This is a genomic window from Frigoribacterium sp. Leaf186 (assembly GCF_001423905.1).
Taxonomy (GTDB): domain Bacteria; phylum Actinomycetota; class Actinomycetes; order Actinomycetales; family Microbacteriaceae; genus Frigoribacterium.
In genome coordinates this window covers 1-56,530 of record NZ_LMPQ01000009.1, presented here as the reverse complement: position 1 = coordinate 56,530, position 56,530 = coordinate 1, and the positions used below count along the sequence as shown (strand labels likewise).

Genomic DNA, 56,530 nt, shown 5'->3' with positions numbered 1-56,530 from the left:
CGAGGGCCGGACGGCGTTCTGGGGCACGCCGCGGGCGCCCATGTCGCTGGCCGTGTCGTCGGACGGCGGCCGCAGCTGGCCGCACCGCGTCGACCTCGAGGACGGCGACGGCTGGTGCCTCTCGAACAACTCGCGCGACGGGCTCAACCGCGAGCTGTCGTACCCGAGCATCACGCAGACGAGCGACGGTGCCGTGCACGTGGCCTACACCTGGCACCGCCGGGCGATCCGCCACGTGCGCCTGGCGCCCGCCGACCTGCCCGGCCCTGACCTGCCCGGCCCCGACCTGCCCGGCTCCGGCCTCGCGGGCTGAGCCGTGGTCGACGACGAGACGGGTGCCGGTCGGCACGCCGTCGTCACGGGCTGCAGCTCGGGCATCGGGCGGGCGATCGCCGAGTTCCTGTTGGCCGAGGGCTGGCACGTCACGGGGCTGAGCCGCCGGCCGGTCGACCTCGGCGTCGGCTTCGCCTGGATCGGCTGTGACCTCGCGGTGCCGGCCGGCGTCCGGGCCGCGGTCGCCGACGTGGGCCGGGTCGACGCGATCGTGCACGCCGCCGGGTTCCAGGTCGCCGCGCCGCTCGGCCGACTCGACCCGGCCGCCCTCGAGGGCATGTCCGCCGTGCACGTGGGGGCGGCCGCCGCCCTCGTCGACGCGCTCGTCGACCGCCTCTCGGACGAAGGGCGCATCGTCCTGATCGGCAGCCGCACCGCCGTCGGCGTCGCGGGCAAGAGCCAGTACGCGGCGACGAAGGCGGCGCAGGTCGCCCTGGCCCGCAGCTGGGCGGCCGAACTGGCGCCCCGCGGCGTCACCGCCAACGTCGTGGCGCCGGGGCCCACCGACACGCCGATGCTCGCCGACCCGGCCCGCGCCTCCTCGGCTCCGGTCGTGCCGCCGCTGGGCGCGCTCGTCGACCCGGTCGACGTGGCCGCGCTCGTCGCGTTCGTGCTCGGGCCGCACGGGCGCAGCATCACGGGGCAGGCGCTCGTCGTCTGCGGCGGCGCCTCGCTCTGAGGCCCGGGGGTCCAGGGTGCCGACGGCCGCAGCGGCCGGGGTCGCACCACCGTCGAGTCGTCGAACCACCCCGGAGCGTGGTTCGACGACGCGACCGTGGGGCGTCCTGCCCCGGGCGAGTGTCCAGAAACCGCTGCGGGACCCCGCCGTTGTTTTGACTGATTCAAAAGAAGGCGTACAGTGGTGTCAACGCCGACGGAGGCCAGGGCAACCGTCGAGCACCTCGGCCGAGTCCTCCCCCGCCGGTCACCGCCCGCTCGATCGAACCGATCGCGGGCCCCCGACCAGCAGCACCCACCAGCACCAGCCCAGCCCGAGGAGTCACCGTGAACACCACCGCCACGACCACCCGCACCGCCACCACCCCCCTCGGCGGCCGCTACGTCGGCACGACCGCCCCCGCGACCGTCGGCTCGTACGTCGGCTCGGTCGCCGCCGACGTCACCCCCGGCACCTACGTCAGCACGAGCGCCCGCCGCGACCTCGCGATCGGCCGCTACACCGCCAGCGCATTGCGCCGCCTCTCGACCGGGACGGCGTCCGTCCGTACGGCCACCGGCTCGATCCACACGGCGACCGGTTCGGTCCGCACCGCGTAGTCACGCCCCTCGCGGCCGCACGACCTGAACCCGTGCGGCCCGACCCGAGGAGGCGCGGGTCGCGTCCCCGGCGACGCCCTGCCCGGCCGCACGACCTGAACCCGTGCGGCCCTGCCCGAGGAGGCGCGGGTCGCGTCCCCGACGACGCCCACCCCGCCGCCTCACACGACATGCCGCCCACCTCGAGAGGTGGGCGGCATGTCGTGTCTCGTCGGCGCGGCGACCGCCTACAGCGTCGCGGCCGACGGGTCCCAGCCCTCGTCGAGCGGCACGGGCTGCTGCACGGCCGACTCGACGGCGACGGGCGAGCCCTGCTCGGCGGCCGACGAGATCGCCAGCAGGACGTCGAGCACGTGCGAGGCGACCGCTCCGCTGGCCCGCTCGGCGTCTCCGCCGCGGATGGCCCGGGCGAGGTCGAGCACGCCCGACCCGCGGCCGTAGGTCGACCCCACGGCCGTCAGCGTCTCGGGCTCGTCCCGACCGAAGCGCCAGAGGCTCGAGTCGCCCTCGAACGTGTTCGGGTCGGGCAGCACGAGGGTGCCCTCGGTGCCGCTGATCTCGACGAACCCCATGCGCGGCAGGGCGTTCTGGAACGAGAACGTCGACTGCGCCGACTGCCCGCCCGCGAACTCGATCAGGGCCGCGTGGTGCGTCGGCACCTCGACGGGGAAGGTCTGACCGGCCCGGGGGCCACTGCCGACCGTCCGCGTGTCGAACGACTTCGACGACACCGCACTGACCCGACTGGCCGACCCGAAGGCGTGCACGAGGGTCGTCACGTAGTACGGCCCCATGTCGAACAGGGGGCCCGCGCCGATCGCGAACAGGAAGTCGGGGTTAGGGTGCCACGACTCGGGCCCGGGCACGTGGAACATCGTGGTCGCCGTCAGCGGCTGACCGATGTCGCCGCGCGCGATGGCCCGCATGGCGGTCTGCACGCCGGCACCGAGCACGGTGTCGGGCGCGCAGGCGACGCGGACGCCGGCGGCCTCGGCGGCCGCGAGCAGGTCGCGGGCCGAGTCGTGGTCGAGCGCGAGCGGCTTCTCGCTCCAGACGTTCTTGCCGGCGGCGACGATGCGACGACCGACCTCGGCGTGCGCGGCGGGGATCGTCAGGTTGACGACGATCTCGATGTCGTCGATCGCGAGCAACTCGTCGACCGTGCCGTGCCCCGGCACGCCGTGGGCCTCGGCCTGCGCCTTCGCGCGGTCGAGGTCGATGTCGGCGACGAAGAGCACCTCGAGGTCGGCGAAGCGCGTCATGTTCTCGAGGTACGTGCTGCTGATGACGCCCGCGCCGATGACGCCGACGCCGACGCGGCCGGTGCGACCGCCCGTGGCGTCGAGGCCGCTCATGCGTCGTTCTCCTGCAGCCAGGCGAACGACTCGGCGACGCCGTCGAAGACGTCCTTCGCGTAGTCGTCGAACTCGACGACGCGCAGCGCGTGCGGCGCGGCCGCGAGCACGGCCGCCACGTCGACGTCGCCCTGGCCGGCCGGGGTCTGGTTCTTGAAGGCGGCGGCGAGCGCGTCCGGCACCTCGAGGGCGCTCTCGCTGCTCGGCAGGGCCGTGGCGATGTCGCCCGAGATCTTGCCGTCCTTGACGTGCAAGAACTGCACGCGGTCGCCCAGCGAGCGCAGCAGCGCCGGGGTGTCCATGCCGCCGACGGTCGACCAGAACGTGTCGATCTCGAGGACGACGTCGTCGTTCAGGCGCTCGAGGAAGAAGTCGTAGACGGGCCGGCCCTCGACCTGGTTCGCGAACTCCCACTGGTGGTTGTGGTAGCCGAAGCGCAGGCCCGAGGCCGCGGCGAGCACCTGCAGCTCGTTGACGCGGTCGGCGATGGCTCGCGCGTCGTCGGCGGTCTGCCACCGGTCGCTGGGGATGAACGGGTCGATGACGGTGCCGATGCCGAGCTGGACCGCGGCCGCGAAGGCCTTCTCGGGCTCGTCGGAGTCGATGACCGGTGCGTGGCCCGACGGGGCGGTGACGCCCGAGTCGGCGAAGGCCTTCTCGAACTCGTCGGCGCGCTCGACGAACGAGTACGGCTCGACCTTGGTGAAGCCGATCTCGGCGATGCGGGCGACGGCGCCCTGCAGGTCGGCCGAGACGGCGTCTCGGACCGTGTACAGCTGCACGGAGGGTGACGAGGGCATGGGGGACTCCTTTGTCGTGGTGACGGCGGGTGGCTCCAGTCAACTCTGCCACTTGTGTCGACCGGTGACAAAAGATCGACGCGAATCGACACAGATCAGGTCTCGACGACGGCCGTCGCCCATCAGCCCGAGCGACGCCCACGGCGCCCCCGACGCCAGGAGGCGCGGGTCGGGGAGCGCGGGAGGCGCGGGTCGGGAGGCGCGGACGGTGGCCGACCCGCGCCTCCCGGGTTCACCGCCGGTCGGCCGTCTCGCGGTCGTCGACCGTGCGCACGGCGCCGGTCTCGACGCGCTCGGCGAGGATGCGCCGACGACGACGGCCGAGCGACAGGGCCCCCGGCACCACGAGGACGACGGCGATCGCGATCCACAGCCCGACGGTCAGCGGGCTCGACACGAGGATGCCGGGGTCGCCCTCGGACAGGATCATCGCCCGGCGCAGCTGCTGCTCGAGCAGCGGCCCGAGGATCAGCCCCACGACGGCCGGGGCCACCGGGATGTCGGCGATCCGCAGCAGCAGGCCGAGCGCACCGATGCCCGCCAGCAGGAACAGGTCGGTGGTCGACCCGCCCGCCGAGTAGGCGCCCAGGCAGGCGAACACGACGACCGCGGCGTAGATGGCCCACGCCGGGATGGTCAGCACCCGGGCCCACACCTTGACCAGCGGCAGGTTGAGCACGAGCAGCATCACGTTGCCGATGTAGAGCGACGCGATGAGCGCCCAGACGAGGTCGCCCGACTCGGCGAACAGGGTCGGCCCGGGCTGCAGGCCGTACGACTGGAACGCCGTGAGGATGACCGCGGCGGTGGCCGAGGTGGGCAGCCCGATGGTCAACAGCGGCACGAGCACGCCCGCTGCTGCGGCGTTGTTCGCGGCCTCGGGCCCGGCGACGCCCTCGATGGCGCCGTGGCCGAACTCGTCCTTGTGCTTCGACAGCCGCTTCTCGGTCGCGTACGACAGGAAGGTCGGGATCTCGGCCCCACCGGCCGGCAGCGACCCGATCGGGAACCCGAGAGCCGTGCCGCGCAGCCAGGCGGGCCACGAGCGCTTGAACTCCTCGCGGGTCAGCAGGGCACGCCCCTTGACGGGCTGGACGGTCGTGCGGCCGGTCTTCGCCAGGACGTGGCCGAGGGCCTCGCTGATGGCGAAGAGGCCGACGACCACGAGCACGACGTCGATGCCGTCGAAGAGGCCGCCGTTGCCGAAGGCGAGCCGGGCCTGGCCGGACTGCGCGTCGATGCCGACGAGTCCGATGGTCAGGCCGATCAGCAGGCTGGCGGCCCCCTTCAGGAGGCTCGGGCCGAGCAGTGCGGACACGGTCACGAACGCGATCACCATGAGGGCGACGTACTCGGGCGGCCCGAGCTGGACGGCGAAGTCGGCCACCCACGGGGCGACGAACGTGATGGCGATCGTGCCGACCGTGCCGGCGACGAACGAGCCGAGCGCGGCGGTGGCGAGGGCCGACGCGGCGCGACCGGCCTTGGCCATCTTGTTGCCCTCGATCGCCGAGACGATCGAGGCGGACTCCCCCGGGGTGTTCAGCAGGATCGACGTGGTCGACCCGCCGTACATGCCGCCGTAGTAGATGCCGGCGAACAGGATCAGCGCCGCCGCCGGGTCGAGGCGGAAGGTGATGGGCAGCAGCAGTGCCACCGTGAGGGCCGGCCCGATGCCGGGCAGCACGCCGACCGCGGTGCCGATGGTGACGCCGAGCAGCGCCCAGAGCAGGTTCTCGGGCGTGAGGGCCGCTTCGAAGCCCTGCATCAACAGGTTCAGCTGGTCCATGGTCTAGAACCCCCAGGGCCCGGCCGGCAGGGCCAGGCCGATCACGCGGTCGAACAGCAGGACGATGACGCCGGCCAGCACGAGGCCGTAGAGGGCCAGGCGCCACCACGGTCGTGGCGAGCCGAGCACCAGCGCCCCGGCCACGAACAGGGCGACCGAGACGACGGTGAAGCCGACGAACGGCAGCAGCAGCCCGTAGACGACGATGCCGGCCAAGAGGCCGAGCACGCTCCAGAGGCGCGGGCTGACCGGGCCGACGCCGCGACGCACGACGACCAGGACGAAACGCAGGTTGACGACGACGAGCGCGGCACCCACCACCGCGAGCAGCACCCCGATGATGGTCGGGAAGGCCGCCGGCCCGAGCGGCTCGCTGGTCGGGCGCAGCGACGCGGCGTCGCTCAGCACGACGACCGCGGCCACGACGAGCAGCAGGCCGACGACGGCCGTGACGGCACCGCTGACCACCGCCGGGTGGTCGACGGCCCGCGCGGCGACGGACGACGGAGGCGCGGCGCGACGGTCGCGGACCGTCCGCACCTCGGTGGTGTCGAGGCCGGGCGGCCCCGGCTTCTCGCGCCGGCGGGCGCTCATCGGTCGCCTCCCAGCCCGATGTCGTCGAGGACCGTGCCGATGGTCTCCTCTTGCGCGGCGACGAACTCGTCGAACTCGGGCCCGGTGAGGAACTCGTCGCCCCACCCGCGGGTCTGGACGATGTCGCCCCAGGCCTCGGTGTCGTGCATCTCGGTGAGCATGGTGACCAGCGCCTCCTCGTCTTCTTCGCTGATGCCGGGGGGCGCGGCGACGCCGCGCCAGTTCTGCAGCTCGACGTCGAGGCCCTGCTCGTGGAACGTCGCCACGTCGGGCAGGTTCTCGACCCGCTCGGGGCTCGACACCGCGAGCGCCCGCACCGAACCGTCGGCGATGTAGGGCGCGATCTCGCTGATGCCCGAGATGCCCGCGGTCGAGCGACCCGAGAGCAGCGTGGTGAGCGCCTCGCCGCCGCCCGAGTGGGCCACGTACGAGACCTCGGCCGGGTCGGCACCGGCCGCCTGCGCGAACAGGCCGGCGAGGATCTGCTCGACCCCGCCCGCCGAACCGCCCGAGATCGACTGGGCGCCGACGTCGTCGCGCATGAGCTGGGCGAACTGGTCGAGGGTCTCGATCTCGGAGTCGGCCGGCACGACCAGCACGAGGTACTCGGTGCTCAACCGGGCCAGCATCGTGACGTCCTGCAGCGAGTACGGCGACTCGTTCGTGATGACGGCACCGATCATGATCGCGCCGGTGGCCATCAGCTGGCTCGCGTCGCCGCGGTGCTGGACGAACTGGGCGAGGCCCGGGGTGCCGCCCGCGCCGCCGACGTTGTAGACCTCGCTGCGGCCGATCACGTCGGCGAGCGAGGACTGCATGGCGCGGGCCGTCTGGTCCCAGCCGCCGCCGGGGTTGGCCGGCGCCATGATGCGCAGCTGCTGGCCGCCGAGGGCGGCCTGGATGGCGGTCGCCGGGCTGGCGCTGCGGGCCAGGTTGGTCGTCACGAGGGCGACCACGACGGCGATCGCGAGGGCCACGACCACCCCCAGGCCGATGCGGTCTCGAAGGCCCCCGCCGGGGGCACGTTCGTCTGCGGGCACCGTTGCTCCTCATCGATCGTCGACGTCTTCGTCACACTCTGTATACAGTGACGAGCCCCGGGCGTCAACGAGGAGGCGCGCTCGGCCGGGCGGGTCAGCCCAGTTCGGCGTCGACCTCGAGGCGCAACAGGTCGAGCCGGATCTCACGCGCGCGCTGCATGTGCCGCCGGGCGACGGCACCGGCGCGCACGGCGTCGCGCTCGCGGATCGCCGCCACGATCAGGGCGTGCTCGTCGAGGGCCTCGACCCAGCGGTCGCCCACCGACAGGGTCGAGCTCGGGGTGTGGATCAGGTGGACCGACAGCCGTTCGAGCAGGTCGAGCAGCACCGGGTTGTGGGCCGCGTCCCACAGCGCGGCGTGGAACTCGAGGTTCGTCGTCATGCGCAGGCGGTCGGGGGGGTCGACGAGCGCGCGGTCGCGGGCCACGAGCCCGTCGAGCCGTTCGAGGTCGTGGTCGTCGCGGGTGCCGGCGGCCTGCGCCGCCACCTCGGCCTCGAGCATGATGCGCACGTCGTAGACCTGCACGACCTCCCGCGCGTCGACGCGCTTGACGAAGAGGCCCCGGGCTCCGCGTTCGAGCAGCCGTTCGTGCTCGAGTCGCCCGAGCGCCGCCCGCACGGGCGTGCGCGAGACGCCGAAGCGCTCGGCCAGCACGACCTCGCGCAACGCGGCACCGGGCGGGATGACGCCCGACAGGATCTGCGCGCGCAGCTCGTCGTGGATCGAGTCGCCGTCGTGTCGCGTGGGCCGCTCGGCCACGTCACCGCGCACGTCGTCGGCCGCGGCCGCACCCGCGGCGCCCGCCGACCTCACCGGCTAGGCGGCCAGGCCGGCCCGCCGGCCGAACACCGCCCCTGCCGCCAGGCCGGAACCCCCGGGGTAGTTGCCGGAGAAGAGCCCGCCGAGCGCCTCGCCGACGGCGAAGAGCCCCGGCACGGTCGACCCGTCGTCGCGTCGCACCCGGCCGTCGACGTCGCCGGCCAGTCCGCCGAAGGTGAAGGTGATGCCACAGGTCACAGGGTAGGCGAAGAACGGACCCGTCTCGAGGGGCGTCGCCCAGTTGCTCTTCGGGGGCGTGACGTCGGCCCGACGGCCGTCCTTGACGGTCGGGTCCCACGGCACCGAGAGGTCGATCGAGGCGTTGTACTCGCGGATCGTCGCGACGAACGCCGCCGCGTCGACGTCGAGCGAGGCGGCGAGCTGCTCGAGCGTGTCGGCCTGCACGACGCTGATGCCGGGCATGTCGTACTCCTCGGTGCGCAGCATCGGCCGCAGGGTCGCGTCGAAGACCTGGTAGGCGATGCCCCCGGGTTGTTCGAGGATGCGCCCGCCGAACTTGGCGTACGTGTAGTTGCGGAAGTCCTCGCCCTCGTCGACGAAGCGTCGGCCCTCACGGTTCACGATGACCCCGAGCGGGTAGCTCTGGCGGGTGAAGCGGTTGGTCAGCTCGCGGTTGCCCTCGTTGTCGGGGTGGAACGCGTCCCACTGCACGCTGTGCGCGGTGGACCAGTCACCGCCCCGGGCGGCACCGAGGTCGAGGGCCGCCTCGATCAGCTCGCCCGTGTTGAGGGGCGTGCCGCGCACGACGGCGGAGCCCCAGCCCGGGCCGAGGTGGCGCTCCCGCAGCTCGGGGCTCGACTCGAACCCACCCGACGCGACGACCACCGACTCGGCCCGCACCTCGTGCTCGCGGCCCTCGGCGTCGACGCAGGTCACGCCCGTGACCGAGACGGGCGCCGCGCCTCCTGCCGGGGCGTCACCGCCGTCCGACGCGCCGCGCGCGGGGGACGTGACGAACCCGGTGACGCGGACCCCGTAGGCGACCCGGTAGCCGAGCCGCTCGGCGACGGCGCGGTGGTCGGCGATCAGGCCCTTGCCCCCGTCGACGTTGCCGAGGTGGAGCCCGCCCCAGAACAGGTAGCCGCCGCCGTCGCGCTCGTACGCCTGACGCTCGTACATCAGGCGGTAGCGGAGGCCGAGGTCGTGCAGCCAGGCGACGGCGTCACGCGACTCGTCGACGAGCACGGCGGTCATGTCGGGGTCGTTGCGACCCGAGGTGACCTTCCGGAGGTCGGCCGCGTACTCGGCGGCCGGGTACGGCGGCACCTCGGTGACGTCGTGCCGGTCGTCGGGCTCGACGATGTCGACCAGGTCGGCGAGCCCGGCGTGCGCGATGCGGGTCGCCCCGGCGGTGTAGTAGCTGTTGCCACCCGACTCGGCTTCGTCGCCTCGTTCGAGCAACAGCACCCGGCGACCTCGTGAGGCGGCGGCGTGGGCCGCGGTGAAACCGGCGTTGCCACCGCCCACCACGACGACGTCGACGGACTCGGGCAGGGGCGTGTCGGGCATGGGGTTCTCCTCGTCGAGACGGATCATTAGTGTATACACTAATCCGCACGGTGTCGAGGCGGCGAGGCCGTTCGTCCGCCGACCCCCCGAACGGGCGCGGCCGCGCAGGACGGCCTACCGTCGCACCTGTCATGACGCCCCCGACCGACCCGACCGCCGCCACCCCCGCCACCCCCGCCACCTCCGGCGCGGGTGACGCCACCGTGGCGCCGGTGGTGGGCTCGGTGGACGCTCCCGACCTGCACCTCATGACCTACAACATCCGTCGCCGCATGCCCCAGGTGCTCTCGACGAGGCACGCGCGGGCGGACCGCTGGGCGTCCCGCCTGCCGGCGCTGCGCCTCCTGCTCGAGGCGGAGCGCCCGTCGGTGCTCGGCGTGCAGGAGGCGCTGCCCGACCAGTCCGCGCAGCTCGCGGAGGCCCTCGGCGAGCGGTACGCGTCGGTGGGCACCGGGCGCGACCGCGACCGCGGCGGCGAGCGCGTCGAGCTGCACGTCGACACCACCCGGCTGCGGATCGTGCGGTACGAGTCGTTCTGGTTGTCGGCCACGCCCCGCGTGCCCGGGTCGCACACCTACGGCAACATGATCCCCCGCACGGCCGTCCACGCCGAGCTCGCCGACCTCGCCACGGGCGCCCGGCTGCACATCGTCGTGACGCACTTCGACCACCTCTCGGCCCGGTCGCGGCGGCACTCGGCCGTGCAGCTGCGCACCTTCACCGACGCCCTCGAGGGGCCCGTCGCGGTGATGGGCGACTTCAACGCCGTCGTCGACTCCCCCGCGCACCGCGAGCTGACCCGCGGGCGACTGGTCGACAGCCGCGAGGTCGCCGACGAGCGCCTCGACCCCGGCTGGGGCTCGTACTCGAACTACGGTCCACCGCGCGTCGGGGGCCGCCGCCTCGACTGGCTGCTCGTCGACGGCGCCGCCCACGTCGAGCGGGCGGGCGTCGGGGCCCTCCGCCCCGGCGGCGTCGCTCCCTCCGACCACGACCCGGTGCACGCCGTCGTACGCTGGCCGCACCGCCCCCAGGAGGACTGACATGCCCACCGTCGCCGAGACCTTCCTGCGCCGCCCGCACGGCACCCTCGAGTACGTCGCCGACGCCGTGCGGGTGGTCGCCGCCCTGAGCGTCGTCGTGGTCGGCGTCGGGTGGGGAGTCGTCGAGATCGCGGTGCTGATGCTCGCGCTGCTCGGCACCCTCGTGCCCCGCATGCTGGGCCTGCGAGCCTCGGTCGACCTGATGGTCGGCGTCGCCGTCCTCGGTGCCGCCTGGAGCAGCGTCTTCGAGCTCTACACGCGCATCACCGGGTACGACACGGTCGTGCACTTCGTGCTGAACGGCCTGCTGGCCGCGGTCGTCGTCGTGCTCGCCCAGCGGGCCGGCTGGGTGGTGTCGCTCGTCCACGCCGGACGAGGAGGCGCGGGTCGCTCCGCCCGCGTCGGCTCAGTCGTGCTGACGGTCGCCTTCGGCCTGACCGCGGGCACCCTGTGGGAGATGGGCGAGTGGGCGGGCCACACCCTCGTCGACTCGGCGATCTTCGTGGGCTACGACGACACCGTCGGCGACCTCGCCGCGGGCGGCCTCGGCTCGCTGCTGGTCGGGCTGGCGCTGCCGTTCGTCGTGGGGGGTGACGTCCGTGAGCGCGTCGCGCGCGCCTCCTCGTCCGGGGTCGTCGGCGGGGTCGACGCCGTCGGCCACGGCCGCCCGCGCGTCCACCACCGGTGACGGCGTCCAGCCCAGGCGCGTGAAGAGCCCGGCCGGGTCGGCCCGCAACCAGCGCGACCAGGGCAAGCCGTCGGTGCCGTGCACCGTGAACGAGTGCAGCGCCCGGTAGGTGCGCAGCCACGGCGCGTTGCCCGGGTCGAGCGGTCGGGCCGAGATGCCCGTGACGACGTCGCGGCGGTAGGCGATGCGACCACGGCCGGCGAGCTGACGGTCGCCGAGGTGCAGGGCGAGGTCCATGTCGTCGTGCAGCAGGACCTCGTGCCGGTGCACCTCGTCGCGGACGTCGAGCCACGCGGTGCGACGCATCATCATCGTCGAGCCGAACAGCGGCCAGTGCGCCAGGGCTGCCCCGATGACGAGGTGGTACGCGCCGACGTAGAGGGCCGACAGCAGGCGCTCGACGCCGACGGGCGCGTCGTAGAAGCGGGCGTTCGTGCTGACGGCCAGAACGTCGGGGTCGTCGGCGAGGGTGCCCACGAGGTCGGCGACCCAGGTGCGCGGCAGGACGCTGTCGGCGTCGACCCGCCCGATCAGGTCGGCGGGCGGCTCGGTGCCGGCCTCGGCCCCCACCCCGGCGGCGGCGTCGTAGCCGGTGCTCGCGGCCGCGGCGATGCCCACCTGGGGCTCGGTGACCACGCGGGCCCCGTGGCGCAGGGCCACCTCGACCGTGTCGTCGGTGCTGCCGTTGTCGACGACGATCACCTCGTCGGGCACCCGGGTCTGCCGGGCGAGCGACCGGAGGCACGCGTCGAGCAGGGCTCCGTCGTCTCGGACGGGGACGACCACACAGACACGCACCCGCCCATCCAACCCGGTCGAAGGCGTTCCCGTCGACCGCCCACACCCCACGAAGTCGCCGAGACCCCCGTGCGCGCACGGGGGTCTCGGCGGTTTCCCGGGGTCTGGCCGCACCTCCGCCCGGCGGGAGCAGACTCGGCGCATGATCCCGACCGCCGCCGAACCGATCGTCCCGATGCTCGCCAAGGCCGTGGCCGAGGTGCCCGAGCCCGACTCGGTCGAGGGCGGGCTGAGCTACGAGCCGAAGTGGGACGGGTTCCGCGGCATCGTCTACGCCGTGCGGGCCGAGGCCGATGCGGACGCCGATGCGGACGCGGGCGCCCCGGACGGCGCCCCGCTGACGATCGAGATCGGCAGCCGCGGATCGAAGATGCTCACCCGGTACTTCCCCGAACTCGTCGAGGCCCTCGCGCGCGTGCTGCCCGGGCCGTGCGTCCTCGACGGCGAGATCGTCGTCCGCACCGGAGAGCCGGGCCACGAACGCCTCGACTGGGAGGCCCTCGGCCAGCGCATCCACCCCGCCGCCTCGCGCGTCGCCACGCTCAGCGTCGACACCCCGGCGACGTTCGTCGCCTTCGACCTGCTCGCCCTCGGCGACCGCGACCTGCTCGACCTCCCGTTCGCCGAGCGTCGCGCGCTGCTGCTCGAGACCGCGGGAGGCGCGGGTCACCCCCTGCACGTCACCCAGGCGACCGACGACGTCGCCACGGCCCGTCGCTGGCTGACCGAGTTCGAGGGCGCCGGGCTCGACGGGGTCGTCGCGAAGCCGACCCGCGCCTCCTACGCTCCGGGCAAGCGGACGATGCTCAAGGTGAAGCACCACCGGACCGCCGACGTCGTCGTGCTCGGCTACCGCGTCCACAAGAGCGGCGCGGGGGTGGGGTCGCTGCTGCTGGGGCTGTACGACGACGCCGGCGAGCTGACCAACGTCGGAGGCGCGTCCGCGTTCTCGGACGCCCGTCGCCTCGAGCTCGTCGACGAGTTGGCGCCGTTCGTCGACCGCGACGACGACGGCGAGGTGCGGCACGCCGAGACCGAGCGCAGCCGCTTCTCGTCGGGCAAGGACGTGTCGTTCGTGCCGCTCCGCCCCGAGCGCGTGGTCGAGGTGCGCTACGACCAGATGGAGGGCACGCGCTTCCGCCACACCGTCCAGGTCGAACGGTGGCGCGACGACCGCGAGGCCCGCTCGTGCGGCTTTGACCAGCTCGAGGTGCCCGCGACGTACGACCTGGGCGAGGTGCTCGCGTAGGCGACCCGCGCCTCCTCGGCCGCCGGCACCGCGTCTCGGGCACCGCACCGCGTCTAGTCGAGGTGCGAAGCACGAAACGTGGTGCCGCGCGGTGCGGTCAGTTAGCGGCGGGCTTGCGCGCCCGGCTGGGCTGCACGCGGGGCGGTTCGCCCGGCATCTTCGGGAAGTCGGGCGGGAACGGCAGCTCGCCGAGGCCGTCCGCGACGTCGCGCTCCCACCAGCCGAGCAACGCGTCGATGCGTCCGGGCGACTCGTGCATCGACGCCCACGGATCGCCGTGCGTCTGCACCCGATCGGGCACCGTCAGCACGGTGTGCTCGGCGGGGTCGACGCCGGGCAGGTCGTCCCAGGTGACCGGCAACGACACGGAGGCGCGGGGCAGCGCCCGGGGAGACCAGGCCCCCGCCATGGTCCGGTCGCGGTTGGCCTGGTTGTAGTCGACGAAGAGGCGGTCGCCGCGCTCCTCCTTCCACCAGGCGGTGGTGACGCGGTCGGGCGTGCGACGTTCGAGCTCGCGGGCGGCGGCGATGACGGCGTGTCGCACCTCGAGGAACTCGTGCGTCGGCTCGATCGGGGCGAAGACGTGCAGGCCCCGGTTGCCGCTCGTCTTGACGAACGCGGTCAGGCCGGCCTCGTCGAGCACGGCCCGCAGGTCGAGCGCGGCGGTCACGGCGTCGGCGAAGCTCGTGCCCGGCTGCGGGTCGAGGTCGATGCGCAGCTGGTCGGGCAGGTCGGGCTGCTCGGCGCGGCTCGCCCACGGGTGGAAGACCAGGGTGTTCATCTGCGCGGCCCACACCGCGGCGGCGGGCTCGTCGATCACGAGCTGCGGGTGCACGCGGCCGCTCGGGTACGTCACGTCGACCGCCCGCACGTAGTCGGGCGTGCCCCGCGGCGGGTTCTTCGAGAAGTACTGGTCGCCGTCGACGTCACCTCCGAAGCGCTGCAGCGAGATCGGGCGGTCGCCGTTGGCGGCGACGAAGGGCGTGCCGACCTCGGCCAGGTACCGGGCCAGGTCGAGCTTCGTCACGCCGAGGTCGGGCCAGAGCACGCGCGACGGACTGCTGATGCGGACGTCGCGGTCGCCCACCCGCAGGGTCGTCGCCTCGGATGCCATGCCCGTGAGGCTAGTCCCGCCGGGTCGGCACGGGTCGGCGCGGGTCGGCACGGGTCTGCACGGCCCCACCCCCTGTTCCGGCGCTCAACCGCTGCCTAGGCAAATCGTCGACCGCCGAACGACAGGGTCACGTTCACGGGTCGTTCACCTGCGCGTCGCCTCCGTCCGAGATGGTTCGGTCGACACCCGACCGAACGGACCCCCGCATGCGCACGCCCCTGCTCCGCCTCGGCGCCCTGACCCTGGCCGGCTCGATCGCCGCCGCCGGGCTCGTGGCCACGAGCGCCCTGCCCGCCCTCGCGGCCGACGCCGACGTCGTCGTCAACGAGATCGACACGACCGACGACTGGGTCGAACTGCTCAACACCGGCGCCACCCCGACCGACGTGTCGGGCTTCGTGCTGCGCGACAACAACGACACGCGCACCCTGGCCCTGCCCGCCGGCACCGTCCTCGCGGCCGGTGAGCGGCTCGTCGTCGACGTGAACGACGACACCGTGTGGGGCGCCGCCGCCTACGGGCTCGGACGCGACGACGCTGCACGACTCTTCGCCGCCGACGGCACGACCCTGCTCGACTCGTACGCCTGGACGCAGTTCCCGACGACGACCTACGGCCGCTGCGCCGACGGAACGGGCGAGTTCACGACCACGGCGGCGGGCACCCGGGGCGCGGCCAACTCGTGCGTCACGACGCCGGCCCCGACCGACCCCACCACGCCGGGCGACCCCGACCCCGTCCCCGCCGAGCCCGCCACCACCGACGTGGTGATCAACGAGGTCGAGTCCAACGGCGACGACACCGACTGGGTCGAGCTGACGAACGTCGGCACGGCTCCCGTCGACGTCTCGGGCTACACCTTCCGTGACGAGGACGACGTCCGCACCCCCTTCACCCTGCCCGCGGGCTCGGTCGTCGACCCCGGAGCGTTCTTCGTGATCGACCAGGCCTCGGGCTCGAACCCGGTCGGCTTCGACTTCGGGCTCGGCCAACCCGACTCGGCACGCCTGTTCGACACCGCCGGCACGCTCGTCGCCTCGTACGCCTGGAGCGTCCACAGCACGGTCAGCTACGGCCGCTGCCCCGACGGCACCGGTGACCTGACGACGACGACCGCGACGACGAAGGGCGCGGCGAACGACTGCTCGTCGCCCGTGCGCGTCAACGAGGTCGAGAGCCAGGGAGGCGCGCCCGGCGACTGGGTCGAGCTCACCACCGTGGGCGCCACGTCGGTCGACCTCGGCGGCTACGTGCTGACCGACTCCGACCCGACGCACCGCTACGTCATCCCGGCCGGCACGATCGTCGCGCCCGGCGGGTTCGTCGTGCTCGACGAGCTGACCCCGACCTCGGCCGGCTTCGACTTCGGGCTGGGCGGAGCCGACTCGGTGCGCCTGCTGCTACCGGACGGCACGACGGCCGCCGACGGCTCGACCGTCGCCGACGAGTACTCGTGGACGACGCACGCCGCCACCACCTACGGCCGCGGCCCCGACGGCACGGGCGACTTCGCCGTCACCTCGGCGGCCACCAAGGGCACGGCCAACACCTTCGAGGGCGTCTCGGTGCCGTCGGCCTGGCCGGGCGGACCCGACGAGGTCCCCCTGGACGACGAGGGCACCTTCACCGGCGACCTGAGCGGCCTCGACTACGAGCCGACCGGCACCGCGACCCCCGGCACGCTCTGGGCCGTGCAGAACGGCGACGGCCTGCTCTACCGCATCGTGTCGGACGGCACCGGCGGCTGGGCACCGCAGACGGCCGACGGCTGGGCCGCGGGCAAGAAGCTGCTCTACCCGAGCGGCATCGCGACCGACGTCGTCGACGCCGAGGGCGTCACGGTGGCCGACGACTCGTCCGCGGGTGGGGTCTACGTCTCGACCGAGCGGAACAACGCGTCGGGGTCGGTCAGCCGCCCGTCGGTGCTGCGCTACGACACGACCGCGGCCGGCGCGGCCACGACCCTGGTCGCGACCGACGAGTGGAACCTCGCCGCGGACTTCCCCGGCCTGGGGGCGAACGCGGGCCTCGAGGGCATCACCTGGGTGCCCGACGCGTGGCTGACCGAGGCGGGCTTCGTCGACGAGGCGACCGGCGCCTCCTACGATCCGGCCACCTACGCCGGCCACGGCGACGGGCTGTTCTTCGTCGGCGTCGAGGGCACCGCGAGCGTCTACGCCTACGCCCTGTCGGCGGACGGTTCGGCCGAGCGGGTCGCCACGATCGCGACGTCGTTCGCCCTGGTCGCCGACCTGCAGTTCGACGCCGACCTCGACGCGCTCTGGGTCGCCTGCGACGAGGCCTGCTCGGGCCGCACCGCGCTGTTCTCGGTCGACGACTCGGGCGCGTTCGCCGAGGACGTCGTCTACGAGGCCCCGGCGAACGCCGACCGGGGGCTCGCCAACGAGGGCTTCGCCATCGCCCCGGCGGCGACGAGCGTCGACGGGTTCCGACAGACGTTCTACGCGGACGACAACGACACCGACGGGTTCTCGCTGCGCGCCGGGACCTTCCCCGGCGTCGCGGCCGAGCCCGGCACGCCCGGCACGCCCGGTGACCCCGGCACGCCGGCCGACCCCGGCACGCCCGGTTCGCCGGTCGACCCCGGCACGGGCGTGACGCCCGTCGGGCAGGGCTCCGGCCCCGCCGCGGTGGACGGGCAGCTCGCCTTCACCGGGTCGGACGCCCGGTGGGCGGCGGCTGCGGCCCTGCTGCTCGTGCTGGCGGGGGCGGCGACCCTGGTCGTGCGCCGTCGTCGACTGACCCGCGACTGACCCGCGACGCCCCTGGAACCCCGTGTCGAACGATGCACCCGGAAGCTTTCGGGTGCATCGTTCGACACGGGGTGCATCGTCGTGCGGCGCCCGTCCGGCGACCCCGCCCGGCGGGCACATGTCCCCGTTCGCCCGATCCGGTACGTACCGGATCAGCCGAAGAGGGATGCGGGCACCAGGATCGCGCGAGCATCGGGCGGCGGACCGGCGGACCGGCGTGCCGGCGTGCCGGCGTGCCGGCGTGCCGGCGTGCCCCAGCGTCAGGGCTCAGGGGGCAGGGGCGTCGGTCATCGGCGTCGCCGTGCCCGTCACGGTGATGCCGCCGACGACGGGGACGTCGACCACGAGCACGCTCGGCCGGCCGACGTGCCGGCCCTGCCGCACCACCACCCGCGCAGGAGGCGCGATCAGGTCGAGCGCACGGAGGTACCCGCCCAGCGACGCGGCCGCCGAGCCCGTGGCAGGGTCTTCGGTGATCGCTCCGACGGGGAAGAGGTTGCGCGCCTCGACGACGGTCGCTCCGGACTCGTCGACACCCCGGTCGCAGAACACCGTCACCGTCCCGGCCCAGCCCTGCTCGTCCATCAGTGCCCGCAGAGCGGCCGGGTCGAAACCGAAGCCGTCGAAGACGTCCGACTCGCGCACCGCCACGATCGGGTGTCGGTTGCCCGCGAACGACTCCCGCAGGGGACGGCGCTCGTCGAGGTCGGCCCGGGTCAGCGCGAGCAGGGCAAGCAGTCGGTCGGCGACGGCCGGGTCGAGGTCACGCACGACGGGCACGACGCTCGTGAACGACGCCGTCACCACGCTCGTGTCGCGGCCCGCATCGGCCGCGGCACCAGCACCGGCATCGGCCCCGGCCCCGGCCCCGGCCACAGCTGCCTCCCCGGTCTCGACCGCACCTCCGCCCCGCGCCGTCTCAATCACGACCGGCCCGACCGCCGTGTCGACCGTGAACGCCCCGACCCCGCGTCGCTCGGCCAGGGCGACCGCGGTGGCGATCGTCGCGTGTCCGCAGAACGGCACCTCGGCCCCGGGCGAGAAGTAGCGCACGGCCACGTGACGGTCGTCCCCGGCGACCGACGCGTCGACGACGAAGGCCGTCTCGGCGTGACCCACCTCGGCCGCGATCCGCAGCATGTCGACGGCCGACAGGGACGCCGCGTCGAGCACGACGCCGGCGGGGTTGCCGCCGCCCGGGCCGTCGGCGAACGCTGTCAGGTGCAGCACCTCGACGGTCGAAGCCGACGCAGCGTCGGTCGAGAGGGGCGCGGGCGCGGGTCTGCGGTCGGTCACGACGCCACTGTGCCGCACCGCGCCTCCTCGTCGCCAGCGCCACCTCGCATCGGGTGGCCCGAGGCCGACCGGGTGGCGTCGCCCCCGTCGCCGGCATCAGCCCCCGCACCCGACCCCCGCTCGCCCCTCGACGCGCCGACGACGCGACCGGCCTCGAGCCGGACGACGCCGTGCGCCACGCCGATCAGCGCCGGGTCGTGCGAGACGACGAGCACGGCCACGCCGTCGGCCGCCACGTCGAGGAGCGTTGCCCGGATGCAGTCGCCGCTGGCGGCGTCCAGCCCGGTCGTCGGCTCGTCGAGCAGCAGCAGGTCGGCACCGCGGGCGAGACCGTGGGCGAGGAGGGCCCGCTGCCGCTGGCCCCCCGACAGCGCTGCGAACGGTCGGTGCGCGAGGTCGGTGACGTCCAGGCGGTCGAGGGCCTCGTCGACGGCGGCACGGGCCGGGCGGTCGAGGGGGCGCCAACGACCGATGTGACCCCAGGTGCCGACCGTGACGACGTCCCGCACGGTGACCGGCAGGCGGTCGGACACCGACGTCCGCTGCGGGACGAAGGCGGCCGCCGCGGTCGCCACGCGCGTCCCCGAGGTCGGCGGACGGACGCCCGCGACGACTTCGAGCAGCGTCGACTTGCCGGCCCCGTTCGGCCCGGCGACCACCGTGAGGGCGCCCGCGACCACGTCGAGGTCGACGTCCGCCAGGGCCACGTGGTCGCCGAACGAGACGCCCACCCCTCGGAGGCGCGCCGGGGACGAAGGAGCGGCGGCGGCGGTCGTCGTCATGCCACCACCCTAGTTGATAAGCATTCTCATTCTCAGCTACGGTCGTGTCTCGTGCCCTCCTTCTCCACCGCCGTCCTCGAGCCGTTCTCGCTCGACTTCGTCCAGCGCGCCCTCGTCGGCGGCGGGCTCGTCGCCGTCCTGTGCGGCGTCGTCGGCACCTGGGTGGTGGTGCGCGGCATGGCCTTCCTCGGCGAGGCCCTCGCCCACGGCCTGCTGCCCGGCGTCGCGCTCGCCACGGTGCTCGGCGCCCCCGTCCTGGTCGGCGGAGCACTCAGTGCCGTCGTCATGAGCCTCGGGGTCGCCGCACTGCAACGCCGCGGCCGGCTCTCGTACGACACGAGCATCGGCCTGCTGTTCGTCGCGATGCTCGCGCTCGGCGTCGTCGTGGTCTCGCACTCGGGCAGCTTCGCGACCGACGCCACGTCGATCCTGTTCGGCGACGTCCTCGCGATCTCGCCCACCGACCTCGCCCTGCTCGCGGCGGCGACCGTCGTCGGGGTGGCCCTGGCCGCCGCGTTCCACCGCCCGCTCGTGGCCCTCGCGCTCGACCCCCGCCTCGCCGCCGTGCTCGGGCTCGGGCCGCGCTCGGCGCAGGCCGTGCTCGTCGGGCTCGTGACCCTCGCCGTCGTCGCCTCGTACCAGGCCGTCGGGTCGTTGCTGGTCGTCGGCCTGCTGCTCGCACCGGCGGTCGCGGCCGGCCCCTGGACGACGCGCCTGCCCACCCGCATGGTGCTCGCGTCGGTGGTCGGGGTGCTCGCCGTGGTCGTCGGGCTGCTCGTCTCGTGGCACGCGGCCACGGCCGCGGGGGCGTCGATCGCGGCGACCGCCGTGGCCTTCGCCGGGCTGTCGGGAGCCGCCCGGGCCCTCGTCACCCGGCGGTGGCGCCGACGGCCCGCACCGCACCTCCCGGCGGCCGACGCCGTCCTCGCCTGACCGCCTCCCATCCGCTCCGCACCCCCCTGCCCCGCCTGCCCACACCCCACCCGGAAGGACCGCATGCGATCCCCCCTCCTCTCGACCTGCCTGACCGGCGCGCTCGCCCTCGGGCTGGTCGCCTGCTCGGCCGGCCCCGCCCGGGACGGCGGCGACCCGGTCACGGACCCCCCGACCGGCACGACCGGCGAGGGCCACGGCGCCGTCACCGGAGCCGAAGAGCTCGCCGAGCCCCGCCTCGGCCTGACCACGATCGACCCGTCGGGCGTCGTCCACCACCTCGACCTCCTCGACGAGGGCGTCACCGAGCTCGGCTCGGTCGGTGCCCCGTCCGCCGTGTCGACGGACGGGCGGTACCTGTTCGCCGAGACCCCGGACGGCCTCGAGGTCGTCGACAGCGGGGTGTGGACGTGGGACCACGTCGACCACTTCCACCACTACCGGGCCGACCCGCGCCTCCTGGGCACCGTCGAGGGCGACGGCGCGGCGACCGTCGCGACGACGAACCTCTCGACCTCGGGGTCGACCGGCGTGCACTTCGCCGGGTCGGGCGACGCCGTCCTGCTCGACACCGAGGCCCTGTCGCGCGGCGAGCTGCGCGAACGGTTCCGCCTCGAGGGCGAGCCCGGCCCGGGCATGGTCGTCCCCGTCGGGTCGTCCGCGCTGGTCACCGAGGGCCGCGGTGACCAGACCACGCTGGTCGGCCGCACCGCCGACGGCGACGAGACCGGCCTCCGCGAGGCCTGCCCGCACGCGTCCGGCACGATCACCACCCGCGTCGGCGCCGTGGTCGGCTGCGCGGACGGAGCACGGCTCGCGACGGTCGTCGACGACGAGCTCGTCGTCGAGCGCATCCCCTACCCCGCGGGCAGCACCGCGGCCCCCGCCACGTCGTTCGACAACCGGGAGGGGCGACCCACCGTGGCCGCGCTCGCCGGCTCCGAGGGCGTCTGGCTGCTCGACACCCGGGCCCGCGCCTGGACGCTGCTGCCGGCCGCGACCCCGTTGGCCCACGTGACCGCCGTGGACGACGAGGACCAGCGCCTGCTCGCCCTCGCGCAGGACGGCCGGGTGCTCGTCCTCGACGGCAGCACGGGCGCGATCGAGGCCGAGACCGCGCCCCTCGTCGCCGACTCGCTCGCGGCCGGCCGCGTCCCCACCCTGATCGCCGACCAGCAGCGCGCCTACCTCTCGGCCCCGGTCGAAGGGAAGCTGTACGAGATCGACCCGGCCGACGATGCCCGCGTCGCCCGCGTCTTCGAGACGGCGGCCGAGCCGGCCTTCGTGGCGGAGACCGGGCGATGATGCGGCCGCCGAGCGGGCCGTGCCCGCGCCGGTCGCGAGCCCTCCTCGCCGGACTCACGGCCGCCGCGGCCCTGGCCCTGACCGCCTGCGCGCCGGCGGCGGACGACCGCCCCACCGTGGTCGTGTCGACGAACATCCTCGGCGACGTCGTGGGCGAGCTCGTCGGCGACCAGGCCGAGGTCGTCACGCTGATGAAGCCCAACGCCGACCCCCACTCGTTCGAGATCTCGGCGCAGCAGGCCGCACGGATGCGGGCGGCCGACCTCGTCGTGTCGAACGGGCTGGGCCTCGAGGAGGGGCTGCAGCAGCACCTCGACGCGGCGGCCGAGGCCGGAGCGCCCTCGTTCGTCGCGGGCGACGCGATCGACGTGCTCGACTACCGAGAGGGCGACGCGGCCGGCACGCCCGACCCGCACCTCTGGACCGACCCCGGCCGCGTGCTCGACGTCGTCAACGCGCTCGAACCCGTGCTCGCCGAGGTCGAGGGGGTCGACGGGGCCGCCCTCGCCAGCCGCACCGCGGACTACCGCGCCGCCCTCGACCGGCTCGACGCCGAGATGACCGCGGCGTTCGCGGCGATCCCGGCCGAGCGCCGCGCCCTCGTGACGAACCACCACGTCTTCGGCTACCTCGCCGACCGCTTCGACTTCGAGGTCGTGGGCGCCGTGATCCCCGGCGGCACGACGCTCGCGGCCCCGTCGGCGTCCGACCTCGCCGACCTCGTGGAGGCCGTCGAGACGACGGGCGTGCCGACCGTGTTCGCCGAGTCGTCGTCGCCCGACCGGCTCGTGCAGGCCCTCGCGAACGAGGCGGACGTCCACGTCGACGTCGTCGAGCTGTTCACCGAGTCGCTCACCGCGGCCGACGGCGACGCCCCGGACTACCTGGCCATGATGCGCGTCGACACCGAGCGCATCGCCACCGGGCTCTCGCCGTGAGGGCCCGTCCACCAGAAAGAGGAACACCCATGCGCACCCTCCCCCTGCGACGAACGGGCGGCACGCTGCTCGCCCTCGGCGTCGCCGCGACCCTCGTCGCCTGCTCGACCGGCGGGCCCGGCACCGCGTCCGACGCGACGGACGGCGGCGACGCGACCCGCGCCTCCTCGTCCGGCCCCCGCCTCGCCGTCTCGTCCGAGGGCCGCGTCGTCGTGCTCGACGGCGAGACCCTCGAACCCGTCGGCGACTTCGCCGCCGAAGAGTTCACGCGCCTCAACCCGGCCGGCGACGGTCGTCACGTGATGGTGACGACCAGCGCCGGGTTCCAGGTGCTCGACACCGCGGCGGGCAGCACGGGCGAACCCGCCCTGACCGACCTCGTCTTCGACGCCGACACGGCCGGCCACGTCGTCCGGCACGGCGGCAAGACGATCCTCTACGCGGACGGCACGAGCGACACGACCGTGTTCGAGTCGGCCGACCTGACGGCCGCCGTGGCCGACGGCGAGCTGCCCTCGACCGAGACGATCGAGGGCGTCGAGGCGCACCACGGCGTCTCGGTCGTGCTCGAGGACGGCACGTTCCTGACGACGGTCGGCGACGCCGACGGCCGGACGGGCATCGAGGTGCGCGACGCCGGCGGTGCGGTCGTGGCCGAGAGCGACCAGTGCCCCGGCGTCCACGGTGAGGGCACCGCCGCCGACGAGGCCGTCGTGTTCGGCTGCGAGGACGGCGCGCTGGTCTACCACGACGGCACGATCACCAAGCTCGACTCGCCCTCGCAGCCCTACGGCCGCATGGGCAACGCGTACGTCAGCGAGACCAGCCCGCTCGTCGTCGGCGACCAGAAGGACGACCCCGACGCCGAGGGCTACCTGCTGCACGCCGTCACCCTGGTCGACACCGCGGCGGACACCCTCGACGTCGTCGACCTGCCCGAGGGCGTCGAGTACACGTTCCGGGGCGTCGCGCGCGGCCCGGGCGACCTCGCCTACCTGATCGGCACCGACGGCGCCGTGCACGTGCTCGACCCCGCGACGGGCGAGCTGACGGCGTCGTGGCCCGTGATCGACGCGTGGGAGGGCCCGGCCGAGTGGCAGGAGGCCCACCCCGCGATCGTCGTCGCCGGGGACGTCGGGTACGTCACCGAGCCGGCCACGAACGGCGTGCACGCGATCGACCTGACCACGGGAGAGGTGCTGACGTCGACCCGACTCGACGTCACGCCGAACGAGATCGCGGTGGCGACGGCCGACTGACGCGACCGCCCACGGGACGAGGAGGCGCGGTGCGACGACACCGCGCCTCCTGCGTCGTCGGGGGCTGCGCGCGGCTCGCGCGCCCCGGCACGACTTTTTCGTGACGTTCCGGCCTCGGCGACCGTCCTCATCGTGTGCCGTCCACCACCATGGCGGCAGCGCACGACGGATCGAGAGGACCACCATGCCGAGCTTCTACGTCAGCGAGCCCGACGGAGAACCCGACGCGACCGGTGGCGTCACCCCTCACCCCGTCGACCTGACGGGCGGCGCCGAGACGACCTACCGGCGCGTGCAGGACGGCGGCACCGACCTGCGCGAGGCGACGAGGCGGCTCGAGACCCACTACCGCGGCCGACGGTTCGAGTCCGAACCGACCGACGCCCCCTTCGAGTACTCGTACGTGCTCGCGGGCGACGACCGGCTCGTGTTGCAGACCTCGTCGTTCTCGGCTCCGATGCGGGGCGAGATCCCCTTCCCCGGGCAGTACATCGTCGCGTGGAACCGCAGCGGTCGCACGACCCTGCACCAGCGCGGCCACACCTTCACGAGCGACGGCGCCACGCCGTTCCTGATGCCGGCCGAAGAGGCCTTCTCGTTCGAGTCGACGCCGCGCAAGAACAGCATGGTGCAGCTGGGCACCGCGTTCCTCGAGCAGACCGCGGCCGAACGACACGGCGGCCCGTCGCAGCGGATCGTGTTCGACTACGCCGTCACGCCCCGACCCGAGGTCGTCAGCGCCTGGCGCGCCACGGTCGCCTCGAGCGCCGCCGCCGTCGTGGCGGAGCAGGCCTCGCCGATCATGCGGCTCGACGCCCAGCTGGCCCTGGCCCGGGCACTGCTCGACCTCTTCCCGTGGCACGCCGTCGACGTGCCCGTCGGCCTGCGCACACAGGAGGCCGCGCGGGTGCGGCACGCGGTCGAGTACATCCACGCCCACGCCGCCGAGCCGCTGACCCCGGCCGACATCGCCGCCGCGTCGGGCATGCACACGCGCACCCTGCAGACCTCGATGAAGGAGCACCTCGGCACGTCGCCCGCGGCCTACCTGCGACAGGTGCGACTCGACCGCGCCCGCGACGAACTGCTCGCCGCCGCCCCGGCCGACACGCGCGTGTCGGACGTGGCCCGCCGGTGGGGGTTCGGCAACTTCGGACGCTTCGCGGGGGCCTACGCCGAGCGCTTCGACGAGTACCCGCGCGACACGCTCGCGCGGTAGGGCCGCAGAGCGCGGTACGGCGTCAGCTCGGGTCGGGGGCGCCCTGCTGCTGGGCGTAGGCCTCGGGGCCCTGCTCGGCGGCCTTCGGGTCCATCCAGCCGAACTCGAGGATGTTGCCGTCGGGGTCGGTCAGTTGGCGCTGGTACATGAAGCCGTAGTCGGTGGCCGGGCGCGCCTCCGTGCCTCCGGCGCCGAGGCCGGCCGTGACGGTCGAGTCGACGTGGTCGCGCGAGTCGAGCATCACGGCGGTCGCGACCGAGGCCGCGGAGGTCGGGTCGCCGATGGGCAGGTCGGTGAAGGTCTGGAAGAACTCGCGGGTCAGGATCATGAACGCGCTGTGGTCCTCTTCGACGACGACGCAGGCCGCGTTGTCGTCGGTGAAGAGCGGGTTGATGGTGAAACCGAGGGCCGTGTAGAACGCCTTGGCACGGTCGAGGTCGGTCACGGGCAGGTTGACGAAGATCATGGCCATCGGGTTCTCCTTCGAACGGTCCTCAGGTGGTGAGGCACACAGTGCTCCTGCCCCGGTACGCCGTCAAGACCTCGGGTACGCCGAGCCGGTAGGTTGTCGACGAGTCGTCAGCATCGGTGCCCGATCCGTGCGCGACCGCCCGAAAGGTCCCGACCCGTGCGCATCGCCGCCTTCATCGTCGCCGTCGTCGTCACCAGCGCCCTCGCCCTGGGCGGGACGTTCCTGGTCGTCTTCGCCGCGCCTCCTCGGGTCGACTGGACCCTGTTCCTCGCCACCGTGAGCGTGGTGGCGCTCGTCTTCGGGCCTTTGACCCTCGGCTCGCTCACCGCGTCGTGGGACCTCGGCGGCGACGACGCCCGCCGACGCCTCCGGCGGCGCTGGTTCACCACGATCGGTCTCGTCGAGCTCGCGGGAATCGTCGCGATCGTCGCGTACGCCGTGGTCAACGGCTCGCCGTCGTGGGTGCCGATCGTGTTCGTGGCGGGCGGCGTCGTGTTGACGGTCGCCGCCCTCGTCACGGGCCCGGCCATCCGCCGCCGGGACTCCGGCGCACGACACGAGGCCTCGGCCTGGGTGCCCGTGACGCGACGCGAGATCGTGCGGAAGGTCGTCACGGTCGCCGTCGTCTTCGCGTCGACCTTGGTCGTGGGGCTCGTCGCGGCCGTGACCGTCTTCACGACGGTCGACGACCTTCGCGGCGCGACGGCGGAAGGGGTCGTCCTGGCCGTGGCGCTCGCCCTCTTCGCCGGCGGCGTCGCCTGCATCGTCGTGACCCTGCCCCTGAACCGGCTGCTGCGCGAGGGCACCGGCGACGACCCGGTGCTGATGCGGAAGGCCGGCAAGGTCGTCCTGCGCCGGAAGGAGCTCGATCTCGACCCGCATGAACAGACGATCGCCGCGAGGTACGCGCAGATCATGGCCGTCACGCTGCCGTTCCAGCTCGCGTACTTCGTGATGCTCTACCTCGGCCTGGGCATCCAGCAGGTGCGATCGCTCACGGACCGGGCGGACCCCTTCGCCCCGTTCCTGCTGGCCTTGCTGGTCGTCGTCCTGGTCGTGGTCCTCCCCCTGACGCTCGTCCGGCTGGCCCGGGCGCGGCGCTACGCCCGCGAGCACGCCTCCGACGCCGAGCGCCCGACGCCCGCCGAGCACGACTCACAGGCCGAGACCCCGCAGGAGGCGCGGGCCGACTCCGACGCGGACGCCCGGCCCTGAGGCGGCTCAGAAGTCGAGCAGGCGCAGCGTCACGCTGACGGTGTCGCCGACCCCGACGCCCAGGGCGTCACGCACGGCCCGCTTGACCGGCAGGGCGTAGGCGTTCTCGTCGCCCAGGGGGAAGACCGACGTGGCGAACGTGGACGACCCGATCCGCGCCTCCACCCGGACCGACCCCCAGCCGCGCAGCAGGTCGCCGGCCACCATCAGCACGTGGTCCTCGACCTCGGCCGGCAGGCTGACGAAGGTGTAGAAGGCGCGTCGGCTCTCCCACCGCCAGAGGTCGCCGTCGAAGCGGAACTCCATCGCCGCCCCCTCTCGATCACCCGGCCGCTCCGAGCCTATCCACGGGACGTCTGGCAGGATCTCCTGATGCCCGCAGACCGAACGCCCCGCCGCCCCGACGTCACGACCACCGACATCGTGGGCGGTGCCGAGCCGGTGCGCATCACGTTGCACGACTACGACGAGCGCTGGCCCGCCGCGTTCGAGGCGCACCGCCGCCGCATCGTCGAGGCCCTGGCCCCGACCGGCACCGAGGCCGGCACCGAGGCCGGCGGCGACGTCCAGGTCGAGCACATCGGCTCGACCGCCGTGCCCGGTCTCGCCGCCAAGCCGATCGTCGACGTCGTCGTCGTGGTGCCCGACATCACGGCCGAGGAGGACTACCTCGACCCGCTGCTCGCCGCGGGCTACGAGCTGCGGGTGCGTGAACCCGGGCACCGGCTCGTGCGCACGCCCGAGCGCGACGTGCACGTTCACGTCTACGAGCGCGGTGCGACGGCGGTCGACGAGTACCTGCTGCTGCGCGACCACCTGCGGGCCGACACCGCCGACCGCGACCTCTACGCGGCGACCAAGCGCGAGCTGCTCGACCGGCGCTGGGACGACATGAACGAGTACGCCGACGCCAAGACCGAGGTGATCACCGCGATCAAGGGGCGCGCCCGTGCCGCCCGCGAGGGCCGACACATGAGCTGACCGGGAACCGACCCGAAAGCCGACGCACACGGCTCTTGCCTGCAAGGCGAGCGTCACTTATCTTTGTGATCGAACCACCCGGCAGACGTCGAGGGCCAACCACCCTCGAGCGGCCCGGCCGTCCGCGATCTCACCAGTCGCGCACGACCGCTCCGTGCTCCCGCCGCCTCGCCGTCACCGTCGTTCCAGGATCAGGAAGCACCGCCATGCCCATCTCCACGCCCCGTGCCGCCCGTCTCGCCGCCTTCATCGGCGTCCCCGTCGCCCTCGTCGTCTCGGGCGTGCTCGTCTCGGCCGCGTCGTACTCGGCGTTCTCGGCGACGACCACGAACCCCACGAGCAACTGGACGGCCGGCACGGTCGCCCTCACCGACGACGACGCGAACGCCGCCCTCTTCACGGCCACCAACCTCAAGCCCGGCTCGACCGCCTCGAACTGCATCAAGGTGACGTCGACCGGCTCGCTGCCCTCGAACGTCGTCCTCTACGGCGCGGGCGGCACGCCGGGCACCGCGCTCGGCTCGGCCCTTAACCTCACCATCGAGCAGGGTACGGGCGGCGGCTTCGGCTCGTGCACCGGCTTCACCGCCGACGCCACCAACGGCACGGCCTACACGGGCACCCTCGCCGCGTTCGGCAGCGGCCGCACGTCGTTCGCGACGGGCGTCGGCTCGTGGACCACCACGGGCGCCGCGAGCGAGTCGAAGGTCTACCGCATCACGTACTCGCTGCCCACCGGCGCGGCGAACACGCTGCAGTCCGCGACCGCATCGATCGGCTTCACCTGGGAGGCCCAGAACAACTAGTCCGCGACCCGGACCCGCTGCGCCCGCAGCACCCGCACCGGACGAGAGGCCGTCGTGAGCACGCACCCCGCGCACGCCCTGCCGAGGCACCACGCCTCGGCAGGAGCGTCCGTGGCGGCCACCGTCGGCACCGGCGGCCTCGCCGACTGGTCGCGCATCGTCGTCGCGACGGTGGCCCGCGGGGTCGTCGCCGCCCTGCTCGGCCTCGCGTTCTGGGCCGTCGCCCCGGCGGTGCTCGGCTGGCAGCCCACCACGGTGATGACCGGCTCGATGGCGCCGCGCATCCACGTGGGCGACGTCGTCGTCTCGCGACCCGTCGACCCGCTCTCGTTGCACCAGGGCCAGGTGCTGCTCTTCGACGACCCCGACCAGGCCGGCCACCTGCGTCTGCACCGCTTCGACGCCCCCGGCGTCGACGGGGCCATCGTCACCAAGGGCGACGCGAACCCGTCCGCCGACTCGAGTCCCGTCGCACGCGAGGCCGTGCACGGGGTGGCGATGGTCCGCGTCCCCGCCGTGGGGCTGCCGGTGGTCTGGGCGCGCGAGGGCGACTGGGCGCACCTCGGCCTCGCGGCCGCGGCCCTCGCGGTGCTGCTCGTGCTGACGACGCTCGACTCCGCGCTCCGTCGCTGCGCCTCCTCGGCGACCGACGTCGACGGCGACGCATCGCCTCCGGGCGGCGGCGGCAGCGGCGGCGAGCCAGCAGGCGAGGACGAGGAGGCGCGGCTCGCGTCCCCGACGACGCCCCGCCGCCTGCACCGTCGGCTGCACCGCCGGGCCCGACGTCGCCGGACCACCGCGGCCGTCTCGGCCGCCGTGATCGCGACCTCGACGATCGGCCTGATGCTGCCCGCCGAGGCCGTCGCCGCCCCGTTCCGGTCGACGACGGCCTCGCCGACGAGCTCGCTGACGGCGACGACGGTCGTCGCCCCGACGGCCCTGACCTGCACGAACACCAGCGGCTCGAGCGGCGTCGTGATCGGCTGGAGCTATGCGAGCAGCGAGGTCCCCGAGAAGTTCGAGCTGATGTACGGCAGCACGGTCCTCGCGACGACGACGGCGGGCACCCAGCGTTCGGTCACCTACGACCAGGGCGCCCTGCTCGCCCTCGGCAACCGCTACACGCTCACCGTCCGCACGACGCTCGCCGGCTCGTGGACCGCCACCTCGACCTCGACCACCTCGGTCCAGGTGACCGCCCTGGTGCTCGCCTCGGCCGTCCGCTGCTGACGGCCGCCGACCTTCCGGGTGAACGTCAGCGACCCGGGCTACACCGCGACCGAGGTCAACGGGCACGGCGGCCACCAGACCGTCACCGAGGGCACGGACGCCACGGTCGCCCTCGCCCAGCTCGGCCCGGACGGGCCCACCGGCGAGTTCCACGACCGTCGGGGCCGCATCGACTACTGACCGGCGACCCGAGGAGGCCCGGTGCCGGTCCCCGAGACCGGCACCGCGCCTCCTGCGTCCGCGAGGACTAGACCTGACCTCGTGCCGTCACCGCTCCTCCTCGCCTCGCTCGCCGGTCTGCTCTCGGGTCTCTCGCTCGTGGTCGGGGCGGTGGTGTCGTGGTTCGTGACGGTGCCCCGCGAGGCCGTCGCGCTCGTGATGGCCTTCGGCGCCGGCGTGCTGATCTCCGCCCTCTCGTTCGACCTCGTCGACGAGGCGACGAGCAGCGGCGGCCTCGTGCCGACCCTCGCCGGGTTCCTGGCCGGTGCCGTCGTGTACGTCGTCCTCGACCAGTTGCTCGAACACGGGGGCTTCCGCCGCAAGCGCCACAGCCGGGGGTCGGCGGGGTCGGGCACCGGCCTCGGCATCGCCCTCGGCGCGCTGCTCGACGGGGTGCCCGAGACCGCCGTGCAGGGCGTGAGCCTGACGGGCGGGGGCTCGCTCAGCATCGCGGTGCTCGTCGCCGTGGTCATCTCGAACTTCCCCGAGGGCATGTCGAGCACGGCCGACCTCAAGTCGTCGGGCCGGTCGGCCCGCTACGTCTTCGGGCTGTGGTCGGGCATCGCGGTGGTGTGCGCCCTCTCCGCGCTCGGCGGGTACGCCCTGCTGGGCGGCGTGCCCGAGGGCGGCCAGTCGTTCGTGATGGCGTTCGCGGCCGGTGCCATCCTCGCGATGATCTGCGACACGATGATCCCCGAGGCGTTCCGCAAGACGCAGACCCTGACCGGGCTGGTCACGGTGCTCGGCTTCGTCGCGAGCTACGTGGTGCACCAGGTCGCCTGACGCCTGGCCGCCTCCGCCCGCGGATCGGCCCCGAACTGGGTCATCCGTTCTGCGAAGGGGCGGCGCCTCAGGGGTCGGCGCTCGAATATCCTGCATCGGTGAGCCCCGACCTTCCCGCCACCCCGGAGAACCATCCGGAGTCCGTCCGGCTGCTCGCGTCCACCCTCCGGACCCTCGACGAGGCGCACCGGCGTTACCGGTTGCACGCGGCGAAGGTGATCGGCATGGGTCACACCGAGCTGTCGGCCCTCGTGGCGATCGGCGAGGCACCGGGCATGACGCCCGGCACCCTGTCGCACGAGCTGCTGCTCAGCACCGGCGCGACGACCGCCGTCGTCGACCGACTCGAGAAGTCGGGCCACGTCGTCCGCACCCGACACCCCGACGACCGGCGCAGTCTCTTCCTGCACCTGACCGCGGCGGGCGAGGCCACCACCGCCACCCTGACCGAGGCGTACCAGTACGTCCTCTCGACCACGGGCACGGACGAGACGATCGCCGACGCCCTGCCCCAGCTCGACAGCATCGCCGCGGCACTCGACGCCGCGTCCCGCGAGCCCACCTCCTGACCCGCGCGGCCGGGGCCGGGGCCGGGGCGCCCGCCCGCCGACGCCGCGCCTCCTGGGCATGCGCGCCTGCCGACGCCGCGCCTCCTGGGCGTGCGAGGCCGCCGACGCCGCGCCTCCTGCCCGTGTCGCACCGCCACGTGAGCATCGCACCGCCAGATTCGGCGGTGCGATGTCCACCTGGCGGTGCCACACCACCCCGTCCGCACCACTACGCCCCGGTCGCACCACCGTCGCGCCGTCGAACCACGCCGGAGTGTGGTTCGACGACGCGAACGTGGTGCGACCTCGGGCGGGGCCGGCCTCCTAGGCTTCGGGCATGGGATCGGACGTCGTGGCGCGCTACGCCGAGCGGGCCGGCGAGTACGCCCGGCACCTCGGCTCGATGTCGTCGGTGGACCCGGCCGACGAGCACCTCGTCACGTCGTGGGCGGCAGGACTCGGCCCCGACGGGCTCGCGCACCCCGTGCTCGACGCGGGCTGCGGTCCCGGCCACTGGTCTGGGCACCTCGCGGCCCAGGGCGTCGGCGTGCGCGGCATCGACCCGGTGCCCGAGTTCGTCGAGCACGCCCGCCGGGCCCACCCCACCGTGCCGTTCGACCTGGGCGACGTCGACGCCCTGCCGTACGGGTCGGGTGAGTTCTCGGGCGTCCTCGCCTGGTACTCGCTGATCCACCACGACCCGGGCGATGTCCGTCGGCCCCTCGACGAGTTCGCGCGGGTCCTCCGACCAGGTGGCGGGCTGCTCGTCGGCTTCTTCACCGGGGCCACCGTCGAACCGTTCGACCACGCGATCACCACCGCCTGGCGCTGGTCGCCCGACCTCCTCGGGGACGCCCTCCGCGCCTCCGGGTTCGACGTGCTCGAGACCCACACGCGCACGGGGCCGACCTCCGGCCCCAGACCCCACGGCGCCCTCGTCGCCCGGCACCCCCGGCAGGCCCGCCCGGCAGACACGCTCGAGGGGCACGCCGGGTAGCATCGCGGCATGCCGGAGGGTGACAGCGTCCACCGACTCGCGGCGCGCCTCCGTCCGTCGCTCGTCGACCGGCTCGTGGTCGACGGCGAGCTGCGGTCGGGCGGCCGGGCGGGCGACTCGCTCGCCGGTCGGCGCGTCGTCGAGGTGGACACCCACGGCAAGCACCTGCTGACCCGCTTCGACGACGCCACCACCCTGCACACCCACCTGCGCATGCAGGGCTCGTGGACCCTCACCCGGCCCGGCCGCGCCCTGCCGTCGCGGCTGCAGCGGCAGGTGCGCGTGCGGGCGCGGCTCGACGACGGCCACACCCTGTGGGGCGTCGACCTGCCGGTCGTCGACCTCGTGCCGACCCGTGACGAGCACACCCTGATCGGCCACCTCGGCCCCGATCCGCTGCGCCCCGACTGGGACCCCGAGGAGGCGCGACGTCGCCTGGCCGCACGCCCCGACGTCACCGTCCGTGCGGCGCTGCTCGACCAGCGTCCGATGGCCGGCCTCGGCAACCTGTGGGCCAACGAGGTGGGCTTCTTGCGCGGCATCCACCCGGCGACCCCGATCGGCGAGGTCGACGTCGTGAAGCTCGTCGACGTCGCCGCCCGGGCGCTGCGCTTCTCGGCCACGACCCCGGGCGCCTACCAGGTCACCACGGGCCGCACCCGTCGCGGCGAGACGCATTGGGTGGTGGGCCGAGCCGGTCGCCCGTGCCTGCGGTGCGGCACCCGCGTCGAGGCCCGCGACGACCCGCCCGGCCCCGACGGCCGGTCGCGGCGGGCGTGGTGGTGCCCACGGTGCCAGCCGGCGACGGGCACGCCGGGCGCGACGAGCGGCTGACGGCAGGAGCACGACGACGCCGAGTCACCCGGGCGGACGGGCTCGGCCCGCCGGGGCGATCGGCTCAACCGTCCAGTGCCCTCCGCATCGCGTCGTACGCGGGGGTCGGCCGTCCGTCGTCGAACAGCAGGTCGTGGCCCTGCTGGGGGCGGCCGTCGTCGTCCGCGAACCAGTCGTACCGGTCGTCGACCCCCCACGTCGTGTACGAGACGCACGTCTCCGAACGCAGGCAGGCCGCGAGGACGGTGGCGTACTGCTCGGCCTGGGCGTCCTGACCCTCGTCGTCGGTGACGTCGTTCTCCGAGATGCGGACGAGCAGTCCGGCGTCCTCGACGGCGTCGAACGTCTCGGCGAGGTCGTCGGCCGAGAGGGCGTCGGTGTCGAGGTCGTACACGTGGGCCTGGAGCCCCACGCCGTCGACGTGCCCACCGCCCGCGTTCGTGTCGAGGGCCAGCTGCAGCAGCGCGTCCTGGCGCGGACCCGGCACGTCGGCGCCGTTCTCGTTGACGAACTGCCGGACGTCGGGGTCGGCGTCGTGGACGGCCTGCGAGACGACCACCGGGTAGGTGGGGCCGAAGACCCGGTACCAGACGTTCTGCTGCAGCTCGGTCCCCTGGTCGACGTCGAACGGCTCGTTGACGACGTCGAGCGAGTCGAGCCGGCCGCGGAAGTGCGAGACGACGGTCGTCACGTAGTCGAGCAGGACGTCGGCGCTCGCACGTCGGTCCGCCTCGGTGTCGACGGGCAGCTGCTGCATCCAGCGCGGCATCGCCTCGCTGAAGGCGATGGTGTGGCCGTGCACGGCGATGCCCTGGCTCTCGGCGAGGTCGAGGAGGGCGTCGGCCTCGTCGAAGAGGTACTCACCCTGCCGGGGCGAGATCGCCTGGGGTTTCATCGTGTTCTCGACGGTGAGGCCGCCGAAGTCGCCCACGAACTCCCTCGCGTACGCGGGGTCCGAGGCGAGCGGACCGAGTGCCACCGCCGCGCCGATCACGAAGTCCGGCCGGGAGCGGGCGGCGAGCGCCTGGAGGCCGTCCGACGATCGGCCCTCGCCTTCTGCGGCGGGGCCTGCGGTGGACAGGTCCGCCCCTGCCGGCGCGGCGGCGGTGAACGAGTCGACTGTGAACGAGCCCTCGTCGCTCGACAGCCCCAGCCACAGCTCGCCGGAACCGAAGACGTCGCCGAGGGGCACCGAGGCGACCGTCTCGCCGTCGCGGGTCACCTCGAGCAGGTCGCCGGCCCGGCGCACGGAGAGCTCGGCCTCGGGGCCCGAGGTCGTCACGTGCTCGTCCACGACCGGTCGGGGGTCGGTCGCGTCCTCCGGGGCCGATCCGTCGAAGACGGTGATGCCGAGGTCGTCGCCGCGGACCGTGAGGTGGACGCCGGCGGGTTCGAGGCGGAACTCGTCGGCGATCACCGGCGGAGCGTCGTAGACGGCGAGGGTGGCGTCGGCGGTCACGTCCGCGAAGGAGGCGCTGACGGTGACGTCGTCGGGTGCCACCAGGTGCGTCCCGGCGAGGTCGACCGGCGGGTCCGGCTGGCCGCCCGAGCCGTCCTGCCGGACGATGCTCCGCGCCGTCGTGCTCACCCGCAGGCCGTCGTCGTCGGCGACGACCCCCGGCACGTGCCGCCAGTCCTGCTGCAGCAGGTCCACGACCGTGCCCTGCTCGGGTGGTGGCGAGTGCGTCGAGGAGGTGCAGCCGGTCAGCACGAGGAGGACGACGGTGACCAGGCCCAGGCCCAGGCCCAGGCCCCGGCCCAGGCCCCGCCACCGGGCGATCGGGCCCGCCACGGGCTCGAGGGCGTCAGGGCTCATGCACGACACCGTAGCGCCGAGACGGGACGAGGAGGCGCCCGCCGGCAGAAAGCGACGGTCGCGCTCCGACGACCCGCGCCTCCTCGTCCCGTCGGCGCGGGCCGCCCGACGACCCGTCGGCTCAGCGGACGCCGCTGCGGACGAAGCCCTGCACGAAGAACCGCTGGAACGCCAGGAACAGGGCCACCATCGGCAGCACCGAGATGACGGCCAGGGCCATGATGCCGTTGTAGTCCGGGGTCGTCTGGCCCTTGAGGTAGAGCAGGCCGACCGGCAGCGTGTAGAGGTCGGGGTCCTTCAGGGCGATGAGGGGCCAGGCGAAGTCGTTCCAGCTGCCGAGCAGCGTCAGCAGCACGAGGACGGCGACGAGGGGGCCGCTGAGGGGCAGCACGATGCGGGTGAAGACCCGGAAGGGGCCCGCGCCGTCGAGACGGGCGGCCTCGATGAGCTCTTGGGGGATGCCGAGCATGAACTGTCGTGACAGGAACACGCCGAAGGCGGTGGCCGCCGAGGGCAGGATCACCGACCAGTAGGTGCCGTAGATCTCGAGTCCGTTCACGAGACGGAACTGCGCGACCATGATCGCCTGGACGGGGATCATGAGCGTCGCCAGGAAGAGCAGGAACACCGTGGTGCGGCCGACGAAGGCGATGTGCGCGAAGGCGTAACCGGCCATCAGGTTGATGACGACCGTCAGCACCGTGACGAAGACGCCGATGACGACCGAGTTGCCGAACCACTCGGCCACCGGGTACCGCTCGAGGACGCGCGTGAAGTTCTCGAGCGTCACCGTGCTGGGCAGGAGGCGCAGGCCGCGTCCGAAGACCTCGCCCCGCGGCGAGAACGCCACGACGAGCATCCAGAACAGCGGGAACGCCACCACCACCGCGGACACGACGGCGACGACGGTCCGCACGGCGACGAAGCGTCCGACTCGGCGGCGGCCGCGGCGTCGGGGCGCGGTGCCGGCCGCCCGGGAGGCGCCCGCGGCGGTGCTGCGGGGTGCGCCGGTCGCGGGGCTGTCGGCGAGGCTGCTGGGCGTGGTCACGGGTGCTCCGTCATTCGGTGAGGTCGCGGGTGCGGTTGGTGCGCCACTGCACGACGGTGAAGATCAACGTCACGACGAGGATCACGACGCCGAGGGCGGCCCCGTACCCCTGTTCGCGGATCTGGAAGCCGTTGCGGTAGGCGTAGGTGCCGAGCACGGACGTCGAGTAGCCGGGCCCACCACCGGTGAGCACGAAGACGAGGTCGAACACCTGGAACGACGCGATGACGTTGAGCACGAGCAGGAAGAACGTCGAGGGTCCGACCATGGGCACGGTGATCGCGCGGAACCGCTGCCAGGCGCCCGCGCCGTCGAGTTCGGCGGCCTCGTACAGCTCGGGAGAGACGGACTGCAGGCCGGCGAGGTAGATGATCATGTTCAGGCCGGCACGCAGCCAGATCATCGTCGCGATCACCGACACCATCGCGAGGGCGCCGTCGGACTGCCAGGGCACCGTGCCGAGGCCGACGGCACGGAGGACCTGGTTGAAGAGCCCGTTCGCCTCGGTGAAGAGGATGACGGCGATCATCGCGCTGGCCACGCCCGAGATCACCATGGGCAGCACGAGCATCGTCCGCCAGGCCTTGCGGCCGGGCAGCACACCGTCGAGGAGGACGGCGAGCCCCAGCCCGATCGCCATCTCGACCGGGACGGTGACGACGGTGAACAGGACGGTGTTCGCGAGGGTCTGCCAGAACACGGGGTCGGTGACCATGCGGGCGTAGTTGGCGCCGCCGACCCAGTCCGGGTCGCCGAAGCCCCGGGTCGCCTGGAACGACAGCTGCACGGCCCACAGGATCGGTACGAGCAGGAACACGGCGAGCAACAGCAGGTTGGGGCCGATGAACGCGTACCCGACGAGGCTCTCCCGGATGCGCGCCCTGCGCCGACCGGGCCGCCGCCGACCGGGCTGGCTCCGACCGGCAGCAGCGCCGCCGACGCCGGCGGTGCCCGCGGAACCGTCGCCGGCCAGGCCCGCCCGGCTCGGCGCGGCCGTCGTCACCGGGTCGCCTGCGCGATCGACTGGTCGAGGGCGGAGAGGGTGTCGTCGACGGACTGGTTCTGCGTGAACGCCGCCTCGAGCTGGTCCTGCAGGCCGACGCTGATCTCGGCCAGGTACGGCGAGGTCAGCTGCTTCACGTCGCTCGGCTGGATGGTCGTCGCCTGGTCGACGAAGACCGGCATGACGTCGGGCCGCACGGCGAAGTCGATCGACGAGGCGTCGATGTCGGTGCGCGTCGGCAACTCGTTCGTGGCCGCGCAGAACTCGGTCATCGCGTCGGCGGACGCCATGAAGTTCACGAACTCCGTGGCCAGTTCCGGCTGGTCGGTGTCCGCCGTGGCCACCAGGGCGTTGCCGCCGAGGTCGGTCGCTCCGCGCTCGTCGACGGGCATGGGCACGGCGGTCCACTCGAAGTCGGTGTCCGCGAGCTCGGGCACGAGGAACGATCCGACGAAGGCCATGGCGGTGGTCTGCTCACCGAAGAGCGTGTCGGCGTAGCTCGTCGACTTCACGCTGCTGGTCGGCGGCACCCACTGCTGGGTGAAGAACGACTGCGTGAACGCCAGCGCCTCCTCGCCCTCGGGCGAGTCGACCGCGGGCGTCGTGCCGTCCTCCTCGAGCACGTTGCCGCCTGCCTGGAACAGCCAGCTCAACCACCGGGGCGTGCCGCCCTGCTGCCAGTTGACGACGAACGGGTACTGCTCCGCCGGCAGGCTCGCCCGGAGCTTGGCGGACACGTCGGCGAACTCGTCCCAGGTCCAGGCGTCCTCCTGCGAGGTGGGCAGGTCCGTGACGCCCGCCGCGGTGGCGAGGTCGGTGTTGACCAGCAGCGCCGAGACGTCGGTCTGGTGGGGAACGCCGTAGGGCTTGCCGTCGAACGAGACGGCTTCGAGCATCGCCGGCTGGAAGGAGTCCTCGTCGTCGAGCTGGCCCGAGAGGTCGAGCAGTTGGCCCTGGCTCGAGTAGACGCCGAGGTTGCCGTAGTCGACGCGGAACACGTCGGGTGCGTCGCCCGTGGACAACTGGGCGTCGATGTTCGAGAACATCTGGTCGTACGGGACGATCTTGAGGTCGACGGTCGCGCCGTCGTGTTCGGCCTCGAACTGCGCGGCCAGCTTCTCGAACGAGTCCTGCTCGGATTCGCTCGCCCAGGTGGTGAAGGTGATGGTGTCGGCCGCGGCGTCGTCCCCGCCACCGGTGAAGCCGCTGCACCCGGTGAGGCCCACGGTCAGGACGATGGCCGCGGCGGCCGTGGTGGTGCGTCGAGTGGTCATGATGTTCTCCTGGCGTCGGGACGGAGCTGAGCTATGCGCGGGACAGTCGGGCTTCGACCAGGGACACCAGACCCAGGGGTCCCAGCTGCGCCCCCAGACCGGCTTGTACCCCGTCCGCATCGCTACCGTGCTGCGAAGAGTGTGCTCTCTCGAGCGACGAAAAGGTCGCCGTGACGTCTTCCAGGGCGCGAATGCACCCGAAGCGGACGAGACGATCGTCGTCGAGCGCCACGTCGTCGCCGTACCCCAGGCGGAACGCGCTCCGATGCGCCTCCGTCATCGGCAGGCCGGGCAGCACGCCGAGTTCGACGAGCACGAGGTCGACCTCGCGCGGAGCCACGGTCGCCTCGTCGAGGTCGATCAGCCACGGACGCCCCGCCTCGTCGACCACCACGTTGCCGAGGTGGGGATCGCCGTGACACGGGACCCGGTCCGTGTCGGTCCGGGTGCCCTTGAGTTCGAGCGCGACCCGCTCGAGCCGGTCGAGGCGGCCCCGGTGCTCTCGCCAGAGTTCCGCGAGCGGGTCGTCGGGCCGTCCGACGAACCGGTGGTCGAGGTCGCGCAAGAGCACCCGTGCCCGCTTGCCGGTGCGTTTGACCCCTCGACGCAGGGGGGCGACGTCCGAAGGAGGCGCTTGGTCGTGGATGCGGCGGACGACGGCTCCCAGCTCGGTCCACTGGGCGTCGTCGAGCCCCCGGCCGTCCTCGGCGGCGTCGTCGCCGAAGACCCACGGCGACACGGACACGATCGAACCCTCGTGTTCGGTCCAGAGTCGCCCGGTCGTCGTCGGCACCGGGGCGACGACGCTCACGTCGGCGCCGACGGACGCCGCCAGCGCGAGACCGAAACGGCAGTCGCGCCGCGTGGCCTTGACGGCCCAGAGCCCACCGGAGTCGTCACGCACCTGCCAGACGGCCGCGTCGGGATCGAGACCGCCGTCGATCAGCAGGTGCTCGGCGAGGGTGAGCCCCCAGGCGGCGAGCGGCGGGGGCAGCAGCGGCGGGGGCGAGGGCGGCAGTGGCGAGGAGGACACGGCAGGAGGCACCCCACGACCATGGCACCTCCTGGCCGCCCGTCACCGCCACCGGTCGGATCTCGGCGAGCGGGGCCTGCGCCGGTCCGTGGCGTGCGCCCCTAGAGCTCGCGGACCAGTTCCGGTATCCGCTCCCGGAACGGGAAGAACCCACGCGAGGCGTGGGGCCAGGTGTCGCCGTCCCACCGTCGACGCAGGGTGACGAGGTCGATGCCCCGTTCGGCGAGGGCCGAGCGTGACGCCGCGAGTCGTTCGGCGACCGGGCCCACCGGGGCGTACGGCGTCACGACGGTGTCGAGCACCTCGGACGCCGCCCAGTCGACGAGGCTCGACGGCAGCGCGTCGGGCAACGTCTGGGCGGGGCGGCCGGTGGCGTCGACGGTCCGTGCTGCCGCATCGGCGACGGCGCCCGCCGTGAAGGACTCCACCGCGGCGGACGCACCGAGGGGTGAGCGTCCCGACGGGTCGGCGCCGACGGCGGTGGCCGCCAGGGTGGAGGCGAGGCCCGGGTGCTCCTCGAGCAGGCTCGCCGCCTCGAGGTCCTCTTCGTGCAGCAGCAGCCCGACTCGTCCACCGATGGTCCCCCCGACGTCGTCGGGGTCGATCGCCGCCCTGGGCGGCAACGGATCTTCGGACAGCGCACGAGCCGTGGTGGCCAGACCCTCGGGCGCGAAGCGACCGTCGGTGTACCGGGAGATGTTGGCCGCCGACGCCAGGTAGGTCTTGCCCTTGGTCTGCAGACCGGCGACCCACCGCCACGAAAGGGTGTTGGAGGCGGCGTCCCCGTCGAGCAGGTGCCGGTAGAAGAAGTCGGCGCCGAGCTGCCAGGGCAGCCCGAGGGTGAAGATCCAGATGCTCGCGAACCACATGCGCGTGTGGTTGTGGAGGTAGCCGGTCTCGACGAGTTCGTGCACCCAGGCGTCCATCGCGGCGATGCCCGTCCGCCCGGCCACGGCGGCCTCGTGGTCGGCAGCGAGGTCACCGGCCAGGAGCGCGTCGACGTCGTGCCGGTACCGCCGCCACACCTCGGGGTTCTGCTCGAGCCAGCCCTTCCAGTAGGTGCGCCAGAACACCTCCTGCACGAACTTCTCCGACGCCCGCGGGCTGTGGTGCGCCAGGACGGTGCCGAGCACCTCCCGCTCGGTCAGGAGGCGGTGGCGAAGGTACGGGGACAGCCCCGAGACGTTCTCGCGGGCGGCCCCGAGGTCGTGGTTGCGGTCGCGGGCGTAGGCCGACCCGGCACGGGGGACGAAATCGTGGAGGGCCTCGAGACCGGCCTCTCTGGTGGGGATGAACACGGCTCCATCATGCGCTCCGCGCGCTGGGGGACGACGGCCGCCGTCCACCTGGCGGATCGAGGCTCAGGGGTATAGCTTCCAGAGCGGTCGTCCGGACCACCGACTGTCGGCGAGGCGACCATGAAGCACATCACGTTCGCAGGGAAGAACTTCCTCGTGGGTGATCGCGTGGCCGACGCCGTCCTCGAGTACGCGGCCATGCTCGGCGAGACCCGCTCGGCCGACTCCGTCGACATCACCGCGATCGACGCCGACGGGGACGTCGTGACGGCGACGTTGTTCCTGTCGCCCGGGGTCCCCCTCGTCGCCGAGACGACGAACAACTCCCTCCCCGAACCCGACAACGACGAGACGACCGCCTACATCGAGGCCCGCCTGGCCCAGCACGTCGACCCCGCACCCGTCCAACCTGCCGACGAAACCGACCCTCGACGCCTCGACATCGACGACTGGTTGGACGACCAGGAGTGACCCTGGTCGCCGTCACGGCGTGTCTCGCGTGGGTGACGAGGTCCGGCGTCGCGTGCGGTTCCGGTGCCACGCGAGCGCGGTCGCCGCGAGCACGACCGCGCCGATCACTGCCACCACCGGCCGACGCCAAAGCACCCCCGCGAGGAACGAGACCGGCACGAACAAGAGGATGTTAGACCTCTTGTCATCGTGGTGCCTCGCGGGGATGCTGGCACCATGACCGACGTGCGAGCGGCTCTCTCGGCCGCGCTCCGAGAACAGCGCCAGCACGTCGTCGACGCGGTCGACGGTCTCGACGCGGACGCGATGATCCGGCCCCTCTTGCCGTCCGGCTGGTCTCCCCTCGGCCTGATCCGGCATCTGACCTTCGACGTCGAGACGTTCTGGTTCGAGGGCGTCGTGCTCGGTCGACGGCTGGACCTGCCGAGCGACGACGACGTGTGGCACCCCACGGAGTGGCCCCGGCCCGAGCAGGTGCTCGACGACTACGGGCAGGCCGCCGGCCGGAGCGACGAGACACTGCTCGCGACCGAACTCGACGCTCACCCACCCCGCCGGGCCTTCGAGGCGCATCCGTGGATTCCCGACCGCGACCTGCTCGCCACGACGCTGCACGTCATCACCGAGACGGCGGCCCATGCCGGGCACCTCGACGCGGCACGCGAACTGATCGACGGCCGTCAGCGTCTCGTCCTGACCGAGTTCACGGATCGGCAGGCGCGGCGTCAGAGCCCTCGATGACGGCGAGCACGCGCCGGGGAGATGGACTGCGGACGCGATCAGGGCCTGCGGGCATCATGAGAACGGGTTCGAGTCGAGGGCGGGAGGGCCAGCTGATGGACGTGACCGTCGAAGTCGACGTCCTGGACCACATGTGCTGCGGCGAGACCATCGAGCGGGGTGATCGGGTCGACCTGGCGTGCACGCGACGGCAGGACCCTGACGGTCGTGTGCGCGTGACGGCGACCCACCACGCCTCCCGTGTCGAGACCTGGGTCCGCGGGCGGGTCGTCGACATCGTCTCCGTGGCCGAGGACGGTTCCGCTCGGCCCGTCCTGCGCATCCCGGAGGGTCGGGCGCTCCGCGGCCTGGACGAAGACGACGACGGCCACCTCGAAGCACCCTGGACGGGCGAGCTGGTCCAGGACCGAGGCCGAACCTTCGTCGTCACCGTGAGACGGTAGGCGACACCGTCCACCGACACCGTCCGCCACCTCGGGCACGGGCCCCCTCTCGGATCACCGGCCGGGCAGGGCGTCGAGCGCTCGCGATCGTGCCGCGAGGAGGTCGGCGTAGGTGCCGTCACGTTCGGCCCAGCGCAGCCGCTGTGCGGCCTGGACGACGACCTCGTCCGGGGTCGGGTCCTGGCTCAGGAGGTCGACGACCTCGTCGAGGTAGGCGTCGAGCGGGAGGGCCGCCGGGTTGACCTTCTCCTGGCCGGCCGTCGCGACGGCCGGCGGGACGAGTTCGCTCACGTCGACGCCCGTGCCGGCGAGCTGGGCCCGGAGCGACTCGGTGTACGCGTGGACGCCCGCCTTCGACGCGCCGTAGGACGGCATCAGGGGGAACGGCAGGAAGGCGATGCCCGACGAGACCGTGAGCACGTGCCCGGAACCGCGACCGACGAGGTGCGGGGTGAACGCGTCCACGACGCGGATCGTGCCGAGCAGGTTGACGGCGACGGTCGTCTCGGCGGCGGCGAAGTGGGCGGGGTCGCGGAGGTCCTCCTGGAGCAGGACGCCGGACATCGTGACCACCGTGTCGAGGCCGGGATGCGCCTCCAGGACCTCGTCCCTGGCCCGGATGACGGAGGCGGCGTCGGTGACGTCGATGCGGACGGTCTCGAGGTCGTCGACCTTGCCGGTGTCACGGCCGCCGACGACGACGGTGCTGCCGGCGGCGGCGAAGCGCCGGGCGAGGCCGAGGCCGATGCCGGAGGTGCCGCCGACGACGAGGACGGTGCGGTGGGTGATGTCCATGGTGTCTCTTCCTGTTCGGTTCGGGTACGAGACGACCCTCGCCCCTGCCGGTCCGGACAGGCAGAGCCCGGCTGATCCGGGGAGTGACAGGACCCCCGCTCGATGGCGCGCCCCTGGGTATCGTCGGCCCATGGACCCTGACACCCGGGCGAACGCCCTCGGCGAGTACCTGCAGGCCAGGCGCGCCCTCGTCTCGCCCGAGCGCGTGGGCCTGCCCGCCGGGACGCGTCGCCGCGTGCCGGGGCTCCGCCGCGAGGAGGTCGCCCTGCTCGCCGGCATCAGCGCGGACTACTACCTCCGGCTCGAACGCGGCCGCGACGACAACCCCTCCTCGCAGGTGCTCGACGCACTGGCCCGCGTGCTGCAGCTGGACGACGTCGAGACGGCCTGGCTCCGCGACCTCACGACGCCACGCCCTCGCGCGAGGCGCGCCCGGGCGGTCGAGCGCGTGCCCGAGCGGCTGCACCACCTCCTCGCCGCCCTCGACGTCCCGGCGTTCGTCGAGGGTCGGTACTTCGACGTCCTCGCCTCGAACGACGCCGCGGTGGCGTTGTCGCCGCGGTTGGTCGTCGGCGAGAACCGCCTGCGGTCGCTGCTGCTCGACCCGGAGGAGCGCTCGTTCCACCGGGACTGGGAGGCGGCGGTGGAGTCGTTCGTCGGAGTCGCCCGCCGATCCCTCGGTCACGACGCGGCCGACCCCCGCGCGGTCGAACTCGTCGGCGAGCTGTCGCTGGCCAGCGCCCGCTTCCGGACCCTCTGGGCTCGACACGACGTCCGGGCGCTCGACGGGGGCACCGTGACGATCGACCACCCACGGGCCGGCCCGCTCGAGCTGCACCGCGAGAAGCTGCCCGTCGGTGAGGTCGTCCTGGTGATCTACTACCCCGACGCCCACGGCGACAGCGCCGACGCGCTCCGCCTCCTCACGACCTGGGACGCCGGGACGCCGACGTCCGCCGTCGACGCGCGCAGCTAGCGACCCGGCACGCGCCTCTCGACGGGCCTCCTCGGCGGACCCCTCGGCGCGGGCCGCGAAAGCTGCAGCCTCCGCACCGATCACCGGTAGGGTCGCCTCGTCCACGACAGCACGAGGAGGTGCCGATGGCTCGTCCCGCCTGGGTCACGAGCGTGCGCCGCCGCCCCGCGGGCGCCGCCTCACTCGTCGTGCTCTCGGCCCTGGCCGTGTTGATCTCGGTGCTCGCGCCGATGCTGCTCCGGGCCGTGCAGCAGCAGGGCCTCGCCGAGGCGACCGCCCTCTCGCACGTCGACGACCTGAGCCTCGTCGTCGTCTCGGACCTCTGCGGCGACTCGACCCTCGTGGGCATCTCGAACGCCCGCGACATCGTCGAGTCGGTCGACGCGGGCCCCGTGTGGCGTCCCCCCGTCGTGTCGGCGGAGTCGGCCGCCGATGCTCTCTGGACGTCGGCGGACGACGCGGACGTGACGGGCGGCGCCCGTGTCGCGAGCCTCCTCCGCGACGACTGCGGCGACACCGTGCTCGACGAGGGAGTCTGCCCCGCCGCGAGCGACCAGGTGATGGTGTCGTCCGCCGTCGACGGAGTGGCCGTCGGCGACGTCCACGTGGTCGTCACGGACGGCGACCGGGTCGAGCTCACCGTCAGCGGGCGCTACGACCCGACGCAGGCCGACGGCCGGTTCTTCGCCGCCCCCTCACGCGCCGTCCGGGTCGACGTCCCGAGCGCCGACGACCTCGTGGTGACGTCGGACGGCTTCGACGCCTTGCTGCTGAACGCCAAGGTCTACGCCGCCCTGGTCCCGTCACGGCCGCTCGCCCTCGACGACGTCGACCGGGCGCGCGCCGACGCCGATGCGCTCGAGGACGCGACGCTCGGCACCGACGGAGCGGCGGCCAGGGCCCAGCTGCGCACGGGGCTGTTCGACGTGCTCGACGCCGTCGATCGCCAGGCCGACGCGGCCGCCGTCATCGCCGCGGCGACGGCCCTGCAGGCCCTCGCGCTCGCCTGGTTCGCGGTCGCGCTCGTCGTCCAGCGTCTCGCGCGCGTCCGTTCGGCCGAGTGGGGCCTCGCGCGGCTGCGCGGACTGACGCGGGGCCGCTGGCTCGCCACGGTCTTCACCGAGCCCGCCCTGGCCGTCGTGCTCGGCGCCGTCCTCGGGGCGTTGGCCGGCTGGGGCTCGGCCGCCGTCGCGGCCCGGGCCTGGCTGGGCGACGAGGTGCGCGTGGAGCCGACCAGCCCTCTCGTCGTGGGCACCGCCTCCCTGGCGCTCGTGGGGTCGCTGGTCGCCCTGGGCGTGGCGAGCCTGCGCTCGGCGCGGGTGCCCCTCGACCAGCTGCTCGGGGGGTCGGCCGACCCGAGGCGGCTCGGGCGGCTCGGCCTCGTCGTGCAGGCCGGCCTCGCGCTCGTCACCGTGACCGTGCTCGTCGCGCTCGTCACGCAGGGCGAGGCCACCGGCCCGGGCATCGCGCTGCTCGCGCCCAGCCTGGTCGCCGTGCTCGTCGGCGTCGGTGCCCTCCGGCTCGTCGCCCTGCTCGCCGGCCGCTCGGCCCGTCGACCGCCCCGCTCGCTCGGCGCGCTGCTCGTCACCCGACGGCTCAGCCGGACGCCGTCGGTGCTCACCGCGGCCGTGCTCGTCTGCCTCGGCGTGGCCGTGACGGGGTGGGCCGGGCAGGTCGCCGTGACGGCCGACCGGCTGCAGGTCGACCGGGCCCGCGCCTCCGTCGGGGCCTCCACCGTGCTGAGCGTGGGCGTCCGCGACGACGTGGACTTCGTCGACGCGGTCCGCGCCGCGGACCCGGACGGCCACCGGGCGATGGCCGTCGACGTGCTCCGCCGTGGCGAGGGCGTCGGCCGCATCGTCGCCGTCGACACCGAACGCCTCGGCGCCGTGTCGGCCTGGTCGGCCGGCTGGAGCTCCGCCGGCAGTCCGGGCCGCCTGGCCGAGCTGCTCACCCCGCCGGTCGGCGACTCGTTCGTGTTGACCGGCTCGAGCCTGTCGCTCGACGTCGCCGACGTGACGACGATCGCGCCGAAGGGCCTCACCGTCGAGGGGTTCCCGACCGACCTCACCGACGTGTCGCTCCGCGTGGTGGTGCAGGCGGCCGACGGCTGGCACACGGTCGACCTCGGCGATCCCCGAGACGGCACGCTGACGAGCGTGCCGGGCCGGTTCCCGTGCGAGGCCGGCTGCCGGGTCGTCTGGCTCGGCCTCACCAGCTCTCGCGCGACGACCCCGACCTTCGGCGTCTCGCTCACCGTGACCGGCATCTCGACCGATCAGGAGGCGGCGGCCGACACCGCGGACTGGCTCGCCACCGACCGGTGGCGCGACCGCGTCGGCGAGGCCGTGGACCCCACCCGCCCGGCGACCACGGTGATCACCGACGCGGTCGACCGTGGCGGTGCGGTGCCCGGGCTGGCCTTGGCGTTCCTCGACCAGCAGGGCGGCAACACGGCGTCCGTCGCGCCGCTCGACGCGCCCGAGCCGCTGCCGGTCGTCGTCGCCGACGGCACTGCGACGACCCCGTTCGCCGGGGTGGAGGGCGGCCTGGTCGGCATCGCCCCCGACCTGACGTCTCGCCTGCTCGCGCAGGTGGGCGACGCGCGCATCCTGCCGCGCATCGGCGGCGCGGGCGTCCTCGTCGACCTGCCCCTGCTCGACCGGGTGAGCGACCCCGGCTCGTCCGAGGCCGAGCACGAGGTGTGGCTCGCGCCGATGACGGCCACCGAGGAGGCGCGGGTCGTCTCGGCCCTGTCCGACCAAGGCGTCGAGGTGGTCGGCACCAGGACGTTGCAGCAGGTGACGGACGGCTACCGGCACGCGTCGCCGACCCGCGCCTCCTCGTTGGCCCTCGTCGTGGGAGCCGCCGCCCTGCTGCTGACGCTCGCCGCGACCGTGGCCGCGCGCGTCGTGTCGGCGCCGTCGCGCCGGGGCGACCGGGCGGCGCTCGAGTCGGCCGGGGTGCCGCGTCGGCGACTGCGGCGCGCGGCGGCGCTCGAGGTGTTCCTGCCGCCCGCGGTCGGGACGGTGCTCGGCGGGGCGGCCGGGCTCGTCGCGTACCTGCTGACGGTGTCGCGACTGCCGCTCGTCGTCGGGTCGGGGCGCACGCCGCCGCCCGACCTCGTGCCGTCGTGGGGGCCGCTCGTGCTGCTCGTCGTCGGCACGCTGGCCCTGCTCGCGGGCGTGGCCGGGGCCGTCGGGCGGGTCGAGGTCGGCCGAGTCGCGGCGCAGGCGGAGCGCGGGGGCCCGGCTGGTCGGACCGCGCGCGACGCGGCCGTCGAGCGGGCGGAACTCGGCCACGGGAACGGGCTCGGCCACGGGCAAAGGCACGAGCACGAGCACGACGAGAGGGCACCCCGATGAACGACGACCTCGCCCTGCTTTGCCGCGGGCTCGTGCACGTCTACCGCGAGGCCGGGACGGACGTGGCCGCCCTGCGCGGCGTCGACCTCGTCGTGCCCGCCGGGCAGCGCGTCGCCGTGCTCGGCCCGTCGGGCTCGGGCAAGTCGACCCTGCTCTCGATCGTCGCCGGCGTCACCCGGCCGTCGGCCGGCAGGGCCGAGGTGTTCGGGACCGATCTCGCGACGGCCCGCCCGAGCACGATCGCCCGACTGCGGCGCGGCACGTTGGGTCTGATGATGCAGGGCGCACCGGCCAACCTCCTCCTGCACGACGACGCCGTGGGCAACGTCGCGTGGGCCGTCGGCAGCCGGGAGCGCGACGACCTGCGGATCGGACGCCGGGTGCTGCGCGCGGCCGGGCTCGTCGGCGACAGACGGCCCGTCGGGCAGCTCACGCCGACCGAGCAGCAGGTGGTCGCCCTCGCCGTCGCCCTCGCGCCGCGTCCTCGACTGCTGCTCGCCGACGAGCCCACGAGCAGGCTCGGGCCTGGGGCCCGCGACGCCCTGCTCGACCTGCTCGTCGAGACGACCGACGAGGCCGGCACCGCCGTGCTCGTCGTCACGCACGACGACGCCGTCGCCGCCCGGATGCAGCGCATGGTGCACCTGCGCGACGGACGCGTCGGCGAGGAGGCTACCGCCGAGGGACGCTGGTCGGTCGTCGGCACGGACGGCTCGCTGCAGCTGCCGCAAGAGCTGCGCGCCGACTGGTCGGACGGGGCGCTCGTCTCGGTCGAGGAGGTGGCGCCCGGCGAGCTGCGCGTGCGACGGGTCGACGCGGGCCCCGAGGTCGACGCGGGCTCCGGGGTCGACGCGGGCTCCGGGGTCGGGGCCGGCGGCAGCAGCCCGACCGGGGACGGGGCACGATCGTGAGCGATCCCACCGTGGAACGCCCTCCGGGGCCTCAGGCCGAGGAGGCGCCGGCCGGCTCTCCGGCGCTCCGTCTCGTCGGTCTCGTCGTGCGTCGCCCCGACGGCTCGCCCTCGGCCCCGATCGACCTCGACGTGTCCCGCGGTGGAGCGGTCGTGCTGCTCGGCGACCCCGACGGCGTGCCGTCCGCGGTCCTGCGCGTCGTGGCCGGGCTCGACGTGCCCGTGGCGGGCAGGGTCGTGTTCGGCGACCGCGCCGACGTCGGCCTCGTGACGCGGCAGCACGACCTGCTGGGCTCGCTCACGGCGGCCGAGAACGTCGCCCTGCCGCTGCTGGCCCGCTCCCCCGGCGCGCTCGGGTCGTGGACCGAGATCGAGGGGTTGCTCGGCGACCTCGGCGTGCCCGAGGCGAGCTGGCACAACCTGCTCGAGCAGCTCTCGGGCGGGCAGCAGCAGCGCGTCGCGGTGGCGCGAGCACTGGTCACGCGACCGGCCGTGCTCTGCCTCGACGACCCCACGAGCGAGCTCGACCCGGGCAGTGCTGCCGTCGTCGGGGACGTCGTCGACGCCGCCCGCCGCGACGGCTCGGCGGTGCTCGGCGCGGGCTCGTTCCCTGCCCTCGAGCGGGCCGACGTCGTCGGCGTCACCGTGGGCTGAGACGGAGCACGCCCAGGGCCCGGCGATCAGGGTGACGAGGACGAACGCCAGGAAGACCTCCGCGAATCCGCCGAAACCAGACGCCAGGGACCACAGGACCCTTCCCTGGTCGCCGAGCCGACGATCCCTGGACGCCATGACCGCCCCCGCGATGCCGAGGACGGGCCGACGTCACGGCTAGATCCATCCTCGCTCGAGCGCCATCAGGACTGCCTGCTGCCGGGTCGACACGGACAGCTTCGTGAGGACGGCCGAGACGTGGTTGCGCACGGTGCCGGGCGCGAGAGAGAGCTCGCGAGCGATCTGAGCGGTCGTCTGCCCCTGACGCCCGACCCTCAGCACGTCCCGTTCGCGATCGGTCAAGGGGCATCGTTCGTCGCTCAGCGCGTCGGCCGCGATCTCGGGGTCGACGTAGCGTGCTCCTGCGGCGACCCGGCGGATGACTGCTGCGACTTCCACCGCGTCGCGGCTCTTCGGCAGGAAGCCTGCCACTCCCGCGGTGAGTGCGCGGCGGAGCACGCCGGGGCGGGCGTGTCGGGTGACGACCACGCAGCGAGCGGTGATGGTGCGTCGCAGCCGCTCGGCGACCTCGACTCCGTCGAGGCCGGGCATCTCGAGATCGAGCAAGCAGATGTCCGGGTGCAGACGTTCTGCCGCGGCGACGGCTTGTTCGCCGTCGGAGCACTCGGCGATGACCTCGATGTCGCCCTCGAGGCGCAACAGCGCGGCCAGCGCCGAGCGGATCATCGCCTCGTCGTCGGCGAGGAGGACCCGGATGGGCCGGGAGACACCCGGAGCGCCGACATCCGAGATCGCGTCGGTGCTCATCGAGGCACGCCCGCGTCGGCATCTGCAGGAACGGTCACGATGACGGTGAATTCGTCCGCCCCCGCGAGGACCTCCATCGATCCGCCGACGTCTCCCGCGCGCCTGGCCGTGCCTTCGAGCCCGGTGCCCTGCCGCATGCGCTCAGGAGGCGCCCCGGCGCCACCGGTTGACGGTGCCGTCACGGAGAGCAGGGGCGCGGGGACGTCGTTGCTGATCTCGTACCGCCACTCGTCGTCGAGCCGCGTGAGGGCCAGGCGGGCGCGCCTTCCCCCGCCGTGTCGGAGGACGTTGGTGGTCGTCTCCCGGATGACGGGTCCGAAGACCGAGGCCGGGGCGGTGTCGGCATCGACGTCGATGACCGCCTCGACCGTGAGGCCGGCGGCGCGCAGCAGGTCACGAGCATTGGCGAGTTCGTCGGGAAGGGGGACGGTGCGGAACCGGGTCGCGAGATCGCGGGTGCCCTGCCGGGCCTCGTCGACGCTGAGGCGTGCCGCTCTCAGCTGCCCCAGAGCGGCGTCGCGGTCGTCTGGCAGCAGTCTCTCCGCGAGTTCGAGCTGCAGGGCGATGACCTGCAGATGGTGTCCCTGGAGGTCGTGGACGTCGGTGGCGACAGCGAGGCGCTCCTGGGTCGCGGCAAGCCGAGCCTCGGAGACGCGAGCACGGTCGAGTGTGATCAGGACGTCCCACCACCAGAGCGACAGCACCGTGGTCAGGGGCAGCAGAACGGAGAAGGCGCCCGCGACGTACGGATCGTCGTGGGATGACAACGGCGGCTCGGAGAAGGCCGTGTCGACATCGATCACCAGCACGCCCGCCAACAGGACCGTGACGGCCAACACCATGCGCGCCCGCACGAATCGGGGCCAGTGCAGCAGCTGCAGGGACTGGGCGAGAGGCAGGATCAGCAGCACCCAGAGTCCGGACAGTGACCACCCCGTGATGCCGTAGGCGGTCGCGACGAGCAGCGGAACGAGGGTGCTGCGCCAGTCGAGGGTGGAGGCGCCGCCTCCGCCGTGCCGATAGGCGCGCAGCAGAGGAGCCGTGGAGAGGATCCAGACGAGACCGCCGACCAGGACGGCGAGGACGGCACCTCGGTCGAGGCGCGCCTGCAGGAGCGTCGCCGCCCAGACCGCCACGACGGTCAGTTCGAAGAACACGAGCGCCACCACGGTGTACCACCAGGTCGCCGTGACGGCGCGTGCCGTGCCTCTGGAGACCTGCGGGGACGACACTGCCTCGACGGTGCGGGCATCGGCCGGAGCGGTCATGGCCCCACCATAGGTCCGTGACAAGAGTCACGGGTCCGACGGGTACATCACCCCCACACCGGTGACGGCCTGACACTGCCGGTGACAGCACCCCTGTCGTGGACTGGTCGTCACAGCGGAGAGGTCGACGAGGCCCCTCCCCAGACCGACAGGAGCGACCGTCATGGACCTGATCACTCGATTCCAGGAGCTGGTGGCGCAGATGCCCGAGATCCTGCAGCCTCTCATCGTCGCCCTCGCCGGCGCGGTCCCGTTCATCGAGGGCGAGGGAGCCGCAGCCATCGGCATCATCGGCGGCCTGCACCCCGCCGTCGCCATCACGGCGGGAGCCATCGGCAACTTCTTGTGCGTCGTCGTGCTCGTGACGACCAGCTCGAGAGCGCGGTCGGCCGTCGTCTCACGGCGCCGTCGGGCAGAAGCGAACCGCAGGGAGGCCGCCGTCGGCGTCCCTGCTGAAGGGGGAACCGAACCAGACACCCTGGAACCGACCGCCGAGGTCGACGAGCGCGGCAAGAAGTCTGCCCGCAGGAAGAAGTTCCAGAACGCGCTCGTCCGCTACGGCGTTCCCGGCGTGAGCCTGCTCGGCCCACTCCTGCTCCCCACCCAGTTCACCGCCACCATGCTGGCCAGCTCCGGGGTCAGCAAGGCGCGGGTGCTGTTCTGGCAGGGACTCGCCATCGCCGGATGGTCCACCCTGATCGGCGCCGTCATCGGAGGCGCCACTCAGGCCGTGGCATGAACCGGCGCTACGCGTCGGTTCGCCGGCGTCCTCGGCTCGCTGTTCTCCAGTCCGATGTCGCACCGAACACGAACACGCCCCGCGCGGCGACCACGTGCTTCGTGGTGCCGCGCGGGGCGGGCACGTGCGGGGCTCTCAGTCGGCCGATGTGACCGACAGGGCGCGTCGGCGGCGGGTGGCGACGAGCAGGCCTGCGCCCACGAGCAGCATCAGCGCAGCAGCGACGACACCCTGGGTGGCCTCGGTACCGGTGTAGGCAAGACCGGCGGGCCGGGCGACGGGCGCCGCCGGCGTCACGACGGACGGGGCCGCGGCCGCGGCGATGAGCGAGAAGGCGACGGTGTTCGAGAACTCGGACACGCCTCCGGCCTCGTCGACGGAACCGTCCGCGTTCAGCTCGGCAGCGATCGCCTGAGTCACGTACTCACCGGGGAGCAGCTCGACGGAGACCGTCCAGTTGCCCTCGTCGTCGACCAGGATCGGGTCGGCGGCGTCCGTGAGGTAGAAGTGGCCCTCGGCCGGCAACTCGGTGGCGGTGCCGTCGAGGAACGACGGGTCGGCGACCGTCAGCACGATGCCCGTGCCGACCGGTCCGGTACCCGAGACGACGACCGTGCCGCCCGTGAGGACCTGCCCCTCCGTGGGGCTGGTGATCACCGGGGTGGGCGTGAGAACCACGACCTCGTCGGCGACCGTGACGTCCACGGCCAGGACGATGCCCGAGCGGACGCCCGTCAGCGTGATCGTGTAGTCGTCCGCGACGACGGAGTCGGCGAACACGACCGTGTCGGCGTAGGCGCCCACGTTGTCGTCCGCGTAGTAGTTCAGCTCACGGTCGGCGAGCTCGACCACGGTGCCGGCGGAGTCGGTCACCACGGTGGTGACCTCCTCTCCGGGGCTGAAGCCGGTGGCCGCGATCGCGACGCCGGTGGTGGCAGCCTCGTCGAGGGTCACCTCGCGGGGAGTCGCGGTCACGGTCGGCACGATCGCGGGCACGGGCGCCTGCGCGAACGTGAAGTTCACCGAGAGCCGTCCGACCTGAGCGTCGGGGTTCGACTGCGTGACGTTCGCGCCCGTGCCGAGCGAGCCCGGCGCGAGGTCGAGGAACGTCGTCGGGATCGAGTAGTTGCCCGCGGGATCGGCGATGCCCGTGCCGGCGGTCGAGTTGCCGAGGTTCTTGTTGCCGTACGTCACGGTCACCGTGCTGCCGGGCTGCGCCGTTCCCGTGAAGACGGGCGTGGTCGTGTCGACGACCGTGCCCGTGCCGGGGTAGGTCACGGTGAAGGGGGACGCCGGGTTCGGCGCGACGGCGAGCTCGAACGAGTAGGTCGACGGTGTGACCTCAGGGTCGACGATGCCCGTCTGTCGGTCTGCGCCCGAGACGTCGGCCACGACGGTGGTCTCGCCGGGAGGCAGCTGTCCGAAGTTCGCGTTCACGAAGAACGAGCCGTCGTCGTTGTGCGTCGTGCCGCTGAACAGCGCCCGGGCCGGGGTATCCGTGCCGATGTCGTACGTGAGCACGAGATCGTCGGCAGCGGGCAGGCCGGTGCCGGTGATGGGCACCACCTGGGGAAGGCCAGCTGAGTTGTCGTAGGTCGATCCCGGGGCCGGCGACGTGACGGTGACGGGGGCCGCGGCGGAGGCGGGTCCGGCAGCGAGCAGGACACCTCCCAGGGCGAGAGCGAGGGCCGTCGGCACAGCGACGAGTCCCCTTGTGGCTGAAGAGCGCAAAGGAGTGCTTTCTGTCGAGTCGGATGCGTGCGTCATTGCAAGTCCGCCGGGGCCCAGCACCTCGACGAGCAGAAGGGAAGATGGCCTCCCTGTACAGAAGCTATCAGTTCCTCAAGTTTTCGAAGCAGGTGATTTCCGCCACTCGTCGCCGGTGTCCTGGCCGCGATGGCAGCAGCGGTTCCGAATTTCTCGGCGCACCGCCTGCAGCGTCAGCACCTATGCTCCATGCACGCGGACTTCCTCCGCTGGAGCAGGGCACGACCGGCCACTTCGGATCATCGAATTCAGGAGTTCCCCCGTGGCCGCCCACCGTGAACGACGCCTGCTGCACGCCATCGTCCGCCTGGCGGGCGACGCGACCGGTCCCACGGACCGCGACGAGCGCCTCCAGGTCCTGGTCGACGAATCCGTGGCGCTCTTCGACGCCCATGCCGCGGGCCTGATGCTCTTCGGGCGGTCGGGAGACCTGCAGGTCGCCGCCTCCACCGGACACCACGGGGGCCTGCTCGAGCTGCTGCAGGTCGAGACAGGTGAGGGGCCGTGCCTCGAGGCGGCCCGGACCGGCGAGGTCGTGGCCGTGCCCGACCTGGCCGCGGCGGTGGACCGCTGGCCGCACTTCAGCCGCATCGCGGTCGACGCGGGCTACGCCTCGGTGCACTCGGTGCCCCTGCGCCTGCGCGACGAGGTCATCGGGTCGCTGAACCTGTTCGGCGAGACCGCGGGGACGCTCGCCCCCGACGACCTGGCCTCGGCGCGGGCGCTGGCCGACATCGCCACCATCGGCATCCTGCAGCGGCGCGTGCTCGACGACGGGGCGAGCACTCGAGCGCAGTTGCAGGCGGCACTCGACAGTCGCACCGTGATCGAGCAGGCCAAGGGCTGGCTCGCGAACCGCGACGACGTCGACACCGACGTGGCCTTCGGCCTGCTGCGCGATCATGCCCGCCGCAACCGCCTGCCCCTGACCGAGGTCGCCCTCAGCGTGCTGGCGGGACGCATCAGCCTGCGGTCGGCGGCCACGGACGAGACGTGAGGCCCGCCGACCGACGTCGGCCCCGACGGCCTGGCGGGCCCGAATCGACGACGGCCCGAGCACGAGGTGAGGGAGGGTGACGCGGTCACGGGAGCGCTCCGGCCGCTCAGGTCAGGCCAGTCGGAGCACGAGACCGCCGAGGGCCGCGACGCCCACGACCGCCCAGGCCGGCACCCGCCAGGCCGTCAGCAGCACGAAGCAGACGAGGGCGAGGCAGAAGGGCCCCGGGCTGACGACCTCGGTCGTGGCGACGAGGTCGACCAGCGCGGCCGTCAACAGCCCGACCACGGCGGCGTTCGCCCCGCGCATCGCGGCTCGCACGCCGACGCGCGACCCGACGACGTTCCAGAACGGCGCGACGCCGATCAGCAACAGGAACCCGGGCGTGAAGATCGCGAGAGTGGCCAGGAACGACCCGAGCGCACCTCCGGGGCCGAGGTCGGTGACGGCACCGAGGTAGCTCGCGACCGTGAACAGGGGCCCGGGTACGGCCTGCGCCAGGCCGTACCCCGTGAGGAACGCCTCGTCGCTCACGTACCCGGGCTCGACGAGGCCCGTGTGCAGCAGCGGCAACACCACGTGGCCCCCGCCGAGCACGAGGGCTCCCGCGCGGTAGAAGACGTCGACGAGCGCCACCGCCTCCGACCCCGTGGCTCGAGTCAGGACGGGAAGGCCGACGAGCAGCGTGGCGAAGACGGCGAGGCAGGCGACCCCGACCCCCCGCCGCACCGGGAAGCGCAGTGGCTCGTGCCGTTCGGCGGCGTCAGGGCGTGAGAAGGCCAGCCCCGCCAGGGCCCCGAGTGCGATGGCCGACAGCTGACCGACCGCTCCCGGCAGGCCGAGCGTCAGCACGACGGCGCCGACCGCCACGGAGGCGCGGACCGCGTCGGGTGCCAGCGACCGTGCCAGCCCGGTCACCGCGTGGGCGACCACCGCGACCGCTCCGATGCCGAGGCCCGCGATCAGGGAGCGGCCGACGGGCCCGTCGACACGGCCCACCCCGACTGCGAGCAAGAAGAGGAGCAGGGCAGACGGCAGCGTGAAGGCGACGAACGCCACGAGGGCCCCGACCGGGCCGGCGCGCACGAGGCCGAGCGCGAGGCCGACCTGACTCGACGCCGGCCCCGGCAGGAACTGCGCGAGGGCGACGAGGTCGCCGTAGGCACGGTCACCGAGCCAGCGCCGGCGCTCGACCACGGCCGAGCGGAAGTAGCCGAGGTGGGCCACCGGCCCCCCGAACGACGTCAGGCCGAGCACGCCGAAGGTCCGGGCCACCTCACCGACACGTGCGAGGCGCACGGGAGCACTGCGAGCCGAGCTCATGCGTCGACCGAGTCCCTGCCGAGCTAGGACTTCTCGGCCTTGCGCGCCTTCTTGGCGAGCCGGTCCCGCTCTCGGACGAGAGAGTCGACCGTGCCCGCGTCGAGGACGTCGATGAACGGGTTGACCTGACCCGTCCGCTCCTCCACCACGGCGGTGTACGCCGCCGTCGCCCCGCGGAGCTCCACGGCCGCTCGTGCCACCTTCTTCGGCGGCACGGGCTTCAGGCCCGACAACTGAGCGTGCTTCTCGATCGCCCGGATGAGGTCACGCGCGGCCGTGTCGATCTTCTTCGTCATGCGCTCTTGATACCCCGGCCAGGTGAACAACGCGAACACGCAGGGTCACGAGCACCCCCCGGATCATCCGGGCTCGGTGGCTGATTCCCCGTCGAAGAATCCGAGAGCTCGTGGTCGCCTCAGCGGTCGTCGCCCGTCGAGGCCCGTCGGCGACCGGGTGGGGTCGCTGACGCAGCCCGGCGTCCGAGGTCGATGCAACGCGCTGAAGTCGGCGAGACGGGCGGGACACACCACTCGGTCACGGCCGGGTAACGAAGTCGATGCGTTCCAATCCTTTTCGGGGACGGTGGCGAACCCTGTACATCCCCACCGGGACCAACGACAAGGAGCTTCACCATGAACGCCTTCACTCGCAAGCGCATCACGAAAGCCGCCTTCGGCATCGCCGCCTCGGGCGCCTTGATCTTCTCCCTCGCCGCCTGCTCGTCCAACTCGGGCACCGCGACCGACACCTCCTCGACCT

54 protein-coding genes (1 of these 54 cut by a window edge) are annotated in these 56,530 nt (G+C 73.5%); 29 read left to right on the top strand and 25 right to left on the bottom strand.

Annotation, left to right across the window (positions count from 1 at the left end; translation table 11 throughout):
• The 3 genes from ASG05_RS06345 to ASG05_RS06335 all read left to right on the top strand — a co-directional run.
• Positions 1 to 313, top strand: partial view of an exo-alpha-sialidase gene (locus ASG05_RS06345; protein WP_369814042.1) — the 3' portion only. It extends 1,067 nt beyond the left edge of the window; the window shows 313 of its 1,380 coding nt (coding positions 1,068-1,380); its start codon lies beyond the left edge, outside the window; the stop codon is at positions 311 to 313.
• Positions 314 to 316: 3 nt separating this feature from the next.
• On the top strand, positions 317 to 1,012 hold the full coding sequence (locus tag ASG05_RS06340) for an SDR family NAD(P)-dependent oxidoreductase (protein WP_056258972.1): 696 nt from the start codon (positions 317 to 319) through the stop codon (positions 1,010 to 1,012).
• Between the two features lie 326 nt (positions 1,013 to 1,338).
• Positions 1,339 to 1,611 (top strand): hypothetical protein, encoded by a 273-nt coding sequence (locus tag ASG05_RS06335; protein ID WP_056258968.1) that lies wholly within the window; start codon positions 1,339 to 1,341, stop codon positions 1,609 to 1,611.
• 227 nt (positions 1,612 to 1,838) lie between these two features.
• Here the strand turns inward: ASG05_RS06335 and ASG05_RS06330 are convergent, their stop codons facing one another.
• From ASG05_RS06330 to tcuA, 7 genes are all read right to left on the bottom strand, one after another.
• Positions 1,839 to 2,966, bottom strand: coding sequence for a Gfo/Idh/MocA family protein (locus ASG05_RS06330; protein ID WP_056258965.1), 1,128 nt, complete (start codon positions 2,964 to 2,966; stop codon positions 1,839 to 1,841).
• Positions 2,963 to 3,766: a sugar phosphate isomerase/epimerase gene (locus ASG05_RS06325; RefSeq protein WP_200936770.1), complete on the bottom strand. Its 804-nt coding sequence runs from the start codon at positions 3,764 to 3,766 to the stop codon at positions 2,963 to 2,965. The genes ASG05_RS06330 and ASG05_RS06325 overlap by 4 nt, the downstream gene beginning before the upstream one ends.
• A gap of 232 nt (positions 3,767 to 3,998) precedes the next feature.
• The gene (locus ASG05_RS06320; RefSeq protein WP_056258963.1) at positions 3,999 to 5,555 is read right to left on the bottom strand and encodes a tripartite tricarboxylate transporter permease; all 1,557 of its coding nucleotides are present in this window, start codon (positions 5,553 to 5,555) and stop codon (positions 3,999 to 4,001) included.
• Between the two features lie 3 nt (positions 5,556 to 5,558).
• Positions 5,559 to 6,149, bottom strand: coding sequence for a tripartite tricarboxylate transporter TctB family protein (locus ASG05_RS06315; protein WP_056258960.1), 591 nt, complete (start codon positions 6,147 to 6,149; stop codon positions 5,559 to 5,561).
• A complete protein-coding gene (locus ASG05_RS06310) occupies positions 6,146 to 7,189 on the bottom strand; it encodes a tripartite tricarboxylate transporter substrate binding protein (RefSeq protein WP_056258958.1) in 1,044 nt (347 codons plus the stop codon). Before ASG05_RS06310 ends, ASG05_RS06315 begins: the two co-directional genes overlap by 4 nt.
• 94 nt (positions 7,190 to 7,283) lie before the next feature.
• Positions 7,284 to 7,949: a GntR family transcriptional regulator gene (locus tag ASG05_RS06305; RefSeq protein ID WP_157490115.1), complete on the bottom strand. Its 666-nt coding sequence runs from the start codon at positions 7,947 to 7,949 to the stop codon at positions 7,284 to 7,286.
• Between the two features lie 57 nt (positions 7,950 to 8,006).
• Entirely contained in the window at positions 8,007 to 9,539 is a 1,533-nt protein-coding gene (tcuA, locus tag ASG05_RS06300) for an FAD-dependent tricarballylate dehydrogenase TcuA (RefSeq protein ID WP_056259185.1), read from the bottom strand.
• A gap of 131 nt (positions 9,540 to 9,670) precedes the next feature.
• On the opposite strand from tcuA, the gene ASG05_RS06295 reads away from it, so the two are divergent.
• The gene (locus tag ASG05_RS06295; RefSeq protein ID WP_056258955.1) at positions 9,671 to 10,582 is read left to right on the top strand and encodes an endonuclease/exonuclease/phosphatase family protein; all 912 of its coding nucleotides are present in this window, start codon (positions 9,671 to 9,673) and stop codon (positions 10,580 to 10,582) included.
• A gap of 406 nt (positions 10,583 to 10,988) precedes the next feature.
• Here ASG05_RS06295 and ASG05_RS06285 read toward each other — a convergent pair whose 3' ends face one another.
• Positions 10,989 to 12,068 carry a glycosyltransferase family A protein gene (locus tag ASG05_RS06285; RefSeq protein WP_235491425.1) on the bottom strand — a complete coding sequence of 360 codons (1,080 nt, stop codon included), beginning with the start codon at positions 12,066 to 12,068 and terminating at the stop codon, positions 10,989 to 10,991.
• Between the two features lie 142 nt (positions 12,069 to 12,210).
• On the opposite strand from ASG05_RS06285, the gene ASG05_RS06280 reads away from it, so the two are divergent.
• Complete coding sequence (locus ASG05_RS06280; RefSeq protein WP_056258943.1) at positions 12,211 to 13,317, top strand: ATP-dependent DNA ligase; 1,107 nt, start codon at positions 12,211 to 12,213, stop codon at positions 13,315 to 13,317.
• A 97-nt stretch (positions 13,318 to 13,414) separates the two neighbouring features.
• Here ASG05_RS06280 and ligD read toward each other — a convergent pair whose 3' ends face one another.
• Positions 13,415 to 14,431: a non-homologous end-joining DNA ligase gene (gene ligD / locus ASG05_RS06275; protein ID WP_056258939.1), complete on the bottom strand. Its 1,017-nt coding sequence runs from the start codon at positions 14,429 to 14,431 to the stop codon at positions 13,415 to 13,417.
• A gap of 206 nt (positions 14,432 to 14,637) precedes the next feature.
• Between ligD and ASG05_RS06270 the strand changes: the two genes are divergently transcribed.
• Positions 14,638 to 17,205, top strand: coding sequence for a lamin tail domain-containing protein (locus ASG05_RS06270; RefSeq protein ID WP_056258937.1), 2,568 nt, complete (start codon positions 14,638 to 14,640; stop codon positions 17,203 to 17,205).
• Between the two features lie 267 nt (positions 17,206 to 17,472).
• Here the strand turns inward: ASG05_RS06270 and ASG05_RS06265 are convergent, their stop codons facing one another.
• Together ASG05_RS06265 and aztA are read right to left on the bottom strand one after the other, a co-directional pair.
• Positions 17,473 to 18,501, bottom strand: coding sequence for a PhzF family phenazine biosynthesis protein (locus ASG05_RS06265; protein WP_082486504.1), 1,029 nt, complete (start codon positions 18,499 to 18,501; stop codon positions 17,473 to 17,475).
• Positions 18,498 to 19,283, bottom strand: a complete 786-nt coding sequence (gene aztA, locus ASG05_RS06260) for a zinc ABC transporter ATP-binding protein AztA (RefSeq protein ID WP_082486503.1) — start codon at positions 19,281 to 19,283, stop codon at positions 18,498 to 18,500. The genes ASG05_RS06265 and aztA overlap by 4 nt, the downstream gene beginning before the upstream one ends.
• A gap of 51 nt (positions 19,284 to 19,334) precedes the next feature.
• On the opposite strand from aztA, the gene aztB reads away from it, so the two are divergent.
• The 5 genes from aztB to ASG05_RS06235 all read left to right on the top strand — a co-directional run bounded on the left by aztB (position 19,335) and on the right by ASG05_RS06235 (position 24,937).
• A complete protein-coding gene (aztB, locus tag ASG05_RS06255) occupies positions 19,335 to 20,216 on the top strand; it encodes a zinc ABC transporter permease AztB (RefSeq protein ID WP_056258936.1) in 882 nt (293 codons plus the stop codon).
• 63 nt (positions 20,217 to 20,279) lie between these two features.
• Positions 20,280 to 21,521 carry a hypothetical protein gene (locus tag ASG05_RS06250; protein ID WP_056258933.1) on the top strand — a complete coding sequence of 414 codons (1,242 nt, stop codon included), beginning with the start codon at positions 20,280 to 20,282 and terminating at the stop codon, positions 21,519 to 21,521.
• Positions 21,518 to 22,459, top strand: coding sequence for a zinc ABC transporter substrate-binding protein AztC (gene aztC / locus ASG05_RS06245; protein ID WP_369814041.1), 942 nt, complete (start codon positions 21,518 to 21,520; stop codon positions 22,457 to 22,459). Before ASG05_RS06250 ends, aztC begins: the two co-directional genes overlap by 4 nt.
• 29 nt (positions 22,460 to 22,488) lie before the next feature.
• Positions 22,489 to 23,718 (top strand): zinc metallochaperone AztD, encoded by a 1,230-nt coding sequence (gene aztD, locus ASG05_RS06240; protein WP_056258930.1) that lies wholly within the window; start codon positions 22,489 to 22,491, stop codon positions 23,716 to 23,718.
• Positions 23,719 to 23,902: 184 nt separating this feature from the next.
• Entirely contained in the window at positions 23,903 to 24,937 is a 1,035-nt protein-coding gene (locus ASG05_RS06235) for a helix-turn-helix transcriptional regulator (protein WP_056258928.1), read from the top strand.
• Positions 24,938 to 24,959: 22 nt separating this feature from the next.
• Here the strand turns inward: ASG05_RS06235 and ASG05_RS06230 are convergent, their stop codons facing one another.
• Positions 24,960 to 25,409, bottom strand: a complete 450-nt coding sequence (locus ASG05_RS06230) for a VOC family protein (protein ID WP_056258926.1) — start codon at positions 25,407 to 25,409, stop codon at positions 24,960 to 24,962.
• A gap of 156 nt (positions 25,410 to 25,565) precedes the next feature.
• Here ASG05_RS06230 and ASG05_RS06225 point away from each other — a divergent pair, with 156 nt between their 5' ends.
• Positions 25,566 to 26,624 carry a hypothetical protein gene (locus ASG05_RS06225; RefSeq protein ID WP_056258922.1) on the top strand — a complete coding sequence of 353 codons (1,059 nt, stop codon included), beginning with the start codon at positions 25,566 to 25,568 and terminating at the stop codon, positions 26,622 to 26,624.
• Positions 26,625 to 26,630: 6 nt separating this feature from the next.
• On the opposite strand, the gene ASG05_RS06220 is transcribed toward ASG05_RS06225, so the two are convergent.
• A complete protein-coding gene (locus ASG05_RS06220; protein ID WP_056258919.1) occupies positions 26,631 to 26,930 on the bottom strand; it encodes a DUF1905 domain-containing protein in 300 nt (99 codons plus the stop codon).
• 66 nt (positions 26,931 to 26,996) lie between these two features.
• Between ASG05_RS06220 and ASG05_RS06215 the strand changes: the two genes are divergently transcribed.
• The 8 genes from ASG05_RS06215 to ASG05_RS06185 all read left to right on the top strand — a co-directional run bounded on the left by ASG05_RS06215 (position 26,997) and on the right by ASG05_RS06185 (position 33,022).
• Positions 26,997 to 27,605 carry a GrpB family protein gene (locus tag ASG05_RS06215; RefSeq protein ID WP_056258915.1) on the top strand — a complete coding sequence of 203 codons (609 nt, stop codon included), beginning with the start codon at positions 26,997 to 26,999 and terminating at the stop codon, positions 27,603 to 27,605.
• Positions 27,606 to 27,811: 206 nt separating this feature from the next.
• A complete protein-coding gene (locus ASG05_RS06210) occupies positions 27,812 to 28,411 on the top strand; it encodes a hypothetical protein (protein WP_056258913.1) in 600 nt (199 codons plus the stop codon).
• A gap of 54 nt (positions 28,412 to 28,465) precedes the next feature.
• Entirely contained in the window at positions 28,466 to 29,641 is a 1,176-nt protein-coding gene (locus ASG05_RS06205) for a S26 family signal peptidase (RefSeq protein WP_157490102.1), read from the top strand.
• An 18-nt stretch (positions 29,642 to 29,659) separates the two neighbouring features.
• Positions 29,660 to 29,821, top strand: a complete 162-nt coding sequence (locus ASG05_RS15795; protein WP_235491424.1) for a hypothetical protein — start codon at positions 29,660 to 29,662, stop codon at positions 29,819 to 29,821.
• An 81-nt stretch (positions 29,822 to 29,902) separates the two neighbouring features.
• Positions 29,903 to 30,643 carry a ZIP family metal transporter gene (locus ASG05_RS06200; RefSeq protein ID WP_056258905.1) on the top strand — a complete coding sequence of 247 codons (741 nt, stop codon included), beginning with the start codon at positions 29,903 to 29,905 and terminating at the stop codon, positions 30,641 to 30,643.
• A gap of 98 nt (positions 30,644 to 30,741) precedes the next feature.
• A complete protein-coding gene (locus ASG05_RS06195) occupies positions 30,742 to 31,212 on the top strand; it encodes a MarR family winged helix-turn-helix transcriptional regulator (protein WP_056258903.1) in 471 nt (156 codons plus the stop codon).
• Between the two features lie 316 nt (positions 31,213 to 31,528).
• A complete protein-coding gene (locus tag ASG05_RS06190; RefSeq protein ID WP_056258900.1) occupies positions 31,529 to 32,188 on the top strand; it encodes a class I SAM-dependent methyltransferase in 660 nt (219 codons plus the stop codon).
• 9 nt (positions 32,189 to 32,197) lie between these two features.
• Positions 32,198 to 33,022: an Fpg/Nei family DNA glycosylase gene (locus ASG05_RS06185; protein ID WP_056258898.1), complete on the top strand. Its 825-nt coding sequence runs from the start codon at positions 32,198 to 32,200 to the stop codon at positions 33,020 to 33,022.
• 64 nt (positions 33,023 to 33,086) lie between these two features.
• On the opposite strand, the gene ASG05_RS06180 is transcribed toward ASG05_RS06185, so the two are convergent.
• The 6 genes from ASG05_RS06180 to ASG05_RS06155 all read right to left on the bottom strand — a co-directional run bounded on the left by ASG05_RS06180 (position 33,087) and on the right by ASG05_RS06155 (position 40,494).
• Positions 33,087 to 34,838, bottom strand: coding sequence for an endo-1,4-beta-xylanase (locus ASG05_RS06180; protein ID WP_082486502.1), 1,752 nt, complete (start codon positions 34,836 to 34,838; stop codon positions 33,087 to 33,089).
• Between the two features lie 121 nt (positions 34,839 to 34,959).
• Positions 34,960 to 35,886, bottom strand: a complete 927-nt coding sequence (locus ASG05_RS06175; RefSeq protein WP_235491423.1) for a carbohydrate ABC transporter permease — start codon at positions 35,884 to 35,886, stop codon at positions 34,960 to 34,962.
• Positions 35,887 to 35,896: 10 nt separating this feature from the next.
• Entirely contained in the window at positions 35,897 to 36,889 is a 993-nt protein-coding gene (locus ASG05_RS06170; protein WP_235491422.1) for a carbohydrate ABC transporter permease, read from the bottom strand.
• Positions 36,886 to 38,163 (bottom strand): sugar ABC transporter substrate-binding protein, encoded by a 1,278-nt coding sequence (locus ASG05_RS06165; RefSeq protein ID WP_056258895.1) that lies wholly within the window; start codon positions 38,161 to 38,163, stop codon positions 36,886 to 36,888. The genes ASG05_RS06170 and ASG05_RS06165 overlap by 4 nt, the downstream gene beginning before the upstream one ends.
• A gap of 31 nt (positions 38,164 to 38,194) precedes the next feature.
• A complete protein-coding gene (locus ASG05_RS06160; RefSeq protein WP_056258892.1) occupies positions 38,195 to 39,196 on the bottom strand; it encodes a phosphotransferase enzyme family protein in 1,002 nt (333 codons plus the stop codon).
• A gap of 101 nt (positions 39,197 to 39,297) precedes the next feature.
• Positions 39,298 to 40,494, bottom strand: coding sequence for an FAD-binding domain-containing protein (locus tag ASG05_RS06155; RefSeq protein WP_082486499.1), 1,197 nt, complete (start codon positions 40,492 to 40,494; stop codon positions 39,298 to 39,300).
• A 120-nt stretch (positions 40,495 to 40,614) separates the two neighbouring features.
• Here ASG05_RS06155 and ASG05_RS06150 point away from each other — a divergent pair, with 120 nt between their 5' ends.
• From ASG05_RS06150 to ASG05_RS06140, 3 genes are all read left to right on the top strand, one after another.
• A complete protein-coding gene (locus ASG05_RS06150; RefSeq protein ID WP_056258887.1) occupies positions 40,615 to 40,965 on the top strand; it encodes a hypothetical protein in 351 nt (116 codons plus the stop codon).
• A gap of 216 nt (positions 40,966 to 41,181) precedes the next feature.
• A complete protein-coding gene (locus ASG05_RS06145) occupies positions 41,182 to 41,706 on the top strand; it encodes a DUF664 domain-containing protein (protein ID WP_056258885.1) in 525 nt (174 codons plus the stop codon).
• Between the two features lie 101 nt (positions 41,707 to 41,807).
• Entirely contained in the window at positions 41,808 to 42,149 is a 342-nt protein-coding gene (locus ASG05_RS06140) for a hypothetical protein (protein WP_200936768.1), read from the top strand.
• A 54-nt stretch (positions 42,150 to 42,203) separates the two neighbouring features.
• Here the strand turns inward: ASG05_RS06140 and ASG05_RS06135 are convergent, their stop codons facing one another.
• Positions 42,204 to 42,944, bottom strand: coding sequence for an SDR family oxidoreductase (locus tag ASG05_RS06135; RefSeq protein ID WP_056258879.1), 741 nt, complete (start codon positions 42,942 to 42,944; stop codon positions 42,204 to 42,206).
• A gap of 130 nt (positions 42,945 to 43,074) precedes the next feature.
• Here ASG05_RS06135 and ASG05_RS06130 point away from each other — a divergent pair, with 130 nt between their 5' ends.
• The 4 genes from ASG05_RS06130 to ASG05_RS16575 all read left to right on the top strand — a co-directional run bounded on the left by ASG05_RS06130 (position 43,075) and on the right by ASG05_RS16575 (position 48,849).
• Positions 43,075 to 43,920: a helix-turn-helix domain-containing protein gene (locus tag ASG05_RS06130; protein ID WP_056258877.1), complete on the top strand. Its 846-nt coding sequence runs from the start codon at positions 43,075 to 43,077 to the stop codon at positions 43,918 to 43,920.
• A gap of 125 nt (positions 43,921 to 44,045) precedes the next feature.
• Positions 44,046 to 47,285: an ABC transporter permease gene (locus tag ASG05_RS06125; protein WP_056258872.1), complete on the top strand. Its 3,240-nt coding sequence runs from the start codon at positions 44,046 to 44,048 to the stop codon at positions 47,283 to 47,285.
• Entirely contained in the window at positions 47,282 to 48,196 is a 915-nt protein-coding gene (locus ASG05_RS06120) for an ABC transporter ATP-binding protein (protein WP_056258870.1), read from the top strand. The genes ASG05_RS06125 and ASG05_RS06120 overlap by 4 nt, the downstream gene beginning before the upstream one ends.
• Positions 48,193 to 48,849: an ATP-binding cassette domain-containing protein gene (locus ASG05_RS16575; protein ID WP_162240636.1), complete on the top strand. Its 657-nt coding sequence runs from the start codon at positions 48,193 to 48,195 to the stop codon at positions 48,847 to 48,849. The genes ASG05_RS06120 and ASG05_RS16575 overlap by 4 nt, the downstream gene beginning before the upstream one ends.
• Before the next feature lie 177 nt (positions 48,850 to 49,026).
• On the opposite strand, the gene ASG05_RS06110 is transcribed toward ASG05_RS16575, so the two are convergent.
• Together ASG05_RS06110 and ASG05_RS06105 are read right to left on the bottom strand one after the other, a co-directional pair.
• Positions 49,027 to 49,677: a response regulator transcription factor gene (locus ASG05_RS06110; RefSeq protein WP_056258865.1), complete on the bottom strand. Its 651-nt coding sequence runs from the start codon at positions 49,675 to 49,677 to the stop codon at positions 49,027 to 49,029.
• A complete protein-coding gene (locus tag ASG05_RS06105) occupies positions 49,674 to 50,945 on the bottom strand; it encodes a sensor histidine kinase (RefSeq protein ID WP_056258862.1) in 1,272 nt (423 codons plus the stop codon). Before ASG05_RS06105 ends, ASG05_RS06110 begins: the two co-directional genes overlap by 4 nt.
• 163 nt (positions 50,946 to 51,108) lie before the next feature.
• Between ASG05_RS06105 and ASG05_RS06100 the strand changes: the two genes are divergently transcribed.
• Positions 51,109 to 51,684, top strand: a complete 576-nt coding sequence (locus ASG05_RS06100; protein ID WP_056258859.1) for a hypothetical protein — start codon at positions 51,109 to 51,111, stop codon at positions 51,682 to 51,684.
• Between the two features lie 135 nt (positions 51,685 to 51,819).
• Here ASG05_RS06100 and ASG05_RS06095 read toward each other — a convergent pair whose 3' ends face one another.
• Entirely contained in the window at positions 51,820 to 53,250 is a 1,431-nt protein-coding gene (locus ASG05_RS06095) for an LPXTG cell wall anchor domain-containing protein (protein WP_157490100.1), read from the bottom strand.
• A gap of 463 nt (positions 53,251 to 53,713) precedes the next feature.
• On the opposite strand from ASG05_RS06095, the gene ASG05_RS16570 reads away from it, so the two are divergent.
• A complete protein-coding gene (locus ASG05_RS16570; RefSeq protein WP_056258853.1) occupies positions 53,714 to 54,448 on the top strand; it encodes a GAF and ANTAR domain-containing protein in 735 nt (244 codons plus the stop codon).
• A gap of 111 nt (positions 54,449 to 54,559) precedes the next feature.
• Here ASG05_RS16570 and chrA read toward each other — a convergent pair whose 3' ends face one another.
• Entirely contained in the window at positions 54,560 to 55,771 is a 1,212-nt protein-coding gene (chrA, locus tag ASG05_RS06085) for a chromate efflux transporter (protein ID WP_056258851.1), read from the bottom strand.
• A 23-nt stretch (positions 55,772 to 55,794) separates the two neighbouring features.
• Positions 55,795 to 56,067 (bottom strand): hypothetical protein, encoded by a 273-nt coding sequence (locus ASG05_RS06080; RefSeq protein ID WP_157490098.1) that lies wholly within the window; start codon positions 56,065 to 56,067, stop codon positions 55,795 to 55,797.
• Positions 56,068 to 56,530: the final 463 nt, after the last annotated feature.

Excerpts from the sequence above, each read along its gene's own strand:
- ASG05_RS06330 (WP_056258965.1), bottom strand. The coding sequence starts at position 2,966 with ATGAGCGGCCTCGACGCCACGGGCGGTCGCACCGGCCGCGTCGGCGTC.
- ASG05_RS06325 (WP_200936770.1), bottom strand. The coding sequence starts at position 3,766 with ATGCCCTCGTCACCCTCCGTGCAGCTGTACACGGTCCGAGACGCCGTC.
- ASG05_RS06320 (WP_056258963.1), bottom strand. The coding sequence starts at position 5,555 with ATGGACCAGCTGAACCTGTTGATGCAGGGCTTCGAAGCGGCCCTCACG.
- ASG05_RS06315 (WP_056258960.1), bottom strand. The coding sequence starts at position 6,149 with ATGAGCGCCCGCCGGCGCGAGAAGCCGGGGCCGCCCGGCCTCGACACC.
- tcuA (WP_056259185.1), bottom strand. The coding sequence starts at position 9,539 with ATGCCCGACACGCCCCTGCCCGAGTCCGTCGACGTCGTCGTGGTGGGC.
- ASG05_RS06295 (WP_056258955.1), top strand. The coding sequence starts at position 9,671 with ATGACGCCCCCGACCGACCCGACCGCCGCCACCCCCGCCACCCCCGCC.
- ASG05_RS06280 (WP_056258943.1), top strand. The coding sequence starts at position 12,211 with ATGATCCCGACCGCCGCCGAACCGATCGTCCCGATGCTCGCCAAGGCC.
- ligD (WP_056258939.1), bottom strand. The coding sequence starts at position 14,431 with ATGGCATCCGAGGCGACGACCCTGCGGGTGGGCGACCGCGACGTCCGC.
- ASG05_RS06270 (WP_056258937.1), top strand. The coding sequence starts at position 14,638 with ATGCGCACGCCCCTGCTCCGCCTCGGCGCCCTGACCCTGGCCGGCTCG.
- aztA (WP_082486503.1), bottom strand. The coding sequence starts at position 19,283 with ATGACGACGACCGCCGCCGCCGCTCCTTCGTCCCCGGCGCGCCTCCGA.
- ASG05_RS06250 (WP_056258933.1), top strand. The coding sequence starts at position 20,280 with ATGCGATCCCCCCTCCTCTCGACCTGCCTGACCGGCGCGCTCGCCCTC.
- aztC (WP_369814041.1), top strand. The coding sequence starts at position 21,518 with ATGATGCGGCCGCCGAGCGGGCCGTGCCCGCGCCGGTCGCGAGCCCTC.
- aztD (WP_056258930.1), top strand. The coding sequence starts at position 22,489 with ATGCGCACCCTCCCCCTGCGACGAACGGGCGGCACGCTGCTCGCCCTC.
- ASG05_RS06235 (WP_056258928.1), top strand. The coding sequence starts at position 23,903 with ATGCCGAGCTTCTACGTCAGCGAGCCCGACGGAGAACCCGACGCGACC.
- ASG05_RS06230 (WP_056258926.1), bottom strand. The coding sequence starts at position 25,409 with ATGGCCATGATCTTCGTCAACCTGCCCGTGACCGACCTCGACCGTGCC.
- ASG05_RS06220 (WP_056258919.1), bottom strand. The coding sequence starts at position 26,930 with ATGGAGTTCCGCTTCGACGGCGACCTCTGGCGGTGGGAGAGCCGACGC.
- ASG05_RS06215 (WP_056258915.1), top strand. The coding sequence starts at position 26,997 with ATGCCCGCAGACCGAACGCCCCGCCGCCCCGACGTCACGACCACCGAC.
- ASG05_RS06210 (WP_056258913.1), top strand. The coding sequence starts at position 27,812 with ATGCCCATCTCCACGCCCCGTGCCGCCCGTCTCGCCGCCTTCATCGGC.
- ASG05_RS06190 (WP_056258900.1), top strand. The coding sequence starts at position 31,529 with ATGGGATCGGACGTCGTGGCGCGCTACGCCGAGCGGGCCGGCGAGTAC.
- ASG05_RS06185 (WP_056258898.1), top strand. The coding sequence starts at position 32,198 with ATGCCGGAGGGTGACAGCGTCCACCGACTCGCGGCGCGCCTCCGTCCG.
- ASG05_RS06180 (WP_082486502.1), bottom strand. The coding sequence starts at position 34,838 with ATGAGCCCTGACGCCCTCGAGCCCGTGGCGGGCCCGATCGCCCGGTGG.
- ASG05_RS06165 (WP_056258895.1), bottom strand. The coding sequence starts at position 38,163 with ATGACCACTCGACGCACCACCACGGCCGCCGCGGCCATCGTCCTGACC.
- ASG05_RS06150 (WP_056258887.1), top strand. The coding sequence starts at position 40,615 with ATGAAGCACATCACGTTCGCAGGGAAGAACTTCCTCGTGGGTGATCGC.
- ASG05_RS06145 (WP_056258885.1), top strand. The coding sequence starts at position 41,182 with ATGACCGACGTGCGAGCGGCTCTCTCGGCCGCGCTCCGAGAACAGCGC.
- ASG05_RS06135 (WP_056258879.1), bottom strand. The coding sequence starts at position 42,944 with ATGGACATCACCCACCGCACCGTCCTCGTCGTCGGCGGCACCTCCGGC.
- ASG05_RS06130 (WP_056258877.1), top strand. The coding sequence starts at position 43,075 with ATGGACCCTGACACCCGGGCGAACGCCCTCGGCGAGTACCTGCAGGCC.
- ASG05_RS06125 (WP_056258872.1), top strand. The coding sequence starts at position 44,046 with ATGGCTCGTCCCGCCTGGGTCACGAGCGTGCGCCGCCGCCCCGCGGGC.
- ASG05_RS06120 (WP_056258870.1), top strand. The coding sequence starts at position 47,282 with ATGAACGACGACCTCGCCCTGCTTTGCCGCGGGCTCGTGCACGTCTAC.
- ASG05_RS06110 (WP_056258865.1), bottom strand. The coding sequence starts at position 49,677 with ATGAGCACCGACGCGATCTCGGATGTCGGCGCTCCGGGTGTCTCCCGG.
- ASG05_RS06105 (WP_056258862.1), bottom strand. The coding sequence starts at position 50,945 with ATGACCGCTCCGGCCGATGCCCGCACCGTCGAGGCAGTGTCGTCCCCG.
- ASG05_RS06100 (WP_056258859.1), top strand. The coding sequence starts at position 51,109 with ATGGACCTGATCACTCGATTCCAGGAGCTGGTGGCGCAGATGCCCGAG.
- chrA (WP_056258851.1), bottom strand. The coding sequence starts at position 55,771 with ATGAGCTCGGCTCGCAGTGCTCCCGTGCGCCTCGCACGTGTCGGTGAG.
- ASG05_RS06080 (WP_157490098.1), bottom strand. The coding sequence starts at position 56,067 with ATGACGAAGAAGATCGACACGGCCGCGCGTGACCTCATCCGGGCGATC.